Source organism: Daejeonella oryzae DSM 19973, assembly GCF_000422945.1.
GTDB lineage: Bacteria > Bacteroidota > Bacteroidia > Sphingobacteriales > Sphingobacteriaceae > Daejeonella > Daejeonella oryzae.
This window is the reverse complement of sequence record NZ_AUHA01000008.1, coordinates 1-57671: the sequence shown is the minus strand read 5'-3', so window position 1 is coordinate 57671 and position 57671 is coordinate 1. Positions and strand designations below refer to the sequence as shown.

55 protein-coding genes (1 of these 55 running past the window's edge) are annotated in these 57671 nt (G+C 38.0%); 31 read left to right on the top strand and 24 right to left on the bottom strand.

Translation table 11 applies throughout. The annotated features are described in order from the left end of the window. The 9 genes from G521_RS0112870 to G521_RS0112830 form a co-directional block, all read left to right on the top strand. Nucleotides 1–1719: the 3' portion of a HEPN domain-containing protein gene (locus G521_RS0112870; protein ID WP_026898901.1), read on the top strand. Its footprint begins 384 nt before the window's first position; only the last 1719 of its 2103 coding nucleotides appear in the window; the start codon falls outside the window, past its left edge; it ends in the stop codon at nt 1717–1719. Continuing rightward, complete coding sequence (gene cobA, locus G521_RS0112865; RefSeq protein ID WP_026898900.1) at nt 1716–2504, top strand: uroporphyrinogen-III C-methyltransferase; 789 nt, start codon at nt 1716–1718, stop codon at nt 2502–2504. Before G521_RS0112870 ends, cobA begins: the two co-directional genes overlap by 4 nt. Next, on the top strand, nt 2485–3987 hold the full coding sequence (locus G521_RS0112860; protein WP_026898899.1) for a TSUP family transporter: 1503 nt from the start codon (nt 2485–2487) through the stop codon (nt 3985–3987). The genes cobA and G521_RS0112860 overlap by 20 nt, the downstream gene beginning before the upstream one ends. 61 nt (nt 3988–4048) lie before the next feature. Next, nucleotides 4049–5215 carry a trans-sulfuration enzyme family protein gene (locus tag G521_RS0112855; protein WP_026898898.1) on the top strand — a complete coding sequence of 389 codons (1167 nt, stop codon included), beginning with the start codon at nt 4049–4051 and terminating at the stop codon, nt 5213–5215. Between the two features lie 70 nt (nt 5216–5285). Continuing rightward, nucleotides 5286–5993, top strand: coding sequence for a phosphoadenylyl-sulfate reductase (locus tag G521_RS0112850; protein WP_026898897.1), 708 nt, complete (start codon nt 5286–5288; stop codon nt 5991–5993). Nucleotide 5994: 1 nt separating this feature from the next. Beyond that, entirely contained in the window at nt 5995–6936 is a 942-nt protein-coding gene (gene cysD, locus G521_RS0112845; protein WP_407637174.1) for a sulfate adenylyltransferase subunit CysD, read from the top strand. A 1-nt stretch (nt 6937) separates the two neighbouring features. After that, nucleotides 6938–8188 carry a sulfate adenylyltransferase subunit 1 gene (locus G521_RS0112840; protein WP_026898895.1) on the top strand — a complete coding sequence of 417 codons (1251 nt, stop codon included), beginning with the start codon at nt 6938–6940 and terminating at the stop codon, nt 8186–8188. A gap of 315 nt (nt 8189–8503) precedes the next feature. After that, on the top strand, nt 8504–9100 hold the full coding sequence (locus tag G521_RS0112835; RefSeq protein ID WP_026898894.1) for a hypothetical protein: 597 nt from the start codon (nt 8504–8506) through the stop codon (nt 9098–9100). Nucleotides 9101–9178: 78 nt separating this feature from the next. Beyond that, on the top strand, nt 9179–9682 hold the full coding sequence (locus G521_RS0112830; RefSeq protein ID WP_026898893.1) for a cupin domain-containing protein: 504 nt from the start codon (nt 9179–9181) through the stop codon (nt 9680–9682). Nucleotides 9683–9747: 65 nt separating this feature from the next. Here the strand turns inward: G521_RS0112830 and G521_RS18165 are convergent, their stop codons facing one another. Then, the gene (locus G521_RS18165) at nt 9748–9888 is read right to left on the bottom strand and encodes a hypothetical protein (protein WP_155975799.1); all 141 of its coding nucleotides are present in this window, start codon (nt 9886–9888) and stop codon (nt 9748–9750) included. A 22-nt stretch (nt 9889–9910) separates the two neighbouring features. Further along, entirely contained in the window at nt 9911–10096 is a 186-nt protein-coding gene (locus tag G521_RS0112820; protein WP_026898892.1) for a hypothetical protein, read from the bottom strand. A gap of 262 nt (nt 10097–10358) precedes the next feature. On the opposite strand from G521_RS0112820, the gene G521_RS0112815 reads away from it, so the two are divergent. After that, complete coding sequence (locus G521_RS0112815) at nt 10359–12260, top strand: DNA topoisomerase IV subunit B (RefSeq protein ID WP_026898891.1); 1902 nt, start codon at nt 10359–10361, stop codon at nt 12258–12260. Nucleotides 12261–12353: 93 nt separating this feature from the next. After that, complete coding sequence (locus tag G521_RS0112810) at nt 12354–12842, top strand: cytidine deaminase (protein ID WP_026898890.1); 489 nt, start codon at nt 12354–12356, stop codon at nt 12840–12842. Between the two features lie 12 nt (nt 12843–12854). Here G521_RS0112810 and G521_RS0112805 read toward each other — a convergent pair whose 3' ends face one another. The 3 genes from G521_RS0112805 to G521_RS17210 all read right to left on the bottom strand — a co-directional run bounded on the left by G521_RS0112805 (nt 12855) and on the right by G521_RS17210 (nt 15634). After that, nucleotides 12855–13730: a glycerophosphodiester phosphodiesterase gene (locus G521_RS0112805; protein ID WP_026898889.1), complete on the bottom strand. Its 876-nt coding sequence runs from the start codon at nt 13728–13730 to the stop codon at nt 12855–12857. A 130-nt stretch (nt 13731–13860) separates the two neighbouring features. After that, nucleotides 13861–15042 carry a porin family protein gene (locus G521_RS0112795; RefSeq protein WP_155975797.1) on the bottom strand — a complete coding sequence of 394 codons (1182 nt, stop codon included), beginning with the start codon at nt 15040–15042 and terminating at the stop codon, nt 13861–13863. After that, nucleotides 14969–15634 (bottom strand): RNA polymerase sigma factor, encoded by a 666-nt coding sequence (locus G521_RS17210; protein WP_081675084.1) that lies wholly within the window; start codon nt 15632–15634, stop codon nt 14969–14971. Before G521_RS17210 ends, G521_RS0112795 begins: the two co-directional genes overlap by 74 nt. Before the next feature lie 257 nt (nt 15635–15891). Here G521_RS17210 and G521_RS0112785 point away from each other — a divergent pair, with 257 nt between their 5' ends. After that, a complete protein-coding gene (locus G521_RS0112785; protein ID WP_026898887.1) occupies nt 15892–18702 on the top strand; it encodes a DNA gyrase/topoisomerase IV subunit A in 2811 nt (936 codons plus the stop codon). 62 nt (nt 18703–18764) lie between these two features. On the opposite strand, the gene msrA is transcribed toward G521_RS0112785, so the two are convergent. The 6 genes from msrA to G521_RS0112755 all read right to left on the bottom strand — a co-directional run bounded on the left by msrA (nt 18765) and on the right by G521_RS0112755 (nt 24665). Continuing rightward, nucleotides 18765–19304, bottom strand: a complete 540-nt coding sequence (gene msrA, locus G521_RS0112780) for a peptide-methionine (S)-S-oxide reductase MsrA (RefSeq protein WP_026898886.1) — start codon at nt 19302–19304, stop codon at nt 18765–18767. 177 nt (nt 19305–19481) lie between these two features. Beyond that, the gene (locus G521_RS0112775; protein WP_026898885.1) at nt 19482–20543 is read right to left on the bottom strand and encodes a hypothetical protein; all 1062 of its coding nucleotides are present in this window, start codon (nt 20541–20543) and stop codon (nt 19482–19484) included. A 1-nt stretch (nt 20544) separates the two neighbouring features. Next, complete coding sequence (locus G521_RS0112770; RefSeq protein WP_036679314.1) at nt 20545–22125, bottom strand: N-acyl-D-amino-acid deacylase family protein; 1581 nt, start codon at nt 22123–22125, stop codon at nt 20545–20547. A 90-nt stretch (nt 22126–22215) separates the two neighbouring features. After that, nucleotides 22216–23142 (bottom strand): class I SAM-dependent methyltransferase, encoded by a 927-nt coding sequence (locus G521_RS0112765; RefSeq protein WP_051189742.1) that lies wholly within the window; start codon nt 23140–23142, stop codon nt 22216–22218. A gap of 39 nt (nt 23143–23181) precedes the next feature. Beyond that, nucleotides 23182–23934 (bottom strand): ABC transporter ATP-binding protein, encoded by a 753-nt coding sequence (locus tag G521_RS0112760; RefSeq protein WP_026898882.1) that lies wholly within the window; start codon nt 23932–23934, stop codon nt 23182–23184. Continuing rightward, the gene (locus G521_RS0112755; protein ID WP_026898881.1) at nt 23931–24665 is read right to left on the bottom strand and encodes an MlaE family ABC transporter permease; all 735 of its coding nucleotides are present in this window, start codon (nt 24663–24665) and stop codon (nt 23931–23933) included. The genes G521_RS0112760 and G521_RS0112755 overlap by 4 nt, the downstream gene beginning before the upstream one ends. A 146-nt stretch (nt 24666–24811) precedes the next feature. Between G521_RS0112755 and G521_RS0112750 the strand changes: the two genes are divergently transcribed. The 5 genes from G521_RS0112750 (at nt 24812) to ispG (ending at nt 30059) form a co-directional block, all read left to right on the top strand. After that, on the top strand, nt 24812–25513 hold the full coding sequence (locus G521_RS0112750; protein WP_026898880.1) for an SDR family NAD(P)-dependent oxidoreductase: 702 nt from the start codon (nt 24812–24814) through the stop codon (nt 25511–25513). 182 nt (nt 25514–25695) lie between these two features. Then, the gene (locus G521_RS17205) at nt 25696–26340 is read left to right on the top strand and encodes a PspC domain-containing protein (RefSeq protein WP_051189741.1); all 645 of its coding nucleotides are present in this window, start codon (nt 25696–25698) and stop codon (nt 26338–26340) included. 5 nt (nt 26341–26345) lie between these two features. After that, nucleotides 26346–27296 (top strand): LiaF transmembrane domain-containing protein, encoded by a 951-nt coding sequence (locus tag G521_RS0112740; RefSeq protein ID WP_026898879.1) that lies wholly within the window; start codon nt 26346–26348, stop codon nt 27294–27296. Nucleotides 27297–27298: 2 nt separating this feature from the next. Then, nucleotides 27299–27904: an RDD family protein gene (locus G521_RS0112735; RefSeq protein WP_036679311.1), complete on the top strand. Its 606-nt coding sequence runs from the start codon at nt 27299–27301 to the stop codon at nt 27902–27904. Between the two features lie 109 nt (nt 27905–28013). Further along, on the top strand, nt 28014–30059 hold the full coding sequence (ispG, locus tag G521_RS0112730) for a (E)-4-hydroxy-3-methylbut-2-enyl-diphosphate synthase (protein ID WP_026898877.1): 2046 nt from the start codon (nt 28014–28016) through the stop codon (nt 30057–30059). Here ispG and G521_RS0112725 read toward each other — a convergent pair. Next, on the bottom strand, nt 30056–30916 hold the full coding sequence (locus G521_RS0112725) for an alpha/beta hydrolase family protein (protein ID WP_026898876.1): 861 nt from the start codon (nt 30914–30916) through the stop codon (nt 30056–30058). The genes ispG and G521_RS0112725 overlap by 4 nt on opposite strands. A gap of 6 nt (nt 30917–30922) precedes the next feature. Next, complete coding sequence (locus G521_RS0112720) at nt 30923–31309, bottom strand: DoxX family protein (protein ID WP_026898875.1); 387 nt, start codon at nt 31307–31309, stop codon at nt 30923–30925. A 147-nt stretch (nt 31310–31456) separates the two neighbouring features. Here G521_RS0112720 and hemA point away from each other — a divergent pair, with 147 nt between their 5' ends. From hemA to G521_RS0112675, 9 genes are all read left to right on the top strand, one after another. After that, complete coding sequence (gene hemA, locus G521_RS0112715) at nt 31457–32689, top strand: glutamyl-tRNA reductase (protein WP_026898874.1); 1233 nt, start codon at nt 31457–31459, stop codon at nt 32687–32689. A gap of 82 nt (nt 32690–32771) precedes the next feature. Continuing rightward, nucleotides 32772–34352, top strand: a complete 1581-nt coding sequence (gene hemC, locus G521_RS0112710; protein WP_026898873.1) for a hydroxymethylbilane synthase — start codon at nt 32772–32774, stop codon at nt 34350–34352. Between the two features lie 37 nt (nt 34353–34389). Next, on the top strand, nt 34390–35358 hold the full coding sequence (gene hemB / locus G521_RS0112705) for a porphobilinogen synthase (RefSeq protein WP_026898872.1): 969 nt from the start codon (nt 34390–34392) through the stop codon (nt 35356–35358). 75 nt (nt 35359–35433) lie between these two features. Then, entirely contained in the window at nt 35434–36855 is a 1422-nt protein-coding gene (gene hemL / locus G521_RS17200) for a glutamate-1-semialdehyde 2,1-aminomutase (RefSeq protein WP_185095051.1), read from the top strand. Between the two features lie 5 nt (nt 36856–36860). After that, nucleotides 36861–37736, top strand: coding sequence for a sensor histidine kinase (locus G521_RS0112695; protein ID WP_026898871.1), 876 nt, complete (start codon nt 36861–36863; stop codon nt 37734–37736). Continuing rightward, nucleotides 37726–38433: a response regulator transcription factor gene (locus tag G521_RS0112690; protein ID WP_026898870.1), complete on the top strand. Its 708-nt coding sequence runs from the start codon at nt 37726–37728 to the stop codon at nt 38431–38433. Before G521_RS0112695 ends, G521_RS0112690 begins: the two co-directional genes overlap by 11 nt. Before the next feature lie 3 nt (nt 38434–38436). Next, nucleotides 38437–38949: a hypothetical protein gene (locus G521_RS0112685; protein ID WP_026898869.1), complete on the top strand. Its 513-nt coding sequence runs from the start codon at nt 38437–38439 to the stop codon at nt 38947–38949. A gap of 4 nt (nt 38950–38953) precedes the next feature. Then, nucleotides 38954–39994 (top strand): uroporphyrinogen decarboxylase, encoded by a 1041-nt coding sequence (gene hemE / locus G521_RS0112680; protein WP_026898868.1) that lies wholly within the window; start codon nt 38954–38956, stop codon nt 39992–39994. Nucleotides 39995–40077: 83 nt separating this feature from the next. Further along, nucleotides 40078–40614 carry a CopD family protein gene (locus G521_RS0112675; RefSeq protein ID WP_026898867.1) on the top strand — a complete coding sequence of 179 codons (537 nt, stop codon included), beginning with the start codon at nt 40078–40080 and terminating at the stop codon, nt 40612–40614. On the opposite strand, the gene G521_RS0112670 is transcribed toward G521_RS0112675, so the two are convergent. The 4 genes from G521_RS0112670 to G521_RS0112655 all read right to left on the bottom strand — a co-directional run bounded on the left by G521_RS0112670 (nt 40603) and on the right by G521_RS0112655 (nt 43152). Beyond that, nucleotides 40603–40914, bottom strand: a complete 312-nt coding sequence (locus G521_RS0112670; protein WP_026898866.1) for a chaperone modulator CbpM — start codon at nt 40912–40914, stop codon at nt 40603–40605. The two genes, G521_RS0112675 and G521_RS0112670, sit on opposite strands and share 12 nt — an antisense overlap. Before the next feature lie 15 nt (nt 40915–40929). Then, a complete protein-coding gene (locus G521_RS0112665) occupies nt 40930–41811 on the bottom strand; it encodes a DnaJ C-terminal domain-containing protein (RefSeq protein WP_026898865.1) in 882 nt (293 codons plus the stop codon). A 206-nt stretch (nt 41812–42017) separates the two neighbouring features. Continuing rightward, the gene (locus G521_RS0112660) at nt 42018–42449 is read right to left on the bottom strand and encodes a DUF1810 domain-containing protein (protein ID WP_026898864.1); all 432 of its coding nucleotides are present in this window, start codon (nt 42447–42449) and stop codon (nt 42018–42020) included. Nucleotides 42450–42507: 58 nt separating this feature from the next. Continuing rightward, entirely contained in the window at nt 42508–43152 is a 645-nt protein-coding gene (locus G521_RS0112655; RefSeq protein WP_026898863.1) for an endonuclease III domain-containing protein, read from the bottom strand. A gap of 161 nt (nt 43153–43313) precedes the next feature. Here G521_RS0112655 and G521_RS0112645 point away from each other — a divergent pair, with 161 nt between their 5' ends. The 4 genes from G521_RS0112645 (at nt 43314) to G521_RS17195 (ending at nt 46525) form a co-directional block, all read left to right on the top strand. Further along, the gene (locus G521_RS0112645) at nt 43314–43883 is read left to right on the top strand and encodes an RNA polymerase sigma factor (RefSeq protein ID WP_026898862.1); all 570 of its coding nucleotides are present in this window, start codon (nt 43314–43316) and stop codon (nt 43881–43883) included. Next, the gene (locus G521_RS0112640; RefSeq protein WP_026898861.1) at nt 43864–44586 is read left to right on the top strand and encodes a hypothetical protein; all 723 of its coding nucleotides are present in this window, start codon (nt 43864–43866) and stop codon (nt 44584–44586) included. Before G521_RS0112645 ends, G521_RS0112640 begins: the two co-directional genes overlap by 20 nt. Nucleotides 44587–44588: 2 nt before the next feature. Then, entirely contained in the window at nt 44589–45437 is an 849-nt protein-coding gene (locus G521_RS0112635; RefSeq protein ID WP_026898860.1) for an outer membrane beta-barrel protein, read from the top strand. Between the two features lie 89 nt (nt 45438–45526). Further along, on the top strand, nt 45527–46525 hold the full coding sequence (locus tag G521_RS17195) for an ABC transporter ATP-binding protein (RefSeq protein ID WP_051189740.1): 999 nt from the start codon (nt 45527–45529) through the stop codon (nt 46523–46525). A gap of 60 nt (nt 46526–46585) precedes the next feature. Here the strand turns inward: G521_RS17195 and ettA are convergent, their stop codons facing one another. Further along, entirely contained in the window at nt 46586–48268 is a 1683-nt protein-coding gene (gene ettA, locus G521_RS0112625; RefSeq protein ID WP_026898859.1) for an energy-dependent translational throttle protein EttA, read from the bottom strand. Between the two features lie 186 nt (nt 48269–48454). Between ettA and G521_RS0112620 the strand changes: the two genes are divergently transcribed. Next, entirely contained in the window at nt 48455–50986 is a 2532-nt protein-coding gene (locus G521_RS0112620) for an ATP-dependent Clp protease ATP-binding subunit (RefSeq protein WP_026898858.1), read from the top strand. Nucleotides 50987–51113: 127 nt separating this feature from the next. On the opposite strand, the gene G521_RS0112615 is transcribed toward G521_RS0112620, so the two are convergent. The 6 genes from G521_RS0112615 to G521_RS0112590 form a co-directional block, all read right to left on the bottom strand. Further along, nucleotides 51114–51926 carry an enoyl-ACP reductase FabI gene (locus tag G521_RS0112615; RefSeq protein WP_026898857.1) on the bottom strand — a complete coding sequence of 271 codons (813 nt, stop codon included), beginning with the start codon at nt 51924–51926 and terminating at the stop codon, nt 51114–51116. A gap of 89 nt (nt 51927–52015) precedes the next feature. Beyond that, nucleotides 52016–53677 carry a DNA repair protein RecN gene (gene recN, locus G521_RS0112610; protein ID WP_026898856.1) on the bottom strand — a complete coding sequence of 554 codons (1662 nt, stop codon included), beginning with the start codon at nt 53675–53677 and terminating at the stop codon, nt 52016–52018. A gap of 60 nt (nt 53678–53737) precedes the next feature. Next, nucleotides 53738–54640 (bottom strand): type IX secretion system protein PorD, encoded by a 903-nt coding sequence (gene porD / locus G521_RS0112605; protein WP_026898855.1) that lies wholly within the window; start codon nt 54638–54640, stop codon nt 53738–53740. Further along, entirely contained in the window at nt 54637–55833 is a 1197-nt protein-coding gene (coaBC, locus tag G521_RS0112600) for a bifunctional phosphopantothenoylcysteine decarboxylase/phosphopantothenate--cysteine ligase CoaBC (protein ID WP_026898854.1), read from the bottom strand. Before coaBC ends, porD begins: the two co-directional genes overlap by 4 nt. A gap of 23 nt (nt 55834–55856) precedes the next feature. Beyond that, nucleotides 55857–56183: a DNA-directed RNA polymerase subunit omega gene (locus tag G521_RS0112595; protein WP_026898853.1), complete on the bottom strand. Its 327-nt coding sequence runs from the start codon at nt 56181–56183 to the stop codon at nt 55857–55859. Then, complete coding sequence (locus G521_RS0112590) at nt 56176–57066, bottom strand: outer membrane protein assembly factor BamD (RefSeq protein WP_026898852.1); 891 nt, start codon at nt 57064–57066, stop codon at nt 56176–56178. The genes G521_RS0112595 and G521_RS0112590 overlap by 8 nt, the downstream gene beginning before the upstream one ends. Nucleotides 57067–57671: the final 605 nt, after the last annotated feature.

Sequence of the window (57671 nt, the reverse complement as noted above, 5' to 3'; positions counted from 1 at the left end):
GTAACAGCATCCGCAACATCCGGAATTGACCCTGAGGAGCCTTTTGATGTTTCGCCTTATGCACACGCTGTATTTGAATATTTTTTGCGTAATCCCATCTGTCAGGAAATGGGTCGTAAGTTTAAAATTGCATTTTCGTCCAGCGAAGCTGATACTGCTTTTACTTTCATTCACGATTTAGGTTTTATTCCGAAACTGAAAATTGAAAACGGACAGGAGATCAGAGGTTTTAAAGTTCTGCTCGGCGGAGGTCTAGGAGCACAGCCTTATTTGGCTCATGCTGTAAATGAATTTTTAGCTGAAGAAGAGCTCATTCCTTATATAGAAACTGTTCTCCGTGTTTTTGATCGTCATGGAGAACGTAATAACAGGAATAAGGCCCGCCTTAAATTCCTGATCCAAAAAATTGGTTTAGAAGAAGTATTGCGTTTAATTGAAGAGGAGAAACTGGCCAATAAATCAACAAATTATTGGATTAACAGAGAATTAATTCCATTGCCAAAACTTCCGGAGAAATCAGATTATTTATTTAGCGAGGCAAATGGAAACCTGAACTACGATAAATGGCTGGCCACAAACGTTTTTGAACAAAAGCAGGAGGGATATTTTGGTGTTTATGTCAAAGTCAGTACCGGGGATATTCCCACCGAAAAAGCCAGAAAGTTTATAGAAGTTATCAAGGATTTGGTGGCCGATGAAATTCGGATAACGCAAAATCAGGGACTGCTATTGAAATTTGTAAAAAAAGAGGCTTTACCGCAATTATATTCAGGATTGGTAGATCTGGAACTTGCAGAAACCGGCTTTGACAGCGTAGCTGATATCACTACTTGTCCGGGTACAGATACGTGTAATTTGGGGATATCAAACAGTACAGAACTTTCACGTGTGCTCGAAAACGTCATCTATGAAGAATATGAGGATTTAGTTTATAACCGCGATATCAAGATAAAAATTAGCGGCTGTATGAATTCTTGCGGGCAGCATGGTCTGGCTCATCTTGGTTTTCACGGGAGTTCTATAAAGGCAAATGGCAAAGTGGTTCCTGCAGTTCAGGTGTTATTGGGCGGTGGCGTTTTAAGAGACGGTGCCGGTCGTGCAGCAGAGAAGATTATTAAAGTCCCCTCAAAAAGAGCCACTATCGTATTGCGATTTGTGCTCGACGATTATCATGAAAACAGTTTGCCTGATGAACTTTTCAATCACTACTATGATCGCCGTGGAAAAGATTATTTCTATCAGTTATTAAAGCCGCTGGCCGATACCGGAAATTTAAAAGATCAGGATTACATAGACTGGGGTCACGAAGAAGTTTTTAAAACGGCCATTGGCGTTGGCGAATGCGCCGGGGTAATGATAGATCTGGTGGCAACTTTGCTGCTTGAATCCGATGAAAAATTGGAATGGGCTACAGAATCCTTTAAAAATGACGCTTACGCTGATTCCATTTATCATAGCTACAGTGTATTTGTGGGGGCGGCCAAAGCTTTACTTCTTGATAAAGGAATAAACAGCAGCACGCATACCGGAATCATCCGTGATTTTGACGAGCAATTTAAAGGGAATACATTCCTGATGAATCAATCAAGCTTCACCGAACTGGTTTTGCAAATCAATAAAAATGAACCGGGTAAAGAATTTGCATCCTTTTATCTGGATGCAGTAACAGATTTTATGACCAAAATTAAAGCGGAAAGGGAGTCGCTGATTCGAGAATGATAAACACTCAGATAAAAACTTTTGTAAAAGAACCTAGAATAACGCTTGTAGGCGCCGGTCCCGGTGATCCGGATTTAATTACATTAAAGGCAATTAAAGCACTCAAAAGTGCTGATGTGGTTTTATATGATGCGCTGGTTAATGACGAATTACTGGAATTTGCACCTGCGGAAGCAACCCGTGTATTTGTTGGAAAAAGATCAGGAGATCATTCCTATTCTCAGGATGCAGTCAACCGGCTGATGATTGATTACGCTTTAAATTATGGACATGTGGTTCGCCTTAAAGGCGGAGACCCGTTTGTATTTGGCCGGGGTTTCGAAGAGCTTGATTTTGCAGCTTCTTACAGTATTGCAGCCGAGGTTATTCCGGGTGTTTCCAGTTCCATAGCAGTCCCGGGATTGCAGGGTATTCCTGTAACACATCGCGGTTTAAGCGAAAGTTTTTGGGTAGTAACCGGAACAACTTCCTCGGGTAAAGTTTCTCAGGATGTTTACGAAGCAGCCAAATCAAGGGCAACCGTTATCGTTTTAATGGGAATAAAAAAGTTGGCAGAAATTGCAGAAATTTTTAAAGCCGAGGGAAAACAGCGGCTACCGGTTGCGGTGATTCAAAACGGATCAATGGAAGGCGAAAAGATAGCAGTAGCAACTGTTGACACGATTGTTGAAACCGCAAGAGATAAAAACATTGACTCCCCGGCTATTATAATTTTTGGAGACGTAGTGGGATTGCATCCTTTATTTCAACCGATCAGGGCTTTTTATGAATTTGCCGAAGAATAACGGGATCGCGGAATTTGAGGAAACAGGGAATCAGCTTTTTCCTGTATTCCTGAAATTGAATCATCTGCACGTGTTGCTTGTTGGTGCCGGAAATGTAGGACTGGAAAAACTGTCTGCTATACTGGCTAACAGCCCGCAAACTCAAATAACTGTTGTGGCGCAGCACGTTAGCCCCGAGGTGAACGAATTAGCAGAGCTTTATTCCAGGCTGAGGATTGTTAAGCGCAGTTTTGAAGAAAACGATCTTGATAACAAAGATCTGGTGATTGTGGCTACAGATCAGCCGCTTATTAATGAAATGATCAGGCAATTGGCTCGTCATCGGCGCTTACTGATCAATGTAGCCGATAAGCCGGATCTTTGTGATTTTTATCTGGGTTCTATCGTTAAAAAAGGTGATCTGAAGCTGGGCATTTCTACCAATGGCAAATCGCCAACTGTTGCTAAAAGGTTAAAGGAAATGCTGCAGGCAAATTTGCCTGATGAAATTGACGATACGCTACAGCAGATCAATAAATTAAGAATTAAGTTAAACGGTGATTTCGCTTATAAAGTGAAAGAGCTGAATAAGGCTACGGCAATATTAGTGGAACCAGTTGCAGAACAACCATCCAGTAAAAGGATGCGCTGGCTCATTTGGAGTTCTTTAGTAATTTCTATTGCAATCATTGCTGTTTTGTTCTGGGAGAATAATGCAGCTTTCAAATCTTACCTTATAGATATTCATCCCAGTTTTTATTATTTCCTTATTGCAGGATTTTTTTTCGCAATGATAGATGGAGCTATTGGAATGTCATACGGAGTAACTTCAACCACTTTTGCACTTTCCATGGGAATTCCGCCTGCTTCTGCCAGCACCGCCGTTCATGTTTCTGAAATTATGAGCAATGGAATTGCCGGCTGGATGCATTTCCGGATGAAGAATGTGAATATGCGTATGTTTTACAAGCTGGTAATCCCGGGAATTATCGGCGCAGTAAGCGGGGCATATATTCTATCTTCATTAGAACATTACAGTCATTATACACGTCCGGTGGTATCGCTTTATACCTTGATTTTAGGAGCGGTAATTCTCCGCAAATCTTTTCATGTTAACAAAAAAAGAACGGGTAAAAAGATTCAAAAAATAATTCCATTGGGTTTTGGCGGCGGATTTATAGATGCTGTTGGTGGCGGTGGCTGGGGTTCTATTGTACTGTCTTCATTAATTGCGGGAGGCAGAAATGCCCGCTATGCATTAGGCACAGTAAAGCTTTCGCGGTTTTTTATCGCCCTGATGAGTTCTTTAACCTTTATTACCATGCTTAACAACCTTCATTGGAATGCCTTACTCGGTCTGGTTATTGGCAGCGCTATTGCTTCACCACTTGCAGCCCGGCTTTCAAACCGTATCTCGGTAAAAGTCATTATGGTTTCCGTAGGGATTATAGTAATCCTGGCAAGTCTTAAAAACATTTTGAGTACAATAATGAATCTAATATAAATGGGTATTTTTAGATGAATTGAAAAAACAATTGGATCTATTTCCAAATTTTACATCACTAATGAGAGAACAATCAAAATTAATCCGCAGCCAGACAACCCGTTCAAGTAACCGTGAGCATTCCGTGCCGCTTTATCTTACATCGAGTTTTGTTTTTGATAATGCCGAACACGGCCGGGCCATGTTTGCTGACGAAGTTGAGGGGAACTTATATTCCAGATATTCCAATCCAAATACATCTGAGTTTATAAATAAAATTGTTGAAATGGAAGGGGCAGAAGCAGGTCTTGCATTTGCCTCGGGAATGGCCGCTGTTTTTGCTTCTATCGCCGGATTGCTCCGAAGCGGTGATCATATTGTAGCTTTTCGTTCAGTTTTTGGCTCTACTCACCAGCTGTTCACTCAGTTGCTGCCGCGATGGGGCATAACCACCACTTATGTAGATGCATCAAAACCTGAATATTTTGAAAAAGCTCTTCGCCCCGAAACTAAAATGGTATTCCTGGAAACACCCTCAAACCCCGGATTAGAATTAGTTGATCTGGAATGGTTAGGAAGACTTAAGAAAAAACATAATTTTATTCTCAATGTGGATAATTGCTTTGCAACACCTTATCTCCAAAAACCAATAGAGTACGGTGCCGACCTAGTCAGTCATTCGGCAACTAAATATATGGATGGGCAGGGCCGGGTTTTAGGTGGTGTGGTGGTCGGCAGAGCCGATCTTATGAAAGAACTCATGTTTTTTATCCGTCATACCGGACCGGCAATGTCTGCTTTCAATGCATGGACTATTTCCAAAAGCCTCGAAACTCTTACTCTTCGAATGGACCGGCATTGCAGCAATGCCTTAAAGGTTGCAGAAGCGCTGGAAAAAAATCAGGAAGTGGAGGAAGTTCGCTACCCGCATTTGCCATCACACCCGCAATATGAACTAGCCAAAAGGCAGATGAAACAAGGTGGCGGCGTTGTAACTTTTACTGTTAAAGGCGGATTTGAACGTGCCAAGATATTTATGGATGAACTTAAAATGATTCTTTTAACTCCCAATCTTGGTGATTCGAGATCTATTGCTACTCATCCCGCGTCTACTACACATTCTAAATTGAGTGATGAAGAGCGGGCTCAAATTGGAATATATCCCGGAACGATACGAATTTCAGTAGGGCTTGAAGATTTGGATGATATTCTGGAAGATATCTTTACGGCTCTTAAAAACTCAATTTAACTTTATAAAAGGTCACTAAATAAAAGTGATTTGAAATAATAATCTACATAGTCAATAGGAATTATATAATATGGATCTAACGCAGAATTTATTGATGGATATAAAAAAGCTTGACATTCCGGAATCACTTGCTTTTTTGGCAAATCGTTTCAATGGTAAACTCATTTTCTCCAGCAGTTTTGGCTGGGAAGACCAGGTGCTCACTCATATAATATTTTCTAACCACTTGCCCATAAAAGTATTTACGCTTGATACCGGCAGGCTGTTTCCTGAAACCTATTCTGTATGGAGCAGAACAATCGAAAGATATGGTAAACCCATTGATGCGTTTTATCCGGATACGGAATTGGTGGGAAATATGGTCAGCAGAAAGGGGCCAACGAGTTTTTACGAATCTGTAGAAAACCGAAAAGAGTGCTGTTCTATTCGCAAAATTGAACCTTTAAAGCGTGCTCTTGCTGGCAATGAAATATGGATAACCGGTATCAGAGCAGAACAATCATTAAATCGCGAAACCATGGATGCGATGGAATGGGATTCTCAAAACCAGATTATAAAGTTTCATCCACTTTTTGATTGGAGCTTAGACCGGGTTAAAGATTATATCCGCGAAAATAATATCCCATATAATTCACTTCATGACCGGGGATTTCCCAGCATTGGCTGCGCACCCTGCACCAGAGCTGTGAAAGAAGGAGAAGATTTCAGGGCAGGCCGCTGGTGGTGGGAAGATCAAAATAAAAAAGAGTGCGGCCTGCATGCTACTAAAGAAAAATGAAATGACAGAATTAATAAATTCACAATATCCAATACACATGAATAAACAGGATGCTGATTATCTGGATCAGCTGGAATCTGAAGCCATTTACATTTTGCGTGAAGTGGCAGGTCAGTTTGAAAAGCCAGCTTTATTGTTTTCCGGCGGCAAAGATTCTATAACGCTGGTTAGACTGGCTGAAAAAGCCTTCAGACCCGGAAAGTTTCCTTTTCCGCTGGTACATATCGATACCGGACATAATTTCCCCGAAACTATTACCTACCGGGATGAAATGATTAACCGGATTAATGAAAAATTGATTGTTGGATATGTTCAGGATTCAATTGACCAGGGAAAAGTGATTGAACAGAAAGGTAAAAATGCCAGCAGAAATTCTCTTCAAACGTCTACTTTGCTGGATACAATTGCAGCTCATGGTTTTGATGCCTGTATTGGCGGAGCCCGCCGGGATGAAGAAAAGGCCCGTGCAAAAGAACGCATATTTTCTGTTCGTGATGAATTTGGTCAATGGGATCCGAAACGTCAGCGCCCCGAACTTTGGAATATTTACAATGGAAGAATTCATAAAGGAGAAAATGTTCGGGTTTTTCCGATAAGTAACTGGACTGAACTGGATGTATGGAACTATATCCGAAGAGAAAAAATCTCATTACCTTCCATTTATTTTGCTCATAGTCGTGAAGTAATTACCAGAAACGGGCAGATTATGGCAGCGGCCGATCATTTGAACATGGATCATCTGGATGTTGTTTCAAGTAAAAAAGTGCGGTTCAGAACCGTGGGAGATATGACCTGTACGGCGGCCATTGAGTCAGAAGCCGATCAGATTGATGATATTATTGAAGAGATTAAAGCTTCTAAGATTTCAGAACGCGGCGCCCGTATGGACGATAAAGTTTCTGAAGCTGCCATGGAAGACCGCAAAAAAGGAGGATATTTTTAATATGGATTTACTTAAATTTTTTACTGCCGGAAGTGTTGACGACGGAAAAAGTACGCTGATAGGGCGCCTATTATATGATAGTGAATCAATACTGGCGGATCAGCTGGAAGCGTTGCAGCGCTCAAACCGCAAAAATGATGACGGAACTATTGATCTGGCTATTTTAACCGATGGGCTGAAAGCAGAACGTGAGCAGGGAATTACTATCGATGTAGCGTATAAATACTTCCAGACCGAAAAGAGAAAGTTCATCATTGCAGATACACCTGGACATATTCAGTATACCCGAAACATGGTTACCGGCGCTTCCAATTCCAATCTGGCCATTATACTGGTTGATGCCCGTAAGGGTGTGGTTGAACAAACCATGCGGCATTCATTTATTGTTTCTCTCCTTGAGTTAAAACATGTAGTTGTTTGTATCAATAAAATGGATATGGTTAATTTTGATCAGACCGTATTTGATCAAATCAGAAGTGCCTATTCTGCTATTGCATCACAGCTTAATCTTCATGATGTTACATATATTCCGGTGAGCGCCTTAAAAGGGGATAATGTGGTCAATAAGTCTATGAATATGAACTGGTTTCAGGGCAAAAGCTTACTGGATCATTTGGAATCAGTTTCTCTGACTGAAGATATAAATTTAGATCAGGCACGAATGCCGGTTCAGTGGGTTGTCAGGCCACAGACAGATGAGTTACACGATTATCGCGGCTATGCGGGCCGTGTTTTAAGCGGTACTTTTAAAGTAAATGACCGTGTTGTAATTATGCCTTCAGGATCCAGATCTGTCATCAGCAAAATTGAAACTTTTGAAAACGAGATTGAAAATGCAAACACGGGAATGTCGGCAACCATCCATTTAATGGATAATGTTGATGTAAGCAGAGGCGATTTAATTGTTGGTGAAAAAAATCTTCCTAAAAACTCTAATTTAATCGAAGCAGATTTATGCTGGATGGATTCGCAGCCTTTAGATATTGGTTTAACATATTTAATACAACATAATAGTAAAGTCAGCAAATGCCGAATTCAGGAAATTCTCTATCAGGTTAATATTAATACACTGGAAAAGTTAAGCCCTCATGTGTTCAACTTAAATGAGATTGGAAGAGTGGTTTTAAAAACTGCAGGAAATCTGACATTTGATTTGTATCAGGAAAATAAATCTAATGGTGGAGCCATATTAATTGATAGCCGAACCAATTTAACGGTTGCCGCATTAATGTTCAGAGCTGTTGCAGATTAAAATTTGTGGAAAAAGATTCCGGCAAAATTTATACAGATTTTCTTATTAGGATTAAAATGTAATATATAACCATATTTTTAAGTTATTATCTTGCTGGTTATTTTAAGTGATTTTAAGAATTTTAGCTAAAACCTAATTATATAAATTATCTTTTCGGTTATAAATTTTTAACAATACTTGATTTTTGTTTCTCACTTGTGAGAAATCGTTCCTAATTTTTGTACAATCTCCTTAATAATTTGAAAATAAATGATACTTAGGATAACTTTATTATCTAAATAATAAAACGCAATCATTTATTCTAAGCTATCAACTATGGAAAATTTATTAAAAAAATCGGCAATTTTTTGCCTTGCTCTTACAGCTTTCGCATTTTCAAGCTGTGAGAAGAAACAGGCTGAAGAAATTAATCAGCAGGAAAAACTGATGAGTCAGTGTGTTAAAGAAGTGCAAATGAATGGCAGCGGCGAGTCAGTATCTGCAGCAAGTCCATACAGTGTGCGTTTAGCAAGTGTTACAAAAGTTGACGGAGGTTATGAATGGATCTGGCAGGTTCAAAATTTTCATCCGGGCAACGGAAAAAATGGAACTGTTCAGGATTTAAGCCATTGGAATTTAGATTTAGGCGATTGTGTTGAATTAGGAGATATTACTCATGCTGCTTTTAGTGGCAACGGGACTAGCTGGACAAAATTTCAACCATCACTAAAAGAAGATAAAAGTCAGGATTGCTATAAAGAGAATATTCTAAAATTTGATTTTGGAACAAGCGGTAGCAAAATCTCCTATTATAAATTAGTAGTTTCTAAAAAGTTAACAAGAAATAGTGTTTTAGCGGTTTACAAATCAGGAAAAAACACAGGATGTGGCATTTTTGAAACTTGCGGTTTTGGGTGTGAAGTAGTAGACTAACAAAGCTAAGTATTTAGAAAAAGGGGGCGCAGGAATGTAGCCCCCTTTTTTATTAACTTTGATTTTAAAATTATTACTATGGATTTAGTGCGTACAAAAGAGCAGGTTTTTAAAGAAGTTGAAAGCAAATTAAGTGAAGACGGAGTAAGGATACAAAATAAGGATATGACCCGTCCATGGGGTGGTTTCTTTGTGATAGAGGAGGAGGATGCACAGAAATTTGCCGATTTATATTTTGATGGAATGAACACTGATGATCTTAAAATATCAGGAAAATTAAGTCCTAAGATTTTGCTGGTCGCCCCGGATAAACGCTTGTCATGGCAATACCATCACAGAAGAGCTGAAATATGGAAAGTTATTCAGGGTAATGCGGGAGTTATTACAAGCGAAACTGATGCGGAAGGAAGTGTAAAAAAATTAAGTAAAGGGGATGAGATTAGGTTAAAACAAGGAGAACGTCACCGATTGGTAGGCCTTGATGACTGGGGAGTTTTAGCAGAAATTTGGCAGCATACAGACGCGGAAAATCCTTCTGATGAAGATGACATTGTTAGAGTTCAGGACGATTTTGGAAGATAATTAAATTGATAAAATAAAGGGGCATACTGATCAGATGCCCCTTCATTTTTATAATTAAGTATTTTCTAAGCTGCAATAACTGCCTGGCTCATTGTTTTGGTCTTGCTGTATTTAACAGATCTCAATTCTGCTGATAAGATATCTAATAATTGGTCGTCAAATTTTTTAATTAATTTTTGAGTGGCTAAATTTTGATTCTTTTTCATGATAATAAGGTTTAGGTTGATATTATATTTCTTTTTCTGTTAAATTTTCATTTCTGCGTTCAGCTTCTTCCTTTTGCCTCTCAATTTGTTCACTTTCACGTCGGTCTTCAGCTTTTTCGGGATTAGCGGGATTTTCCCATTCTTTTTCCTCCTGCTCTTTTTGCTTTTTAAGAGGATCAGGCTGATGTTGTGTGTTGCTATTTCCCATAATTCATCTGTTTTATAAAATCCAGATATTCTAATAGTGTGCCAAATCTGAATTTCAATTAATACATAGGAAAAATATATAATTGTGTCGGTTTTCAACCAATTAGCATCCTGTAAAATCAACTCTATGTATATAGTTTTGTACAATTGGATATACATTTATTTCCATTTGTTGTAAAAAGAGGGTATAGGGTACAAAATGTTGAAACATTTGCCTGTGATAGATATGCTAAAATTTTAGATTTGTAACCACAACAAATACCATGGCTGATATAAATTATAGTGAAGACAGCATCCGGTCCCTCGACTGGAAGGAGCATATACGATTAAGACCCGGAATGTACATCGGTAAACTCGGGGATGGCTCTGCATACGATGATGGTATTTATGTTCTGTTAAAAGAAATTGTGGATAATTCCATCGATGAGTTTGTGATGGGTGCGGGCCGGACAATAGATATTAACATAACTGATCAGAAAGTTTCGATCCGTGATTATGGCCGTGGAATTCCTTTGGGAAAAGTTATTGACTGCGTCTCAAAAATCAATACAGGCGGTAAATATGATTCAAAGGCTTTTCAAAAATCAGTTGGTTTAAACGGTGTCGGAACAAAAGCTGTGAACGCCTTGTCTTCTAATTTTGTAGTTCAATCCTATCGTGATAATAAAACTAAAAAAGCTGAATTTAAACACGGCGAATTAATAAATGATTTCCCGGAAATAGATACTACCCAGCGGAACGGTACTTCAGTAACATTTTATCCTGACGAAACCATTTTTCGACACTACCATTATATTCCGGAATTTGTTGAAAGCATGATCTGGAATTATGTATTTCTCAATGCCGGGCTTACTATAAATTTTAACGGAAAAAAGTTTTTTTCAGAGCGGGGATTATATGATCTCCTGACCAGAAATTCAGATTCTGAAACGATACGTTATCCTATTATTCATTTAAAAGGCGAGGATATTGAAATTGCCATGACTCATGGTCAGCAATATGGCGAAGAGTATTATTCTTTTGTAAACGGGCAGCATACAACTCAGGGGGGAACACATCAGGCTGCTTTTCGTGAAGCACTTGTAAAAACAATTCGTGAATTTTATAAGAAGGAATTTGATGCGTCAGATATTCGCGGCTCAATTATATCAGCCATCTCTATACGTGTGCAAGAGCCTGTATTTGAATCGCAGACTAAAACAAAATTAGGTTCTCAGAATGTGGCACCCGATGGTCCAACAGTTAGGACATTTATAAACGATTTTGTTAAAAAGGCGCTGGATGATTATTTGCATAAGCACCCATCAGATGCCGATGCCCTGCTGAAAAGAATTCTGCAATCAGAAAGAGAGCGTAAGGATATTGCCGGGATTAAAAAACTGGCTAATGAACGGGCTAAAAAAGCTTCTCTTCATAATAAGAAATTGAGAGATTGCAAGATACATTTCGAAGATAATAATGAACTTCATCAGGATACTACGTTGTTTATAACCGAGGGAGACTCTGCAAGCGGATCGATTACAAAATCACGGGATGTGATGACACAGGCAGTATTTAGCTTAAAAGGAAAGCCTTTAAACTGTTTCGGTTTAACCAAAAAAGTGGTTTATGAAAATGAGGAGTTTAATTTATTACAGCATGCTTTAAATATTGAAGACGGCCTGGATAACCTCCGCTATAATAATATTGTAATTGCTACAGATGCGGATGTAGACGGAATGCACATTCGCCTGTTGCTCATGACCTTCTTTCTGCAGTTTTTCCCTGACCTTGTAAAAGCCGGACATGTATCAATTTTGCAAACCCCTTTATTTCGGGTACGAAATAAGAAGGAAACGATTTACTGTTACAGCGACGAGGAGAGGCACAGGGCAATTCAAAAGCTTGGAAACAAACCGGAGATCACCCGATTTAAAGGATTGGGAGAAATTTCACCAATTGAATTTGAATTATTTATTGGAAAAGATATTCGTTTAGATCCGGTAATCTTGTCAAAAGAGCAAAGCATTAAAAGTTTACTGGAATATTATATGGGCAAAAATACACCCGACAGGCAACAACACATTATTCAAAATTTACGTGTTGAAGTAGATTTTGTAGCTGAAGATGAGATTTCTAAACAAGCCGCCAGGGCAGCGGAGGAAGCCTTGGCTATTGCCGGCTAGTTAGCATAGGTAAATTTATTCGCAGATATTCTTTGAAAGTTATATATTGAACCCCCTTTGTTTTTTAGTTAGGGGTGTTTGATTAATATATCTATGGAGAAAAAAAATATTTCTATCAGCTTTGACGATTTTTCCTCGGTTAATGAACTTTGTTCTGCAGACAAGGATTTATGCAACGAAGCAGTTCTGGCAATGAAAAACTCTCATTCCCCTTATTCCGAATTTAGAGTTGGCGCCGCTATAAAGCTTAAAAGCGGAAAAATTATTCATGGCAGCAACCAGGAAAATGTGGCCTTCCCTTCCGGCTTATGTGCCGAACGTGTAGCTCTTTTTACCGTAGGAGCTCAATTCCCTGACGATCCTATTGAATCTATTGCAATTACCGCTCATACTGATAAATTTAGTATTGATAGCCCGGTTTCTCCTTGCGGTGCATGTTTGCAGGTGATGAGTGATTTTGAACAGCGGCAGGAAAGCTCTATCAGGATATTGCTTTATTGTATCGGTAAAAATATTTTGCTGGCAGAAGGAATCATTAACTTTCTTCCATTTCAATTCATAGAAGAAAGACTGGTAAATTAAGTTGCCGGGCAATCATTCTACACCTAATAATCTCTTTGCCTTTAAATTGTCTGTCTGGATAAAATCAGGGTTCAGGTTAAATGCGGATTTCAGTTCACTTTCATAGTAAGGAGTCCATAATTGAACAGATAAGCCTTTTTGCTTTGCATATTTTATTTTGTCAGGAGTAATCGTTTCCTGCGTATAATCGCAACTGATTCCATCATAATTTAAGGCAACAGCCTTTTCAATATTTTTGTCAATATCGCCGTAGCTTACTAAGTAAGTTTTAATTTTTTGGGTAAATGGATGGGTTTTTAATTGATCTAAAAGCACCTGATTATCAAATTCTATATTTATTTTTTCTTGGGAGGACGAATTTTTAAATAATATAGCCAGTTGATCAGCCATTTTTTTGAGGTAGGCATCCTTTCCGCCAATACGGGCAAAATTTGCTGCAGACCAATCGGTTTTTACATCCAGTGAGATATAGAATTTCGGATTGGAATTCCATACATCTATCAATTCAGATAATTTATAAAGTCTGCTGGATTTGGTGCCCTGGCATAATTCAATTTGTGAGATGCTAGAATCGTTTAGGAAGATTAAAGCATCAGAAGTGCCTTCTCCGCAAATATCTCCGGTTAAATCACTATCATGAAACATCCATATAGTTCCATCCAAACTCATTTGAATATCGGTTTCTACTCCGTCAAGAAGTGAAATTCCTTCCAGTGCTGCCGGAACCGTATTTTCTATATTTATATCATTGTAGCGGTTATTGCCACCGCCCTTATGGCCCAGGAAAACAATTTCTGTCTGAATTACCGGTCCATAATTTTTGTTACAGGAAATTAGTGAAGATGTAAATACGCAGGCAATAAATAAAGAAATAATTTTTGTAGACATGAGCGGGGGAAATCCAATTGTAGTAAAATCTATAATTGAGATTGCTTATACGCAGACTGAGGGGTATAGTTTGCAATACGGAAATATAACTTGAAAATTAAAGTGCTAGCTCAGAAGATTTAGAGGATGCTTATTTTTTCTCAAATTTGTAATTTAGCTGAAAAGCGACGCCAATCGATTGCAGGTTGATTTTTCCTTGACCGATTCCCGTAAATGGAAGTTTAGCATATGGTTGAATAATAATATCTGTGTTTTTACCTATAGGTTTTGAAATTCCTGCAGCGATATTGATTACACTAAAAATATGATTATTTTTTTGATCAATTGTATAAGATGGTTCTGGCCCGGTGGCAGGATATCCTGAATTTGTTTTCCGGATAAAAGTATATTTCTCCTTCATCATAAAATAGGATGAAAGCCCTACGCTGGCAAAAACTGTTTGCTTTGGCTTGTTGGCTAAGTTGAATCCAATATTTACCGGGATATCCAACACCCGGCAATCAGCATCAATTGAACGGGCGTATTGGGCATAATTAAAGGGAGCTTCATAAGATTTATAATTTTCAGGATTTGCGGAATATATTTTCTTAGAATAATACAATCCGCTATTTAAATTGACACTTTTAGTTATACGATAGCTTGCACCAATTCCAAAACTGGTTCCCAAACTACTTGTATTAAACTTTTCGGCTGAGTTCAGATCCGGAGATAATCCTAATGAGAAACTGGTTCTTCTAAAAGAAATATCGGATTTTGGACGTATCGTTTGACCAGTAGTTTCAGCTGATTTTTGTGAGGCATTCGATAGAGACAGGTCGGTTAAAATAGTTTCAGTATCTGGCGTACCATTATTATTGGCTTTTAGTGATGTGACATACGGAATCGAAAGTACCTTTACATCAGTAAAATCTGTTAAAGTTAATCCATTGCCAGATTTTTTTTCACTTGAAATATTTTCGGAATAATATTGCTGATTCGGCTTCTGTAATATTTTTAATTCTGCTGGTTTTCTATCTGAAAATAAGGGTTTCGGCTCATCTATTGGCACTGATTTATTTATCCTATCTAAACTTGAATAATTATTTTCCTTCTCAGAAACTGGATTCACTCTGAAAAACCACAAAGAAAAAAAGATAAGTAAAGCAGCAGCTATGCCAGCAAGCATCCGCCAGGCCAATAAATTACGTTTCCGCGATTTGTCTGCTAATAATTTTTCTAAAGATTGCCAGTCCTTATCCTCATAATTCAGGTCCGGAGATTCCAGAGCTTCCTTGAAAAACTGATCCATAGGATCTTGATGTAATTTCTTCATCGGTATTTATGTCATTGTTTCCCTTTTCAGGTTTATTGTTAAAATGATTGTTTCCTTGTAATAAAAATTCTTTTAATTTTTGGCGGGCTTTGAAAAGGTTAGACTTTGAAGTTCCAATAGAAATTCCCAGGATTTTACCTATTTCCTCGTGTGTATAGCCATCAATTGCAAACAGATTAAATACCGTACGGTATCCGTTTGGCAACTGTTGCACCAGTTTGAGCAATTCCTCGTAATTCAATTTGCTGTAAACAGAAGCTTCTATTCCTGAATCATTAATTTCAGTGATCTCTACCTGATGAATGCTATGGCGAATGCTACTTCGGTAATGATCGATAGCAGTGTTGGTCATTACTTTACTGAGCCAGGGTTTAAAGGGTTTATTAAAATCGTATTTGTCAAAGCGGATTAAAACTTTGTAAAAACCTTCATTCATAATGTCAACAGCTTCTTCCCGGTTCTGGGCATAGCGCAAACAAATAGCCATTGCAAGGCCATAAAACTTTTTATAAAGTTTTTTTTGACTGCCAGGGTCTTGACGCAAGCATCCGTCACGCAAATCCTCCGGTAAATCCTGGGAAGAGTTTTCCAAATTATCTTGATCTGATACTAACACGGAAGTATTGATAAAATGGTTGCTTTGCTATTAATATTAACATATAAGATGTTGTAAATGAAGTAATTATTTAGGTTTTTTGCAAGTGCCATCGCCGGCTGCGAACTGCAATAAACCTCGGGCAAAATAGCATCCTAAAAATTATAAAAATTTCGTGCGCTTGTTAAAAACTTCTACCGCACATTTTGCGGGTAAAACTTATATTTACCCATCCCTAACAGAATTTATAAAGGATGAGTGAAGAGATAGAGCAAAACGATAATAACGAAACATTACATACCGTTACCCCACTTTCCGGATTATATGAAAACTGGTTTCTGGATTACGCCTCTTACGTAATTTTAGACCGGGCAGTACCCCATATTCACGACGGGTTAAAACCTGTTCAGCGCCGCATCCTTCATTCTTTAAAAGAAATGGACGACGGCAGGTTTAATAAGGCTGCCAATGTTATCGGGAATACAATGAAATATCATCCGCACGGCGATGCCTCTATTGGCGATGCGATGGTACAAATAGGTCAGAAGAATTTACTGATTGATACGCAGGGAAACTGGGGTGATCCGATTACCGGAGATTCTGCAGCTGCCCCAAGATATATTGAAGCCAGGCTTTCTAAGTTTGCCTTAGATGTAGTTTTTAATCCGGATACAACCGAATGGCAGTCAAGTTATGACGGACGTAACCGTGAGCCGGTTACTTTGCCCGTTAAATTTCCGCTGTTGCTGGCTCATGGCGCAGAAGGTATAGCAGTTGGTTTGGCAACTAAAATTATGCCTCACAACTTTATAGAGCTGATCGATGCATCTATTGATGTTTTAAAAGGTAAACGGCCGGATCTGCTGCCTGATTTTCAAATGGGCGGAATGGCCGATTTTAGCAACTATAACGAAGGGCAGCGGGGCGGAAAGATCAGGGTGCGTGCAAAAATCGTCGAAAGAGATAAAAAAACGCTTGCAATAACTGAAATCCCTTTTTCAACTACTACCGGTGGTTTAATTGATAGTGTGATCTCTGCTAATGATAAGGGAAAGATCAAGATTAAAAAAATTGAAGATAACACAGCTAAAGATGTAGAAATAATCATACACCTGGCACCGGGAATATCACCGGATGTGACTATTGATGCGCTGTATGCTTTTACAGATTGCGAAGTTTCTATCTCTCCAAATACCTGCATCATAAAAGGCGATAAGCCTTATTTTATGAGTGTAAATGATATTCTGATCGAAAGTACACAGCACACCAAGGGCCTCATTAAACAGGAACTGGAGATTAAGCTCGCCGAACTAAAAGAGAAGATATTTTACAGCACATTACTCAAGATTTTTATACAGGAAGGCATGTATAAAAATCCGGATTACGAAAGCTCCGGAAATTTTGAGGTGGTAATTGAGGTTTTAGACAAACTTTTTACACCATTCTTTCCTCAGTTTTACCGGCAGATTCTTCCTGAAGATTATAAAAAGCTTATTGATAAGCCGATGAGCAGCATTACCCGTTTTGATGTTAAAAAGTCAGACGAACAAATGAAAGCTTTGGAGAATGAGATCAAAGAAGTGAACAGAAATTTAAGGCACCTCACAGATTATGTAATTGCCTGGTTCGAAAAATTGCGGAGTAAATATGGTGCGGGAAGGGAGCGCAAAACAGAGATCAGAATTTTTGATAAAGTTGAAGCTTCTAAAGTTGCACTCGCTAATGTAAAATTATACATGAACAGGCAGGATGGTTTCATCGGAACCGGACTGCGAAAAGATGAATTTGTTGCCGATTGCTCAGACCTCGATGAAATAATAGTCTTTCGGGAAGATGGAAAATTCATGGTTTCTAAGGTGGCCGAAAAAACGTTTGCCGGTAAAGGGATTATTCATGCGCAGGTATTTGTTAAAGGAGATGAACGAACAGTTTATAATCTGATTTATAAAGATGGAGAAACAGGAACATCATATATCAAAAGATTTTCTGTTTTGGGCGTTACACGCGATAAAGAATACGACCTTACCAAAGGCAGCAAAGGCTCTAAGGTGCTTTATTTTACACCAAATCCTAACGGAGAGGCAGAGGTTGTAAACATTCAGCTAAAGCCGCATTCTAAACTTAAAAAACTTCAGTTTGATATAGATTTTGCAGAGCATGCAATAAAAGGCCGCAGCTCAATGGGTAATATTGTAAGCAAATATCCTATCCGCAAGATTAGTCTCAAAAGCAAAGGTATATCTACTTTGTCAGGAAGGAAGATCTGGTTTGATGATATATTAAAACGATTGAATGTTGATTCAAGAGGAAAGCTTTTGGGCGAATTTGACGGAGACGATAAAATTCTGACTGTAAACAAGGATGGGATTTACGAGCTGAGTAGTTTTGAACTGAACAATCATTTTGATGATCATTTAAAAATCATCGAAAAATATAATCCTGCCAAGGTATTCTCGGTCATTTATATGGATGGGAAATCTAAAAATCAATACCTCAAACGCTTCACTTTTGAAAATACCGCTATTGGTAAAAAAACAAGTTTTATTTCTGAGGAGAATGGCTCCAGGCTGATTTTAATTTCCGGTTCAGCCAACCCAAAAGTACATTTGGAAATTGTAAAGGGGAAGGGAAATATTTCAGAAGAAATTGAAATTAATCTGGCCGAGACTATTGATGTGAAAGGGATGAAAGCAATGGGCAATCGCTTAAGTTCGCACGAGGTTAAAAAGATTGAATTGATAGAAGAGACGGATGAAGATATTTCTGACAATATCCCGGAGATAAGTCCGGATCATGTCCCGGTTGTTTTTGACGAGCCCACTGGCGTTCAGCACATGGCATCAGAGAAATCAACAATGGCTATTGATATTACCGAAGAGCAGCAAATTACTGAAGAGGAGGACGATGTAAATGAAGCTGTAAGTCAGGATGAACCTGCTTCGGAAGCAAACCCGGGGAAGGAGATTAAGGAAGAAAAGCCAGTTCATCCTAAAAAGATAGATTTAGAAATAACCAATCCGGATGATATAGATATTGATGATAAAGGCCAGCTCGGGCTTTTTTAAGTAAAAAATATAGCCGCTTTATTTAAAAATAAAGCGGCTATATTACTATTAGTATTGATATTTTATAATACTTCCGGTTTAATTTTATCCCGGAATTCAGAAGTGAATTTTGCAAGCTTTGGCTGAATCACAAAAGAGCAATAAGGCTTGTTGGTATTTTGATTAAAATAATTCTGGTGATAATCTTCAGCTTCATAGAATTTAGAAACCGGAACTATTTCTGTAACAATGGAATTGTCAAATACAAGATCCTTTTCCAGTTTATCAATCATGCTTTCTGCCGCAGATTTTTGTTCTGCAGTATGATAAAATATAACCGAACGGTATTGAGTTCCCATATCATTTCCCTGGCGATTCCGGGTAGTAGGATTATGAGTCTTAAAAAAGACAAGCAATAATTCATCAAATGAAATGATCTCCGGATCATATTCAATCTGTATTACTTCGGCATGACCGGTGGTTCCATTGCAAATATCTTCGTAAGTGGGATTTTCGTGATGCCCGCCCATGTACCCGGATACGACTTTACTAACGCCTTTTAAATTTTGAAAAACTGCTTCCGTGCACCAAAAACACCCGGCTCCAAATGTTGCTTCTTCCATACTCATAGCTTACTTAACGATTGTTTTCTGATTTTGGTTTTATTGAAATCAGCTAAATAAAAGGGATCACCAATAGGAATGATAGTATTTGTTATTTTTTATTCCCGCTGGTATTTATAAAGCAAAAAACCGGCTGAGAGCAGCCGGTTTCTAAACTTATTTAATTGTCTTAATTGATTATTGGTACTGAACGTAAACCGGCTGAGGCTTTAATTTCAGTAGTTCTTCCGGAGTCATTAAGCGGTTAGGGGCTTTTTTAAGATCGTTCTTGTAAAATATTTTAAATCCTGTGAACTGAACAGGCTCTTTATGGATAAAATGACGATAAGTTCCCTGTTTAAGCTCAGGCTCACCCCAACCATCCATATGCATTACCATTTGCACTTCGGGACGAAGTTTGATGTTCTGATAATTGGTTACCATTTTTTGTGTAAAACGATGTATAACAAAAACTTTTGGAGGAAGATTATTCTCTTTAACCAATTTAGCCAGGTAATCAGAACAATAGTTAATATCCGCAGCATCATATGTTCCGATTTTTGAACCCGGTCTTGCGCCTGTTTTCATAGAAAATTCAGGGTCAATACCTAAATGAACATTGGGCATTTTAAGATATTTCTCAATCCGCGGCAATTCTTTTTGAATGGTACTTAATGCTACCTGTATGTCTAAGAACACAATTGCATTGTGCATCTTAGCTATTGCTAATGCAGAGTCAATCTGCTTTTCGGGCATACGGTTAATATAAAAGCCATCCTTACCCGGTGTTCCGCTTGCTACCGATGCTATGTAATGGATACCGGGCTGTACCGGAGTTTTTGGATCTGCTTTTTCCCACTTTTTAACCTCAGCATTCAACATTCTCCACATTTCTTTAGGAGCATATTCTCCTAATGCACCCATTTTTTTAGAGTATAAATTTCCGTAAAAAACAACAATGCGTTTGAAAGGTAATATTGCACCCGGCAGTGGATATGGTTGCTTTTTTACAGGCCATTTACCGCTGGTATCACCGTTTGCCAATTCACGGTTTTTTTGATTGTATCGGGCCGTATCAATTGCCGAAGCATTATCTTCAGTTTCTGCAGCACCTTCTGAAGTTTCAGTTTGAGTGGCTGTGGAGTCCTTTACGTTGGACATTCCATTGGTTTTACTGGTTGATTCTGTACAACTGCTCAAAGAGCCGAGGAACGCAAAGGCAATTGCAATTGTTAATGTGGTGTGTATTCTATTTTTCATATTAGTTGTTTGTGCGCTTAAAGCCTGGTCCGAATAGTACTTTTCCGTTACGTATTCCGGTGTGCAGACTATTGTTTACTGTCAGCTTTCCGTTAACTATAACGTATTTAAAGCCTTCTGAATATTGATGAGGTTTTGCATACGTAGATTGATCTGTTACGGTTACCGGGTCAAAGATAACAATGTCGGCGGCCATTCCTTCACGTAAAAGCCCGCGATTTTTAAAACCGAATTTTTGTGCTGGTAATGAAGTCATTCTCCGGATTGCATCCTCCATCCTGATAACTTTGCGCTCTCTTACATATTTCGAAAGAACACGGGCGTTGCTGCCGTATCCTCTCGGATGGGGAACTCCCTGTCCAAAATCGCGAATGCCGGAGTCTGATGCAATCATTGTAAACGGATATTTCATAATGTTTTCTACATCTGCCTCATCCATGGAGTGGAAAACCATTGACGCCCCGCCTTTTTCAGTCAGATCTAAGATGGTTTCAATTTCATCGGGTATGGTACCTTTTCTGCCCATCATTAAGTTGATCTCAGAAATGTTTTTTCCGTTATAAGCAGAATCGGCTCTGAACCGGGCAACTACCGCGTAATCAAAATTGGATCGTTGCCTTTTTTCCATATCACCTATCATTTCCTCAATTATTTTTTTGCGGATTAAGGGATTTTTTAATCGATATAATATAGAATCTTTTCCATTCTCAAGTGCCCAGGAAGGTATCACAGAATTTAAAGATGTGCTGCTGGCTGTATAAGGATATTGATCTATGGTTACATCGAAACCTTCATTTCTTGCTTTCTCTACTTGACCAAGTGTTTTATCCGACTGTCCCCAATACGGTTTGCCGATTTTGAAATGTGAGATCTGAACTGGCATACCTGCTTCTTTACCCACATTAATTGCCTCTTCAATGGCGGCAAAAACCTGCTGGCTTTCGCTGCGGATATGTGATGTATAAATTCCCTGATATTTAGAAGAAGCTTTTGCCAGTGAAACTACTTCATTAGTTTTTGCATATGTTCCGGGTATATAAATTAAACCCGTAGAAAAACCAACGGCTCCGTTTTTCATCCCTTCTTCAACCAGAAATTCCATCTTTTTTAATTCCTCTGGATTGGGTTCGCGGTTTGCGGTTCCCAATATTGCTTCCCTCACATTATTATGACCAATAAAACTTGCCACATTTACCGATAGTTTCAGGCTGTCGAGCATCCGGAAGTAATTTGTTAAATCGGTGTTTGATGAACCGCAGTTACCCGTGATTACAGTCGTAACCCCATCGAAAATGAAATTATCAGCGGTTGGCGTTCTCTTTTCATCGCCTTCAATGTGAGTATGAACATCAATAAAACCGGGAGCTATGATCATTCTCTGAACATCAATTATTTTTGATGCTCTGTATTTATGCAGATTTCCTACTGCAATAATTTTTCCTTTGCGTATAGCCACATCTCCGTAAAACCATGAATTTCCGGTACCGTCTATAATTTTTCCGTTTTTAAGAAGGATATCAGCTTTTTTTTGCGAAAAGCTAAAAAAGGGAAGGAGCAAAAACAAGAATAGAATATATTTCACAGTATAATGGCTTAGTTATTCAGCAAAGTAATTACGCTGCATGGATTTCCAAAGAAAAAGATTTCAACGAATGGGGGGTTTGCACTATCCTTACCAAATATTTTTTCTGAATTTTCCAAAAACTCCCAGCGGGAGTTTGCAGCCTGATTTAGCCTGCAGATACAGTTCGCCAGTTTCCAGATTTTGAACGCGGGGCAATGATGAACGGATCAGGTTTTCAACAATAACCGACGAAAATCCTAAAGAATAAGTGTTTAAAATTAAGAAATGCTCTTCCTCATCCAGAAGCTGAACCACATCACGCATCATTTCCTGAATGTTATCTTCCAGTTTCCACTTTTCACCATTTGGTCCATGGCCGTAAGCCGGCGGATCCAGGATAATTCCATGGTATTTTTTCCCTCTTTTAAGTTCTCTCTTCACAAATTTTAAGGCATCCTCAACCATCCAGCGAATATTATCCAGTTTGGATAATTCCTGGTTTTCATTTGCCCAGCTAACTACCTGTTTGATAGAATCAACGTGGGTGGTTTCTGCACCTGCGGCACGTGCAGCTAAAGAAGCGCCGCCTGTGTAGGCAAATAAATTCAAAACTTTTGGCTGTTGAGTTTTAAAGCTTTTTATACTTTGGGTAATGTAATCCCAGTTCACAGCCTGCTCGGGGAAGATTCCCAGATGCTTAAATGAAGTTAGTGCAAGACGAAATTTGATACTGATATCCGGGTTATTATAATTGATGTGCCACCGGTCAGGAGTTTTTGCATCTTTTTTAATCCACTCTCCCGAAGTTGCAGAACGGCCCTTAAAACGGATGTGATGGAGTTTGGTCCATTCACTTTCATTGTAAGCTTTTGCCCATACAGCCTGAGGCTCAGGTCTTATCAGGATGACATTGCCAAATCTTTCGAGTTTCTCGAAATCACCGCAATCTATTAATTCGTAATCTTGCCAGTGTTTTGGCGTTAATAACTGAATGCCAGCGTTTCCTGTTAAAGGATTTTGCGAAGTGCTATTCATCGTGGTACTAAATAGTGTTTGGGTGTTATAATTAATTTTTTAGAATTTCGCTTTAGCAGATTCCATAAACTTACTGGCAAATACAAATTCATTCAGCTCCTTGTTATCTGTATGAGCTATTTCTTTGTTAGAGCCTTCCCACCATTTTTCTCCCTGATGAAGGAAAATTATATTTTCTCCAATTCCCATTACCGAGTTCATATCATGAGTTACAATCACAGTAGTGGAATTGTATTCTTCTGTAAGTTCCTGAATCAGCTCATCAATAACAATAGATGTTTTTGGGTCGAGGCCCGAATTAGGTTCATCTACAAAAAGGTATTTTGGGTTCATGGCAATTGCACGTGCAATTCCTACCCTTTTTTTCATACCTCCGGAAAGCTCAGCAGGAAAAAGAAGATTTTTCCCGGCAAGGTTAACCCGTTCCAGACAAAAATTTGCCCGTTCTCTTTTTTCCTTGCGGCTTTGCTCTGTGAACATATTTAGCGGAAACATGATATTTTCTTCTACCGTCATCGAATCGAATAGGGCAGAACCCTGAAAAAGCATTCCAATTTCCGTTCTGATTTCAATCCGGGATTCAAAATTCATCCGTGTGAAATCCCTGCTATCATAAATTACAGATCCTTCTTCGGGTTCGTGAAGTCCAACCATACATTTTAATAATGTAGTTTTACCTGAACCGGATCCGCCAATAATCAGATTACATACGCCCTCCCTGAAAGTGGCAGAAATGCCTTTTAAGACATAATTTTCTCCAAAGTATTTATGAATGTTCTTTACCTCTATCATAATAATAACTGAGCAATAACGTAATCAGAAAAAAGGATCATAATACAGCTGATTACAACTGCCTTGGTGCTTGATTGTCCAACTTCCAAAGCACCGCCATTAGTGTAAAATCCCTGGTAAGCAGAAACGGTAACGATAATAAAAGCAAATATCACCGATTTTACCATCGATACAGTAAATGTAAATGGAATAAAATCAGTAGTCAGTCCATTGATAAAATCCTGGGAAGACACAGCTCCAGAAGCGGTTCCTGCAAGATAACCTCCCATAATACTCAGGCTAATAGAAATAATAACCAGCAATGGAATAGTGGTTACTGCTCCGATAATTTTTGGCAGAATCAGATATCCCGGTGAGTTAATTCCCATGATTTCTAATGCATCTATTTGCTCGGTAACACGCATGGTGCCAATTTGGGAAGCCACACTTGAGCCTACCTTTCCGGCTAATACAATAGCGGATATAGTAGGACTAAGTTCCAAAATGGACGAATCTCTTACAATTCCGCCAATTACCGATTTTGGAATTAAATCGCTGACAAGCTGGAAAGCTGTTTGAACGGTAGTTACCGCTCCAAGAAAAACAGAAATGATAGCAATAATTCCGAGGGAACCAACGCCTATATAGTTCATTTCTTTAAAGATTTCTTTGCGATAGATATTCCATTTTTCCGGCCTGCGGAATGCTGCTTTTAACAGTAAAATATATTTACCAAGGGGATGAAAGATCATTAACTGAATATTATACTCGTGAGATTATGCAATTATAATACAAAATAATCATCTGTATTCCTGTTTTGGTTAAAAAACCCGTATTTAGCTCTGTTCAATACTGAGCTTTCCATCCCCGGATTCCTTTAAATTGTTAAATTTAAATCATGAATGCAATTGTAACTGGTGCAACCAAAGGCATAGGACGAGCTGTTTCCCTGCAGCTTGCAGCCAATAATTATAATCTCGCTTTATGTTCGCGGAACAGTACTGACCTGGAAAGATTTAAAAAGGAAATCCTTGAATTATATCCCGCAATAAACATTTTAACATTTAAGGCAGATTTTGAAATTGAAGCGGAAGTGCAGGCGTTTGCGCAGTATGTTGCTTCTGGTTTTTCCTTTACAGATGTTCTTGTAAATAATGCAGGTCTGTTCATTCCTTCTGCCTTGCTGGATGAAGATGATAGCGCTTTAGAACGCCAAATGCAAATCAACGTTAAGGCCCCGCAGATTCTAAGCAAGTTTTTTGGCAGAAAAATGAGGGAGGAAGGAAAAGGACATATATTTAATATATGTTCTGTTGCCAGTATAAACCCGGCAGAAAATGCAGGTTCTTATAGTGTAACTAAGTTTGCTCTGCTTGGTCTAACCAGGGTATTGAGAATGGAGCTAATGAAATATGGTGTTAAAGTAACCGCTATTTTACCCGGCTCTACTTTAACCAGTTCATGGGAGGGGACTTCAATTCCGGCCGAGAGGTTTGTGGATCCTGAAGATGTAGCTTCTGCCCTGATAAATTCTTTGAAAATGAGTGCAGGTGCCAATACAGATGAAATTGTAATTACACCCTCCAGAGGAGATGTTTAATTCATATTTTCAAAATCAGGCTTCCGGCAAATTAGTTTTACCGATTATATCAGGTTGTTTACCGAGAACTCTATAGCCCCTGCCTATTTGATATTGTCTCTGATGACTTCTCCTCATACATTTGAACTATCAATTAATGATTATTCAGAAACATTTAATTTAAACCAATCAATCTTATAATAATGGAAAAGAAACTTCAGCGGAACGAACAGGAAAAAGTCCTTGCCGGCGTATGTGCCGGACTTGCAGATTATTTTGATGTAGATGTAACATGGGTACGAATTGCCTTTGTGGTAGCAACATTAGCCGGTGCTTCAGGTTTTCTGGCTTATATCATACTTTGGATAGCTGTGCCGGTAAAACCATTTAACTACAAATCATACAACGCCGATTACCGGGTTTATGAAGATAAAGCGCCGGGTTATGTGCCTGATTTAAATGAGCCGGGTATGGCTTCGGCTTTAAAACCCCGCAAAAGCAACAGTGGAAGAATGATTGTTGGCTTGTTAATGATAATTTTTGGAGCCTTCTTCCTTTTGGATCAGTTTAATTTTATTCCCTATTGGTTTGATTTCGAAAAACTATGGCCATTGGTGTTCATCGTCCCCGGAATTTTATTAATTACCAAAGCAGGTAAAAAAGAATCCCACAAAGATGTTGTTAATGAAAACACAGCCTGGGAAGCAAAGGCCGAAACTTCAACAACCACAACCTCTACAACTGTAGTAAGTACAGAACAACCAACGACAGTGATTAAAACTGCAGATGATCAGCCTTCAGTTAATCCAAATGCAACTAACTCAACCAACACAGATCAGACATTATAATAATTATGAAAACAGAAAAAATAGTTTGGGGACTTTTATTTGTATTTATCGGAGCGATATTCCTGCTTGATAATTATAATGTAATAGATTTTTATTGGAGATCAGTATGGAGATTATGGCCTTTGATGTTTATTGTTATAGGTACCAATATGTTATTCAATAAAGATGATAACAAATACGGGCCAATCATAGCCGGCCTGATCACACTTTTTGCTTTAGCACTAATAACTTACCAGGGAACCCGCCCGCTTTCTGAGCAGCACAAATGGTCATTTAAATATGATACCGATGATGAGGAGAATAATTCATCCTCAGATAAAGATCTCGGCGGTGCAAACCTGTTTTCAGAACCATTTTCCGCAAGTACAAGCCGGGCAGAATTAAATATTAAGGGTGGTGCAACAAGCTATAATCTGAATGATACTACTTCAAATTTATTTGATGCCAGCGTAAGCCAAAATTCTGGAGCGTACACTCTCGAAAAAAGCAGCAGAGATTCTATGGAAATTCTTACTTTCCGGATGAGAGATAGAAAAGGCAATTGGAATATGAAAGGAATGGATGGAAACGATGCTGATTTGAAATTAAATACAAAACCTGTTTGGAATATTAACTTAGAAATGGGGGCTGGAACAGCAGACTTTGATCTTACAGCTTTTAAAATCAATGATGTGAAGTTAAAAGGTGGTGCGGCTTCCTTTAAAATAAAAATGCCTGAGCCCCTCACCATTTCCAATGTTGATGTCGAAACCGGTGTTGCTGAAGTTGAAATCAGTATTCCCACATCTGCCGGATGTCGCATTAAAGTAGAAACGGGTTTATCTTCAAGGGATTTCTCGGGATTCACAAAACAGTCAGACGGATCATATATTACATCTAATTATGATTCTTCAGCTAAAAAAATCATGATCAATCTTAAAGGCGGACTCTCCGAATTTAATGTGAACAGATATTAAATATGAGTTTATATTATGTGGTAATAAATGGCAAACCGGCAGGTCCTTACAAGGAAGACGAATTAAAAAATCTAAAAATCATGCCGGGGACATTTATTAAAACCAGCGAAATGGATGATTTTAAAGAAGCTCACGAAGTGCCCGCACTTCGCGGGCTTTTTGGCTGGAATGAAATTGCTGTCGCCCCGCAGTACTTTGCCTCCATGGATATTCGTTTGCTTGCCGTAATTATAGATTATTTTATCCTTTTCGGGATTTATATCATCCTGGCTTCTGTGGTTATTGCTTTTATTGATGAACGAGATCTGCGGATTTTAATATCCTTATCAGGCCTGGCCATAATTCCGATTGTAAAAATATTCTATGCCTCATATATGGAAGCCTCTGCCCGCCAGGGAACTTTTGGAAAGGTATTAATGTCTGTTAAGGTATGCGATGAAAATGGTTCTAGAATAACACCTGGCCGCTCAGTAATCAGAAATTTTTCTAAAATACTGTCTGTAGCTACTTTAGGCATAGGGTATATTATTGGCTTTTTTGATAAGCGGCAGCAATGTCTTCATGATAAAATCGCCGGAACATTGGTAAGAAAAGAGCGGCTGATCTGATAAATACAGATTACTAAACGGCTCTCTCAAAACAAATGAGCTTTTTCTATTCTCCGAAAATCTCCGGGTAAAATGAAATATGTATTTTTGAAAAATTTTATCCGTTTGCATGAACCCAGAAGCTGTAAAGATATTAGAAGGCCGATATTGTAATTCACTGTCAAATTATTCCCGGTTTTTAACACGTGAGGTCGCTATTGGCGATATTGCAATGGGCGGAAATAATCCGATCAGAATCCAGAGTATGACTACTACAGATACTATGGATACGCTGGGAACTGTTGAACAAACTATTCGCATGGTAGAAGCAGGTTGTGATTATGTTCGCATTACTGCTCCCAGTGTTAAAGAAGCGCAAAATCTCGCTAATATTAAAAAAGAACTTCGCTTACGCGGATATAATGTTCCCTTAATTGCCGATATTCATTTTACTCCAAATGCAGCCGAAGTGGCTGCCCGTATTGTAGAAAAAGTGAGGGTGAATCCGGGTAATTATGCTGATAAAAAGAAATTTGAAAATTTTGAATATTCAAGCACCGAATATCGGGCGGAACTTGACCGTATTTATAAAAAATTTACCCCGCTTGTAAAAGTTTGTAAAGAATATGGTACGGCTATGCGCATAGGCACTAACCATGGCTCTTTATCCGACCGTATTATGAGCCATTACGGCGATACACCCCAGGGAATGGTGGAGTCGGCGATGGAATTTATGCGAATGTGCCAGGATCTGAATTTTTACAATCTGGTAGTTTCTATGAAAGCAAGTAACCCGCAGGTGATGGTTCAGGCTTATCGTTTACTGGTTGAAACCATGGTTAAAGAGGGTATGAATTATCCTTTACACCTGGGCGTAACCGAAGCAGGTGATGGCGAAGACGGTCGCATAAAATCTGCTGTGGGTATCGGCACATTGCTGGAAGATGGTTTGGGCGATACAATTCGGGTTTCTTTAACGGAGGATCCTGAATTCGAGGCTCCGGTTGCCATCGCGTTAGCAAACAGATATACCGGCCGCCAATTAAATGCTGTTGATGTTAATTTGAATAGTAAATCTGATAATCAATTAATTCATTCCGGAGAAGGCTTTAGTCCTTATTCTTATAATCGTCGGCACACAACAGAATTAAACACCTTTATTGGAGGGCATCAGGTTCCAAGAGTAATTATTGATATATCTTCCCAAAATCTAAAAGATCCGGCTGTTTTATCTGCTGTTGGATATTTATATTCTCCTTTGCTCGACAAATATAGCATGGCCGAGCAGTCTACAGATTTTGTGTATCTGGCAGATCAGCTGCCTTCTTTTTCATTGCCCGGCAATCTTAAACATTTATATAATTATACTACCTGGATTTTAATTTCTGATAAATCAAACTGTCATCCTCTTTTCGGATTGCAGGAATATATTAAAGCTGAGGTTCGTTGCTCATCGTTAAATCTGGTAAAAATTTCTTCGGCAGATTTAGATACAGAGCTTTTTAGTCAACTCCCTATCGATAATACATTGGTATTTGTGCTTGAAACAACTTCTCAAAATGCCATGGCCGATCAGCGCCAGGCTTTTCTGAAAATGACTGAAATGGGCTTGGAAATGCCGGTTATTATTCACAGAAGTTATAAGGTTGGTGTAGAAGATTTACAGAAGAAAAACTTAAAATCCACAATATCAAATCTTACTTCTGTAGAAGATTTTCAATTATACGCAGCAACTGATCTTGGGGGATTATTAATTGATGGCTTTGGAGACGGCATTTGGGCGGATGCACCCGATATTTCCCTGCCAAGCATACTTTCAACCTCTTTCGGGATTTTGCAGGCAACCCGTTCGCGAATATCAAAAACCGAGTATATTTCATGTCCGAGTTGCGGAAGAACATTATTCGACCTGCAAATTACAACCCAAATGATCCGTAATCGTACAGATCATCTAAAAGGTTTAAAAATCGCAATTATGGGATGTATAGTTAATGGTCCGGGCGAAATGGCAGATGCAGATTATGGATATGTTGGAACCGGACCTGGAAAAATTACACTCTATCGCGGCAGGGATGTAGTGAAGAAAAATGTTAACTCAGATGACGCACTAGATGAATTGATCGGCATTATCCGCGAAGACGGTAACTGGATAGAACTGGAAGAAGTAGGGATTTAATGTCCATCTCTCTCAATTTGAGAAAATTCTTTCTTTAAGAAATCCACACTTTTTTTACAAACCTCCATCATTTGTTCAGGCAGTTCGGTTTCAGTAAATGGATGAGAGGCGCCGAAAACATGATTTGCCCCGTCAATTATTCGCAGTTCTGCCTGTGCATTCTGTAATTTAAGAAGTTCTGCTTTTTCCGGCTGCACATTTTCGTCAGCATCTCCATGGATAATCAGCCAGGGTTTTGTTAGCTTCTGAGCAGCTTTCAGTATATTATACTCCATGTGATGTTTTTGCAGATCATATAGAAGATCTACTTTTAAGGGAGTGTTTTGTTTAGTGCGGGTATTGAATGTAAATATAACTCCCTTTTCACGCCATTCTTTTACCTGTTCACGCTTCCATAAACTTGAAAATTCGGCAATTGAAGCCCATGTGATCAGTTTTTTGATTCGGCTATCTTTTTCTGCCTGAATAATACTTAATCCGCCTCCCCGGCTGTGGCCAATTAGATAAAGCATTTTACCTGCTTCAAAATCTTTTCCACTGCAGGCATAAGAAATAACCTGATCGAGATCATAAAACTCTTTCGTAAATGTATTATCGCTGAAAGCACCCAGATCTGCAAATTCCGAAGGCTGATCCGGCGTAGTTCCGTTATGAGAAAAATTAAATTTCAGAAATCTTAATCCGTTTTCAGCAAAATACTGAGCTGCCAGATTATGTGTTCCCCAATCTTTAAATCCTTTAAATCCGTGCACAAATATGACCAGTGGAGCACTTAAATGAGAAGTGTGGCTTGTCAGGTCCATTAGCATGGGCTTATTTGCAGATCCGGGGATGCAGAAAGTTTGTTTTATAATCATAAATTGCTAACAGTTAACTTGGTTTCTTGTGTGAACATAGGCCCAAAGAATAAGAAATCCCTGCATGACCAATCTGATCCACGCAATTGTTACCGTGATTTGTAAAGCACCCATTTCAAAAGGAGCTTTTTGAATCATGTAAATATGCGCCGGAATAAAACATATTAGTAAAATAATAATTCCCCATGCGGAAAATTTTCTGGTTTTGGATATCAGAAGGCTAAACCCGAGGATTATTTCGATAATGCCTGATGCAATATTAATAAATACCGGATAAGGAAAATATGAAGGAATCAGCAAAAGATAAGTATCCGGATTTCTGAAATGATTGAGGCCGGCCAGAATAAATAAACACCCTAAAATGATCCAGCTCATTTTTAATAATAAGTTCATTTTCTAATTTCGCAATTATATCAGCATGGGCATATTTACCGCATTATTTATAACCTTTCTAAATACTTCTGTTTTACAGAGGGGTGACACGTGCGAAATGCCTTATTGATTACTTTTGTTGCGGTTTTTACATAGAAGATACAGTACTTGAAAGATTTAAAAGTCATAGCGTTTACCCATAAACACATCGACCTTAAAGAGTTAGGAAAATTTGTAATTTGTAATGAGACTCTTGAGGGTAAACTTCAAACTGTCAAGTTGAAATTTGACATTCCCGAAATCTTTTACATTGGTACATGTAATCGTGTAGAGTTTGTTTTTACAACCTCATTAGATATAACTCCTGAGTTTATAAAGGAATTTATCCGGACACTGAATTTTTGTGTTGCAGATGAAAAACTGGAGGATTTTTCAAAGCAGGTTTTAATATATGAATCAGAAGAAGCATTAAATCATCTTCTACGTATTTCATGTTCATTGGAAAGTTTGGTTGTTGGAGAAAAAGAAATTCTGGCCCAGGTGCGTAAAGCTTACACTACCTGTAAAGATGCCGGTTTTACCGGAGATTATCTTCGTTTGATCATGAACAGGGTAGTTAAAACTGCTAAGGAAGTTTATACTCATACCAATATTTCCCGCAACCCTATCTCTGTAGTTTCTTTAGCTTATCGCATGCTTAAAGAAGTTAACATGTGCCACAAAGCACGTATTTTAATTATCGGAGCAGGAGAGACTAACCGCAATATTTCTAAATATCTTCAGAAACATAAATATTCAAACTTCGCTATATTCAACCGCACCCGTTCTAAAGCAGAATCTTTAGCTGCTGATCTGAACGGCCAGGCCTATGATCTGGAAGATTTGAAAACTTATAAAAATGGCTTTGATGTAATTATAACCTGTACCAGTTCTGTTGAGCCTATAATTACAAATGAAATTTATCAGTCGTTACTTAATGGTGATACAGATAAAAAAGTGATTGTTGATTTGGCCGTGCCTAATGATACTGCAGCCAATGTTCTGGAAAATAATCCGGTTCATTTTATAGAAGTGCATAGTTTGCAGGAAATTGCCAATAAAAATCTGCAGGTGCGTTATGATGAACTTATTCATGCCGAGCGTATTATACAGGAGAATATCCTTGAATTCAGGCCAATTTTAAAACAGCGCCGCGTGGAAATAGCCATGCGTGAAGTTCCAGAAAAGATAAAGGAGATTAAGAAATTTGCAATGAATTCTATTTTCGCTAATGATCTTGAAGCTTTGGATGATGATTCACGACAGGTTTTAGAAAAGATTATTAATTACATGGAAAAGAAATACATCAGTGTACCAATGATCATAGCAAAAGATATCCTGGTAAAAAATGTAAATTCCTGAGCGGCGGAATCTTCTTTTTTGATAATTATTCTACTATATCTATGTTTGGCTTAATTGTATGCCAAACAATTTTTTTTATAAAGTGACAAGAAATATAATCATCGGAACGCGTGGGAGCGACCTGGCCCTTTGGCAAGCTAATTTTGTTAAATCTCAGTTATCAGAATTGGGATTGGAGGCAGAGCTGAAAATCATTAAAACGCAGGGCGATAGAATTGTGAACCTTAGTTTTGATAAACTTGAAGGAAAAGGTTTTTTTACTAAAGAACTCGAAGATGAATTAATTGCCGGAACTATAGATTTGGCCGTTCATTCGCATAAAGATCTTCCAACAAATCATCCTCCCGGACTGATAATCGCTGCCGTTTCAAAACGCGAAGATCCTTCAGAATTACTGCTGATATTAAAAGATTGTGTTGATCTTCAACACAAATTTTCTGTAAAATTCGGCGGAATGGTTGGAACTTCCTCCAATCGGCGTAAGGCTCAGTTATTAGCCGTTCGCCCTGATTTTGAGATTGAGGAACTGCGGGGAAATGTTCCTACCCGAATTCAAAAACTTCGGAATGAAGATTACGATGCAATTATGCTGGCAAAAGCCGGAGTAGAGCGTTTGGGAATTGATCTTTCTGAGTTTCATGTTGAAGAAATTGATCCTACAGAATTGGTTCCGGCTCCTGCACAGGGCGTATTGGCTATTCAAATCCGCGAAAGCGATACTGAATTGTTTGAAAAACTTCAGCCAATGAATCACCCGGATGTTGCCCAGGAAATTGCTGTTGAGCGTAAGGTGTTGAACATGTTTGATGGCGGATGCCACATGCCGCTAGGCAGTTACTGCCGTAAAGATAACGGACTTTTCCAGGTTTGGACTTCAAAGGCCAATGAAGGTGATGAATTCCCGGATCGCTTGTTTATAGAGGCATCCTGCACCGAAGGTTTAGCTGAAAAAATAGTTTCTAAATTTTCTCCTGATCGGAAATTCCCGAAAACAGTTTTTGTAACCCGCGAATTGCCCGAAAGCAGTTATCTGCGCAAAGCGATGCAAAAACATTCTATAGAGATCGAAGATCGCTCGCTCATTAAAACTTATCCTATTATCAATAAACTTGATCCTTTTATTCTTAGAAATATCGACTGGATATTTTTCAGCAGTAAAAATGCGATTGAGTATTTTTTCCAGCTTAATCCAAATTTAGGGAAGAAAGTTAAGTTTGGCGTATTAGGCCGTGCTTCAGAAGATATGCTTCGCCGCTTTGGGAAAACCGCAGCATTTAATGGCGAGAATGAAGGAATTGATACATCAGATATCGCAGAATCATTTGCAGCTCTTGCTAATGGTTCGCATATATTGTTTCCCGGCGCTAAAGAGTCATTGCGTACCGTGCAAAAAGCACTGTCTGCTGAAACCAAAATAATTGATTTGCCCGTTTACGAAACCGTATTGGAGGAGGATGTACCGGCAAGTCTGGCTGAAGTATTGATCTTTACAAGTCCCTCAAATGTGGAAGCTTATTTTGCAGATAATCTGCTGGAGCCCGGTCAAAAAGTGATTTGTATTGGAAATTCCACTGGTAAAAAGTTTGATGAGATGGGAGTGAAGTACATTCTTCCGTTCTCTCCGGATGAGATTGGTTTAGCCGAAGCAGTATTTGGACTGTAATTCTTAAAAAAATATAATTTCCGTAAGGATATCAGATATGTTAATTCGTCCCAGAAGATTAAGAAAAAGCCCGATTATTCGGGAAATGGTTGCTGAAACCCGGCTTTCTAAAGATATGTTCGTTTATCCGTACTTTGTTGTGCCGGGTAAGCAGGTTACGCATGCAATAGATGCCATGCCGGGTATCAGTCATTTTTCGGCTGATACATTACTTAAAGATGTTGAGAAGGGATTGAAGCTGGGAATTAATAAAGTATTATTATTCGGGGTTGGCGAAGATAAAACGGAAGATGCAAGTTCTTCTTTTCATGAAGATTCTATTGTATCGCACGCAGTAAGGGAGCTGAAAAAAGAATTTTCAGAAGATTTATTCGTGATTACGGATGTATGTACATGCGCTTACACTACACATGGTCATTGTGGAATAATGCATGATGATTATGTTCAAAATGACGAAACTGTAGAAATACTTTCTAAAATGGCTTTGTCACATGCCAGAGCAGGCGCAGATATGGTTGCTCCTTCTGACATGATGGATGGCCGTATTCGCGGCATCCGTGAAAAGCTAGATCAGAATGGTTTTCAAAATACCTCCATAATGAGTTACAGCATTAAATTTGCCTCTGCTTATTATGGTCCCTTTCGCGAAGCTGCAGAATCTGCACCCGGAAAAGGTGATCGAAAGGCGTATCAAATGGATTTCAGAAATCCTAATGAAACCATGCGTGAGGCATTTCTGGATGAAGAAGAAGGTGCGGATATTTTGATGGTGAAACCTGCGTTAGCTTATTTGGATGTTATTCATCGTTTAAAGCAGAACACAAATTTACCGGTAGCATGTTACAATGTCTCCGGTGAATATTCGATGGTTAAAGCCGCCGCCAAAAACGGCTGGGTAGATGAACAAAAAGTAATTATGGAAAACATGTATGCTTTTAGCAGGGCCGGGGCCAGTATAATCATTACTTACCATGCCCGCGAGATTTTAGAAAATGGGTGGATGTAATTAAATTCAAAATAAAATTCAAACATATTAATATGCTGAGTTTTTGAGTTTGATTTAGAATTAGAAGTTGAAAAAATGTTAGATTCTTTAAAAAAAATATTTACAGGTTCAGAAGATGAAAAATCAATATCTACCTCAAGCAGGCCGGATATTTCCCGTGAAAAATCGGCTGAACTTTATCAGAAAGCTAAAAATTATTTTCCGGGGGGTGTAAATTCTCCGGTTCGTGCATTTAAATCAGTTTACGGAATACCCTTGTTTATTCAGAAAGGTGATGGCTGTTTTATTTGGGATGCAGATGGAAATCAATTTATAGATTTTTGCGGCTCATGGGGCCCTTTAATATTAGGGCACAATAACGCAAAAATTCGCGAGTCAGTAGGTGAAGTGATGAAAAACGGTATGAGCTTCGGAGCTCCTACTGCTTTAGAAAATGATTTGGCTGAACTTATTCTGAAGAATAATAAACTCATCGAAAAAATACGCTTTACCAGTTCAGGAACTGAAGCGGTTATGTCGGCAATCAGGTTAGCAAGGGGAGTTACCAAAAGGGATAAAATATTAAAATTTGAAGGATGTTACCACGGTCATGTTGATTCATTACTGGTAAAAGCAGGTTCAGGCCTGGTGACTTTTGGAGAAACTTCTTCAGCCGGAATTCCAAAATCATTTGCCGATGAAACCATTGTTGTTTCATTGAATGATAAAGCTGCAGTAGAGCAGGCGTTTGAGCAGTTTAAAGATCAGATTGCTGCTGTTATAATCGAAGGTGTGCCGGCTAATAACGGCCTGCTTATTCAAGATAAGGATTATATTCATTTCCTGAGAGATATTTGTACAAAAGAAGGTTCGCTGCTCATATTTGATGAGGTGATAACCGGATTCCGCCTGGGTTTTGAAGGAGCTGCCAGGTATTATGATATTAAGCCCGACATTATAACTTACGGTAAAATAATTGGAGGAGGTTTACCGGTGGGAATGTATGGAGCTTCAGCTGCTCTGATGAGTAATATTTCTCCGGAAGGTTCTGTATACCAGGCCGGAACTTTATCCGGAAATCCGGTGGCCATGGCTGCAGGAATTGCCCAGCTAACTGAGCTTTTAAAATCCGGATTTTATAAAGATCTGAATAACAAAACATCCGAATTTGTAGAATCTATTCAGCGTTTTGCAACCGCCAGAAATTATAAGTTTAAAGTAAATTCTATTGGATCAATTTTCTGGTTTGCCTTCACAGATAAGGAAACCATTAAAACTTCCGAAGAAATAGATCCGGCTAGCATGGATAAATTTAAACTAATGCACAGGGAATTACTAAACCGGGGCATTTATTTAGGTCCATCAGGTTACGAAGTTGGTTTTGTATCTTCTGCCCATTCTAAAATTGAACTCGAAAAAGCAAAGAGAGCCATTTTCGATAGTCTGGATATTGTTTTCCGCTCAGCAAGGTCAACAGAAGGCGGTACCAGAGGACAAAAACAGGACGAGACGGAATAAGTAACATGAGAAAACCCCTGATCATATTTAATGCATTAATTATTTACGCAGTAGCGCAAATGCTTTGGTGGGGAATTTTGCTTGTAAAAGCTCAGCCCCAAAAATTAGCAATGATCATGGGGGAAACTGCTGTTTTCTTTATGATATTTATGGTGGGTGCATATTACCTTCACCGCACACTGCATAAAGAAAGCAAGTTGCATAATCAGCAGCGCAATTTTCTGCTCTCGGTTACTCATGAATTGAAATCACCATTAGCTTCAATCAAATTATATCTGCAAACTATTCTTAAGCGGGATCTGGATGCGAAGCAACAGCATTATTTTATTAATAATTCATTAAAAGATATCGAAAGGCTGGACGACCTGGTAGAGAATATGCTGCTGGCCACCAAAATTGAAAATCAGTCTTATTCTTTCCCAAAAGAACCTTTTGATTTTTCTGATCTGGTGAAAAAAGTTGCCGACCGGTTACAGGTTCATACCTGCAGTTCGCAAATTATACGTACTGATATTGAAGATAATCTTTCTGTAAGCGGCGATAAATTTGCTTTAACGTCAGTAGTTACCAATTTAATTGAAAATGCTGTGAAATATTCACCGCCATGTGCAGAAGTTAAAGTTAAAGTGTTTTCTAAAAACGGAACAGTTACATTTGAAGTAGCTGATCAGGGCATTGGAATATCTGATCCCGAAAAAACGCGTATTTTTGAAAAATTTTATCGGGTGGGAAGTGAGGATACCAGAAAAACTAAAGGTACAGGATTAGGATTATTTATCGTAAAGCAAGTGCTTGATAAGCATCAGGCGCAAATAAAAGTAAAAAATAACCATCCTTCGGGAACAGTTTTCGAAGTAACACTAAACGCACATGGCAAGTAAACAACGTATTCTATTAGTAGAAGATGAAGATCATCTTCTGGAAGCCATTAAACTGAACCTCGAATTAGAAGGTTACAAAGTATCAACTGCTCAGGACGGCAAAAAGGCGCTCAAAATTTTTAAAGAGGAACGTTTTAATCTGATCATTCTGGATGTAATGTTGCCCGAAATTGATGGATTCCAGGTAGCTGAAACCATTCGTCTTGAAAACTCTGAAGTTCCCATCATGTTCTTAACTGCTAAAAATACAAGCGAAGACCGTGTAATGGGTCTAAAAAAAGGAGCGGATGATTACCTGGTGAAGCCTTTCAATTTGGAGGAATTAATTTTGAGAGTAGGCATCCTGGTAAAAAGAGGTTTAAAAGGTGATGATCTGAAAGAATTAAACTCCTATAAAATTGGTGATAAAACCATCTATTTTAATTCTTTCGAATTGAAAAATGATGATGGAACTATTACCCCTTTAACCAAAAAGGAGACAATGCTGCTTAAATTATTAATTGAGCGGCGTAATGAAGCAGTTTCGCGTGAGCAGATTTTGGAAACTGTATGGAATTATGATGTTTATCCTTCTACCCGTACAATTGATAATTTTATTCTAACATTTAGAAAGTATTTCGAACCGGATCAAAAAAATCCGACTTATTTTCATTCAATCCGCGGCGTGGGTTATAAATTCACGGATAATTCGCAATAATTCATGTTAACAAAAAAGGCCCGATTAGCGGTCATTGCGGTTGCCGTAATTTTAATATTATGGACAGTCTATAAAGAAGTTTATGAAATTTCGGCCATTATTGGTGTTGGTATTGCCTTATTAATCTGGGGATATTTTAGAGAAGGTACAGTAATTATGGCCGCTCGTAAGTTTCATGAAAAAAAATATGACGAGGCTGAAGAACTTTTAAAAGAAATTTCTGATCCTGATAAGTTAAGCAGACATCGCCGGGGTTTTTATGAATTTATATATGGGAATGTAGAATTAAAGCGGTTTAATTATGATGAAGCCGAAAAGCATTTCCAGATTGCGACTAATTTTCCGCTTCGCAATCAAAATGATAAAGCCATAGTGCTGGTTCATTTGGCAAATTTAAATTTGCGTAAAAAGCAACCGGAGCGTGCCAAAGCATATGTTGAAAAAGCGAAGTCTTTAAAAATTACGGCCCGGGTAAAAAACATCATTCAATCAATAGAACAGGAAATTAAAATATAAAACATTGAGTCATCAAAATTTACAGGACAGCCTTTTTTTACGAGCTGCCTTTTCAAAATCAACAGAACGTCCGCCAGTATGGATGATGAGACAAGCCGGAAGATTTATGCCGGAATATTGGGAGATCAAAAATAAATATTCATTTCTCGAAATGTGTAAAACACCGGAGATTGCTGCTGATGTTACCATGCTTCCGGTTGATTTATTAGATATTGACGCAGCCATTTTGTTTTCGGATATCTTAGTTACTGCAGAGGCAATGGGTGGAGATCTGAGTTTTACTCAGGGAATTGGTCCGCGTTTCGCAAATCCTGTACGCAACCAGTCAGATATTGATAATTTACTAACCGATGTGGATGATAAACTTCAGTATGTGGCAGATGCTATCAAGGTTATTCAGCAGCGCTTAAATGGAAAAATTCCTTTAATTGGTTTTGCCGGAGCTCCTTTTACGGTAATGAGCTATTTGGTAGAAGGCGGATCGTCTAAAGATTTTAAGCTGACCAAGTTGATGCTGCATAATCAGCCCGAAATGGCTCACCAGTTATTGTCAAAAATTGCAAAAGTTACTACAGATTATCTCAATCTGCAGATTGAGGCTGGCGTAAATGCCATCCAGATATTTGATAGCTGGGCCATGGCTTTAAGCTGGGATGATTATACCGAATTTTCTCATCGCTACATTCAGGAAATTATTTCTAACCTCAACCGAAAAGATGTTCCGGTTATTTCTTTTTGTAAAGGAAGTTCTGTTTTTGCACCACTGATGGCGCAAACTAAACCCGATGTGATTTCTGTAGACTGGAACGCTGATCTTTTAAATATTAAAAAATCTCTGCCTCAGGGAATTGCTGTTCAGGGAAACCTGGATCCGCATATTTTGTATGCTGATAAAAGTGTAATTAAAAATCGCATACATAAATTATTTGAACGCATGCGAGGCGAGGATGGATTTATCTTTAATCTTGGCCATGGAATTATGCCCGATATCCCTTTTGATAATGTTAAATATGCTGTTAATGTTATTAAAGAATTCAGGTATTAATTTTAAACTCTACAATTCATTACGTTTGAAATTTTCTTCAAAAATATAAGAAGCGAATACCTCAGGGTTGTTCAGTTAATAATATGGCATATTTATACCTCAAGTCAATTCATATAATTTTTGTGGTAAGCTGGATGGCCGGACTATTTTATATCGTCCGGCTATTTGTTTATCACATTGAGGCCAATGATAAAGCTCCTTCTGAACGAACTATTTTGCAAAACCAGTTTGTAATTATGCAACACAAACTGTGGTATTACATTACAACTCCTGCCATGATCTTGTCGGTTTCAGCAGGATTGGGTATGATCTGGCTAAATCCATCTTTGCTGCAGGCGAACTGGATGCTGGTTAAATTAGCTTTTGTAACCGGATTATTAGGATACCATTTTATCTGTCAGCGTATTTTAAATCAGCTTAAAGCGAATATTTTTCTTTGGAGCTCTACGCAATTAAGACTTTGGAATGAAGTAGCAACCATTTTTTTGGTGGCCATCGTTTTTACTGTAATTTTAAAAAGTTCCGTAGAATGGATTTACGGACTCGCAGGATTGGTTTTGTTTGCTGTTATTATTATGACAGCAGTAAAAGTTGTTAAGCGCATCCGGTTAAAGAAATAAATCTTCGCCCTCTTCATAAATCCGGAGTCTGTTTTTTAATTTATTGATCTCTTGCTGCATACTATTTATTTTCTGCAGCAAATGAGTTATGGTATCAATTCCTTCTACATTTATTTCCAGATCATGATGAAGCCTTAAAATCCTTTCAAGCTTTTCAAGCTGATCTTCGTGGATGTATCTGCCTTCGCCGAAAGTTTTAACTTCAATTAAACCGAAGTCTTCCAGGTTTCTGATAAATGAAAATTCAATTTTATGATATGCGCAAAATTCATCTGTTGAAATAAAATCCTCTGTTTGCATGGCCTTAATGTTGAATTATAATTGAGATAATTGCTTAAATAATTCTTTTTGCTGATCTGTTAAATCGGTTGGTATACTAACCTTGTAGGTAGCATACATATCTCCAAACTCATTTTCACGTTTATAAATGGGAAATCCCTTTCCTTTTAATTTTACTTTTGTACCGTTTTGAGTTCCCGGATTTACTTTCAATTTAACTTTTCCTGTTAAGGTGTTAATGGTTGTTTCTCCTCCCAAAACAGCAGTATACAAATCAATCGGAACTGTGGTGTACAAATTATTTCCTTCCCGTTTAAAATCTGCATCGTTTGAAATTTTAAAATTGATATAAAGATCTCCGTTAGGTCCTTTATTAGTTCCCGGTCCGCCGTGACCTTTTATTTTAATAGTTTGACCATTTTCAATTCCTGCCGGGATGGTTATCCGGATATTTTTACCATTTACAGTTAATGTGCGCTGGTGAGTTTTATAAGCCTCCCGGAGATTCAGGTGTAATTCGGCATTGAAATCCTGTCCGCGATATTTCATCTGCTGCCTGCCCGAACCGCCTCCAAACATAGATGAGAAAAAATCAGAAAAATCCTGACTTTCAAACTCACCGGAATAAGATCGGCCGCCCGTACCATGCTGAGATTGCCGGCCAGATTGCTTTGCCTGTTCAAATTGATCTGCATGTTTCCAGTCTTTCCCATACTGATCATATTTTTTGCGCTTGTCCGGGTCACTTAAAACTTCATTGGCTTCATTAATTTCCTGGAATTTTTCATGCGCCGTTTTATCATCCGGGTTTACATCCGGGTGATATTTGCGGGCAAGTTTTCGATAGGCATTTTTTATTTCCTTCTCGGAGGCAGTTTTATCAAGCCCTAATATTTTGTAATAGTCAACGAAAGTCATACTGGTTTTCTGGCGAATATTCTATTAATCACGAATTTTAAATATTATTGGTTAGATGTTATTTCATGAATTTACAAAAAACGAAGCATTGTTTTTAGAAATATGAGGGAGTAGGATAAATGAATAAATGTGTATTCATTTAAAGATTAAAATACCAGCAATCTTAAAAATGAAATTTGTAAGCGGGTTTAACTTAAATTGTCCGTCTATTTATTAGCAGAGATTATTGCCAGCGTTTTTTCATCTTTTTCACCATTATAATATTGGTCTAAAACCTTGTTAAATATATTGGGCTCTCCGGATACAATCGAAAATAAGGTCATGCAGGATTTAAGTTTTTTGTAATCCGGAGAGCCAAAAATCTCCGCAGCCGATTTGCCCTTTAATTTTAACAGTTCACCGGTTATTTCATTTAAACGCTGGCCTAAAATGGGATGATTAAGATATGATTCTGCTTCACTAATATTGTTGATTGAATACTTTACTGACATTTCTGTAGTTCCTAATCCTTTTATTTGCGGAAAAATAAACCACATCCAATGCGATTTTTTCTCAGCGTTTTTTATTTCCTTCAAAGCAGTTGCATAGGTGTTTTCCTGAGCAATCAGAAATCGGGATAATTCATTTTGGGAATTCATAAGCTTGCAGCTTTTAGCATTATAATTATATCTAGGCTTTGATTTACAAGACAGATGCTTAATTATTGTTTCCTTTAATCACCATTTCGCGGTAGTACGCACATACAAAATTCATCAGGCAAATTTCGCACTTGGGCTTAGGGCGGCAAATTTCCCTTCCCAAAAATGACATGGCCATGCCGGCGTCCCAATCTTTTTGCGGTAATACTTCCATGATTTGTTTTTCGATTTTTTTAGGATCGCTTCCTGTGGCGATTCCCAGACGTGGCGCCACACGTACCACATGAAGGTCTACCACTACTCCTTCTGCAGGAGCACCCGATTCACGCAAAATTACGTTTGCTGATTTCCTGCCGATTCCCGGCAGAGCAGTCAAATCATCTAATGTAGCCGGGATTTTATCATCCTCTTTTATTTTATTCGCCAGTTCAATAAGCCACCTGGTTTTGTTTCCGAAATTGCGCACACCGGATATGAACGGATATAATGACTCAGGTGTAGCTCTGGATAGTGATTCCATGTCGGGAAAAGCCTCAAATAATTTAGGCGCAAGGTTGTTGATATTCCGGTCTGAATCCTGCGCAGACAGTATTACCATTACTACTAACTGATATAGGTTTCCGTAGTTTAAAGGATGGGGCGTGTCTTTATATTTTTCTAAAAGGGGCTGAATTGCATCCGGCCACGTGATTTTATCTGACATGATTTATTATTTGGTTGTTAAATTTAGCAAAAATTACAGCCCGCAAGTCTCAGGAATCTATAAAGAAAGTGATTCTAAAATCTTGATGATATTAATTAAAAAAAAAATCTCGCCGCTATGCAACCTTTCTTAGGTATCTGTCATCTTACCTTTAAAGCAATATGAATTTGGATCATACATTTACAATAGAGAATTTGCTGGAAGGGTGCAAACGCGGAGATCGAAAAGCGCAGGAAAACCTCTACAGAACTTTGGCATCCCGAATGCTGGCTGTTTGTCAGCGGTATGCTAAAGACAACTTTGAAGCAGAGGACATGTTGCAAATGGGCTTTGTAAAGGTTTTCAGAAAAATTGGGGAGTTTAGAAATGAAGGTTCTTTGGAAGGCTGGATCAGAAGAATTATGGTAAATACATCAATAGAAGTTTACCGAAAGAATCTGCGCAGCCTCAGTATTGTAGATATCGACGAAGTTAAAGAGCAGCCTCAAAATACTTTTGATATGACCGGGCTTGAAACTAAAGATTTGTTGAAGCTTATTCAGCAATTATCAAGCGGTTACAGAATGGTATTTAATATGTATGTGATCGAAGGATTTTCGCATCGGGAAATTGGAGAAAGTCTAGGTATTACTGAAGGCGCATCCAAATCACAACTATCCCGGGCACGGGCAATCTTAAAAGAAAAAATATTAAAAATGGAGGACTTGAAATATGGAACCCATCTCGGATAAAAATCTGGATAAGTTATTTAAGCAGCGTTTCGAAGATTTTGAAACCCAACCATCAGAAGGACTCTGGTCAAAAATTGATGCGGAACTCAAAGGGACAGACAGGAAGAAAAAATCAAATTCTCCTTACTGGATGGCAGCAGCAAGTGTGCTGATCCTTTTATCTGCCACCCTGTATTTTTATAAACCTGTAGAAGTTGTCAAACTGCGGGGTAAACAGGAGAAGCATGAAATGGCGGCTAAAGATGTGGAAACAACAGATAAAACCGGGGAAAGTATTGCTGAAGATATTGTAAAACCGGAAGTGAAAATTGTTGCCCGTAAACAATATGCTGTTCATCAATCCAAAGCCAGGGAAAATGATACGGAAGTTAAAAAAGATCAATTCATTAAAGGGGAAAATTTAAACGAAGAATTGCTTGCCTCTAATCAGGAAAAAATTAAAAATGAAAATATCATTGCGGCGCAGCCTGTTTCGTCAGATCGGATTTATGTACAAGAAAATGATACTGAGCCATTAATCAATGTCCAGGAAGAGGAAGCTCCAAGGCGGAAAGTTAAAGGTGTTGGAGGTCTGGTGAATTTTGTAATTGCCCAGGTAGATAAGCGTGAAGATAAAATTATTGAATTTAAAGAGAGCGATGAAGGCTCAGAAATATCAGGTATCAATTTAGGATTAGTAAAATTTAAAAGCAGAAATAAATAACCATGAAACGATTAATCATTTGTTTACTATTAGGAGCCTTCACGGCAGGTTCATTTGCTCAGGAAAAAGCAAAAAAGGATACAACTCTTATTAAATCTAAAGGAGATACAGTGTTGGTAATTACCACCGATACTTTATCCAAAAAGAAAAAAACACGGGTTACATTTGAGTTTGGTAAAAAGGATACTGTTAAAAAGGACAGTACAGTAAAGGAATTCAGACCATCATCCAAGTTTTCTACTCAATTTACCTTTTCGAGAATTGATATTGGCTTAAGCACTTACCTTGATAATGGAAGTTTCACTTTGTCTGATGCTAATTCTTACCTGGAGCGGGAAACCTGGAAATCAAGTAATTTTGGATTTGAAGTCTTCCAGATGGGCTATCGTTTTAACAGCTATTTCAAAATTTATCTGGCAGCAGGCCTGGACTGGAACCATATGCGTTTAAAAGAAAATATTACCTTTCAGAAAAAGCAGCCAACCTTAACATATGTTGATGAAACTATTGATTTCAAAAAGAATAGATTTTCAAGTCAATATTTAAGAGTTCCTCTTGGTTTTCAACTGCGTACCAAGGATGATGAAAAGGGAAATAAAGTGAATTTTGTATTCGGACCTGAAGTTGGTTTTCTTATTAATGGAAAGTTAAAGCAGGTAAGTAATGAGCGTGGGAAAGAAAAATTTAAAGATGACTATAATTTTGAGCCTTTCAGATACGGTGCGTTTGGCCGCTTAGGTTATGGTGGAATGGGAGTATATGCAAAATACTACTTTAATGATGTATTTGCAGAAGGGCAGGGACCTGCTGATTTTAAAAATCTGTCTTTTGGCTTAATGTTCGGATTCTAAAGTTCAATTTCGATCTTTTAGATAATTTTAATAGACTTATAACAAAGGGGCATCTCATCAGATGCCCCTTTATTATTATATTTGGAAACATGTCAAACCCTATTATCAGCATTTCCAACGTCAGTAAACATTACCAGGCCGGCCAGTCCGCCGGCGTAAGCAACATCAATCTTTCAATTAAAAAAGGTGATTTTGTAGCAATTGTGGGAGAAAGCGGTTGCGGGAAAAGTACTTTGCTAAAACTGATTTATGGTTTGTTGTCGCCAACTTCAGGCGAAATTCTATTTAAAGGAGAACATCTTGACGGACCTCATGAAAAGCTGATCCCAGGTCATGATTCTATGAAAATGATCACGCAGGATTTTAACCTGAACTTATACGCAAGGGTATACGATAATATTTCGGGAATGCTTTCTAATGAGGATATGCAGGGTAAAAAGCAAAAGACCTGGGAAATGATGGAGTTTTTGGGAATTGATGGCTTATCAGAGAAACGCATTGTAGATTTAAGTGGTGGCGAGCAGCAGCGGGTTGCCATTGCCCGGGCAATAATTACCGAGCCCGAAGTTTTATTATTGGATGAACCTTTCAGCCAGGTGGATGCAATTTTAAAGAATCAGCTTCGTGCCGATCTAAAACGGTTATGCAGATACCTTGGAATTACCATGATACTCGTCTCCCATGATCCGCAGGATGGCTTGTCATTAGCAGATCAGCTGATTCTGATAAAAGACGGACATATTATTCAGCAGGGTTCGCCCGAATATGTAGCTGGAAATCCCGCATCGGGTTATGTCGGAAAGATACTCGGAAATGCCAATATTGTTTCGGCAATGGATGCTTCTGAATTTCTCCATATTCAAACCAATAATCATGAAAAAGTATTAGTGTATCCTCATCATATAAAAATTACTGAAGAAGGTGGAATTCCTGCTCATGTAAAACAGAGCAATTTTAAACTCTTTTATGATGAGCTCGAAGTTAATTGCGATGGCTTAACTTTAAGGATGCTGGCTCCTGCCGGTTTGTTAAAATCGGGACAAACGACAAATCTTTTAATTGATAAGTATACACTACTTAATTCCTGATTTCACCAAAAAAGCCTGCATATTAACGCAGGCTTCTGATTTTGAAAATTGATAGTAGAGTTATCCAACTAATTTTTTGAAACGTATTCTGTGTGGAGTGATATCCCCGGTTCTCTTTTTACGGTTTTCCTCATATTCAGAATAATTTCCTTCGAAGAAGTACACTTGCGAATTTCCTTCAAAAGCCAAAATATGCGTACAAATGCGGTCTAAGAACCAGCGATCGTGGGAAATAATTACCGCACAACCTCCAAAGTTTTCCAGACCTTCTTCTAAAGCCCGTAAAGTATTTACGTCAATATCGTTAGTCGGCTCATCCAGTAAAAGAACATTAGAACTCTTTTTTAACGTGATAGCCAAATGAACTCTGTTTCTTTCTCCACCAGAAAGAACATCAATTTTTTTCTGCTGATCTGCTCCGTTAAAATTAAATTTAGAAACATAAGCCCTTGAGTTTAGCGGACGATTTCCCAAAATAATAGTTTCATTTCCGCCTGTTATATTTTCCCAAACTGATTTCTGAGGATCTAAATCGTCATGCATTTGGTCCACATACCCTAAAGCTACGGTTGGTCCAACTTTAAATGTTCCTGAATCCGGAGTATCCTGTCCGGTTATCAAACGGAACAAAGTAGTTTTTCCTGCCCCGTTGGGTCCTATAATTCCCACAATTCCTGCAGGAGGAAGTGAGAAATTTAAATTTTCAAACAATACTTTATCACCATAAGCTTTAGAAACTCCTTCAGCTTCAATCACTACATTTCCTAATCTTGGTCCCGGTGGGATGAAGAGCTCCAGTTTATCTTCTCTTTCCTTCGTTTCTTCAGAGGCTAGTTTCTCATAGTTTGATAAACGGGCTTTTGATTTTGCATGCCGGGCTTTCGGGGCCATTCGTACCCATTCCAATTCGCGTTCAAGAGTTTTCTGGCGTTTACTTTCGGTCTTTTCTTCGGATGCCAGTCTTTTGGATTTCTGATCCAGCCATGAAGAGTAATTTCCTTTCCATGGAATTCCTTCTCCACGATCAAGTTCTAAAATCCAGCCAGCCACATTATCCAGGAAATAACGATCGTGAGTAACTGCAATAACAGTTCCTTTATACTGTTTTAAATATTGTTCAAGCCAGTCAATGCTTTCCGCATCCAGGTGGTTGGTAGGTTCGTCCAGCAGTAAAACATCCGGTTCCTGCAATAGCAAGCGACAAAGTGCTACGCGGCGTCTTTCTCCTCCTGACAAAGTGGCAATTTTCGTTTCCGGGTCCGGGCAACGTAACGCATCCATGGCTCTTTCCAGTTTTGATTCAAGCTCCCAGGCCCCAACTGCATCAATCTGATCCTGAAGTTCGCCTTGTCTGGCCAAAAGTTTATCCATTTCATCGGCATTCTCGTAAACTTCCGGCAAACCGAATTTCTCGTTGATGTTTTCGTATTCTTTTAAAATCGCAGTAATGGAGGCAACTCCTTCTTCAACTATTTCTAAAACCGTCTTATTGGGATCCAATTCGGGTTCCTGAGCTAAATATCCTACAGTATAACCCGGTGCAAATACGACTTCGCCCTGATATGATTTATCTAAACCTGCAATTATTTTTAGTACAGATGATTTACCTGAGCCGTTTAATCCAATAACTCCGATTTTTGCACCGTAGAAAAAAGATAGATATATGTTTTTAAGAACTTGTTTTTGAGGCGGGTAAATCTTATTTACTCCGGCCATAGAAAAAATTATCTTTTCGTCTGACATATGTTATATTTTGATGCGCAAATATCGGTAAATTAGTCAAACGGCTGTCAACTTTGTTTCCTGAAAAATGCTGGGAAACCATTATAAACTAAATGGCGTAATTGTTGATAACTTTGTTACGTTCACCTCTAAGCATATAAATCATTTATTAATAGCTTAGAGAATTGTCATCAAGAAAGGGATATAATGGAAGCAAAATTTTCACCACGCGTTAAAGACGTAATTTCATATAGTAGGGAAGAAGCCTTAAGATTAGGTCATGATTATATAGGTACCGAGCATTTGTTGCTGGGACTTATCCGTGAAGGAGATGGAATGGCCATAAAAATACTTAAAAGTTCTGGGGTTGATACCGCACGTTTGCGCAGATCTGTAGAAGATGCCGTTAAAGGAACTTCAAGCACAACGGTAAATCTGGGTAATATTCCATTAACCAAACAGGCAGAAAAGGTTTTAAAAATCACATATTTAGAAGCAAAAATTTTTAAAAGTGATGTAATTGGTACAGAACATTTACTTCTTTCAATACTACGCGATGAGGATAATATAGCCTCACAAATATTGTTGCAGTACAATATTAACTATGATGTTTTTAAAACAGAAGTAGAAAGTAATAAAGATAGTTTCAGAGATGAAGCGCCAGGTTCTCCAGCCGGAGATGATGATTTTAGAGAAGAGGAAAGCTTTAATCAGCCAAAAAAAGTTTCGGATATAAAATCTAAAACTCCTGTTCTGGATAATTTTGGCCGTGATTTAACCCGTGCTGCCGAAGATGGTAAACTAGACCCGATTGTTGGTCGAGAGAAAGAAATTGAACGGGTTTCTCAGATTCTTTCCAGAAGAAAAAAGAATAATCCAATTTTAATTGGTGAACCCGGTGTTGGTAAATCTGCTATTGCAGAGGGTTTGGCATTAAGAATAGTTCAGCGCAAAGTTTCAAGGGTTCTTTTTAATAAAAGAGTGGTTACTCTTGATTTGGCTTCATTGGTTGCCGGTACAAAATATCGCGGTCAGTTCGAGGAGCGTATGAAAGCGGTGATGAATGAGCTTGAAAAATCACCGGATGTAATTTTGTTTATTGATGAAATCCACACTATTGTTGGTGCAGGCGGTGCGTCCGGTTCATTGGATGCCTCAAATATGTTTAAGCCGGCATTGGCCAGGGGAGAAATTCAATGTGTTGGAGCTACAACATTAGATGAATATCGTCAATATATAGAAAAAGATGGAGCTCTAGATCGTCGTTTTCAAAAAGTAATGGTAGAGCCCGCTACTCCGGATGAAACTATTGAAATTTTAAACCGCATTAAAGAGAAATACGAAGAACATCATGGAGTAACGTATACAGATGAAGCCATCAATGCATGTGTAAGCTTAACATCAAGATATATTACTGATCGTTTTCTTCCTGATAAGGCAATTGATGCCTTGGATGAATCGGGTTCAAGGGTGCATTTAACAAATATTCATGTTCCTGAAAAGATTATTGAAATTGAGCAAAAAATCGAAGAAATTAAAGTTGAAAAGAATAAGGTAGTTCGCAGTCAGAAGTATGAAGAAGCTGCAAAACTTCGCGACACTGAAAAACATTTGCTTGAAGAGCTTGAAAAAGCAAAAACTGAATGGGAAGCAGAAACAAAAACCAAACGCTATACTGTATCAGAAGATAATGTAGCCGAAGTGGTTTCCATGATGACCGGTATTCCGGTTCAAAGAGTAGGACAAACAGACAGCCAGAAATTGCTTGGAATGTTTGACTCTATAAATACCCGTATAATTGGTCAGGAAGACGCCGTTAGAAAATTGACTAAGGCTATTCAGAGAACAAGAGCAGGTCTAAAAGATCCGAAAAAACCAATTGGATCGTTTATTTTTCTTGGTCCAACAGGTGTTGGTAAAACTGAGCTTGCAAAAGAATTAGCAAGATTTATGTTTGATACCGAAGACTCCTTAATCCAGGTGGATATGAGTGAGTATATGGAAAAATTCGCTGTTTCGAGATTAGTAGGAGCGCCTCCGGGATACGTTGGTTACGAAGAAGGAGGACAGTTGACTGAAAAAGTGAGACGTAAGCCTTACTCAGTGATTTTATTAGATGAGATTGAAAAAGCTCATCCGGATGTTTTTAACATTTTATTGCAGGTGTTGGATGAAGGTCAGCTTACCGATAGTTTGGGACGTAAGGTCGATTTCAGAAATACAATTGTAATCATGACTTCCAATATCGGTGCCCGTCAGTTGAAAGATTTTGGACAGGGAGTTGGATTTTCTACATCTGCAAAATCTACGCAAGCCGATTCTTATTCAAGAGGTGTTATAGAAAATGCATTGAAACGTGCTTTTGCACCTGAATTTTTAAATAGGGTGGATGATGTAATTGTATTTAATTCTTTAGGAAAAGAAGAAATCTTCAAAATTATTGATATCGAACTGAAATCGCTCTTTGAAAGAATTGAAGCATTGGGCTATGAAGTAAAACTGACCGACGCGGCTAAAGAATTTATTGCAGACAAAGGTTACGATGCTAATTTTGGTGCCCGTCCGCTTAAGCGTGCAATTCAAAAGCATCTCGAAGATCCAATTGCTGAAGAGATTTTAAAAGGCGAACTAACCATTGGGGATACAATGGAAGTAGATTATGACAAGGAGAAAGAAGAGATTCGCATCATTGGAAAATCTCGTGGAAAGAAGAAAAAAGAAGAAAAGAAAGAAGAGTAATTATAAAAATTAGTTAAGCAAAAACCCGCATCCAATATGGATTGCGGGTTTTTTTATTTTCTTTATTTGATTATTTCAGATTGTTTATCGTTTTAGAAATTCTGTATAAATCTGAATAACTTTATTTTTATTTCTCCATTTGCTCAATAACGGCCTGAGTTACTCCGGTGTAGGAGAATCCGCCATCATGGAATAAATTCTGCATGGTTACCATTTTGGTGAGATCTGAAAATAAGGTCACGCAATAATCAGCGCACTGATCCGCATCTGCATTCCCAAGGGGAGACATTTTTTCGGCATAATTTACAAATCCGTCAAAACCTTTAACACCTGATCCGGCAGTAGTTTTGGTGGGAGATTGCGAAACTGTATTGATTCTGACTTTATTTTTAACACCGTACTGATAACCGAAGTTACGGGCGATGCTTTCCAAAAGTGCTTTATTATCAGCCATATCATTATAATCAGGAAATACACGCTGAGCTGCAATGTAGCTAAGAGCTACAACAGAACCCCATTCGTTAATTGCATCCTGTTTCATAGCCACCTGTAAAACCCGGTGTAAGCTTAATGCAGAAATATCTAAACCTTTATGGGTAAAATCGTAATTATTTTCGGTGTAAGTAATGCCTTTACGCACATTGATACTCATTCCAATGGAGTGAAGAATGAAATCGATCTTACCGCCAAAATGTTCCTGGGCTTTAGTAAAAAGGTTCTCCAGGTCATCCATGCTGGTTACATCTGCAGGTATAACCGGGGCATTACATTCTTCAGCAAGTTTATTGATCTCGCCCATACGAAGAGCAATCGGAGCGTTTGTTAATACCAATTCTGCACCTTCTTCGAAACAATGCTGGGCGGTTTTCCATGCTATAGATTGCTCATTAAGAGCCCCAAAAATAATTCCTTTTTTACCTTTCAGTAGGTTATAAGCCATAGTATTTAGTATTTACTGGATTGATTTTTATATTTTAAAAGCTGTAAAGTTATTAAAATTGGTTTAAAGACAACTTCATTTACATAGTTTTATTGGCTGAGTAATTCTCTGGCATTTTGCATTGCAAATTCGCCAGGATTTTCGCCGCTAAGCATTTTGGCTATTTCCAAAGTCCGCTCTTCTTCATTAAGAATAGTAATATTACTTAGCGTGCGATCTTGCTGCTCGTCTTTATAAACCCGGTAATGAGATTTGCCTCTACTGGCGATCTGAGGCAAATGCGTGATGGCAATAACCTGCATATTTTCTGATAGCTGTTCCATTATATTGCCAACTTTAAGAGCAACTTCGCCCGAGATCCCTGTATCAATCTCATCAAAAATAATGGTAGGCAAAGCAGTATGCCTTGCAATTAATGATTTTATACTCAGCATCAATCGGGATAATTCACCTCCGGATGCCACTTTCTGTACAGGAAGTGGCGACTGGCCTTTATTTGCTGTAAATAAGAATTGGATTTGATCCCTGCCAGCATTCGTCATTTGATCTTCATGAACTAAATTACTTTGGATTTTCAAAACGGCGTTGGGCATTCCAACATCCTGCAAAGTATGCTGAATCTGCTTTTCAAGTAAGGGGATTACCTTATTCCGGCTTAAAGTTAATTTGGATGCCAGTATTACTAATTGATCAAATTGATTTTTACTCTCCGCTTTTAAGCGCTCAATGGTTTCATCTACAGAAATAATTGAATTCAGTTTTTGGGAAAGTGATTCCTGAAGTTTTAGTAAATCAGAAACTGATTCCAAACGATGCTTTTTTTGCAGCGTATAAATAATATTTAATCGCTCATTTATTTCTGATGATCTGAGATCATTAAATTGAGTTTCCTGTTCAATGCTTTCAGTTTCAGAGTTAATATCTTTAATTTCAATTAATGTACTTTTTAATCTTTCATACAATTCTGAGATTTTGGGATTGTATTTTTCTGCCTGCTGCAGATTTTGAACAGCTTCTGATAACTTAGCTACAACCGAGTTCTCACTCTCGTTGATGCTGTAAATAGCATTAAGCAGGTTGCGCTTTATTTCTTCTGCATGAGTTAATGCATTCAATTCTGTTTCTAATTGCAATTGTTCTCCGGCTTCAAGTTTGGCGTTTTCCAGCTCGTCAAACTGAAACTGAAAGTAATTCTGATCTGCCCTTGATCTTTCACCCTCTGATATAAGATCATTAAGTTTTGCAATAGTTTTTTTGTGGAATTTATAACTGTCCTGATAAGTTTTTAATAAATCTGAGTGACCTGCAACAATATCCACAACAGATAGCTGAAAGGCTTCGCTGTTAATTTCAATAGTTGCATGCTGTGAATGAATATCAATGAGCTTTTCGCCCATTTGCTTTAAAACAGTCAGATTAACGGGAGTATCATTTATAAAAGCTCTTGATTTTCCGTCTGCAGAGATTTCCCTTCTCAAAACTGTTTCGGTCTCATAATCCAGATCATTTTCTGAAAAGAAATCACCCAGATTCAATTCATTTACCTGGAAAATTCCTTCGATAATACATTTTTTCTGCTGATTAAAAAAGTATTTGCTTTCTGCACGCTGACCCAATATTAAGGACAAAGCTCCTAGAATGATGGATTTACCAGCACCGGTTTCACCGGTCATGATATTAAGATCTTTTGAGAATGAAATATCCAGATTATCAATAAGCGTATAATTTCGAATTACCAGTCGATGGAGCATGTTTATTAAAGATTTCGGTAAAAATACTGATTTTGATTTCAGGCCTTTTAATAATCCTGTTTATTGCTGAGCTTTTTTCAAAGCTTCATATTTGGACGTATTGGCCGGATCAATTTCACTTAAAATGTTGTAGGCCTTAATTTTATCCTGTGGAGCGGCATTGATTAAAACATTTACAAATTCATCATACTTAGCGGTGAAAAATAGCTGAGGAAGCATAGCTCCCTGTTTTTGCTTATCAATTTTTTGAAGTTGCGGAAGCAGGGAATAAATATTTTTTCTTCCTTTTGACTGATTGTCGGCCATTACATCCAATCCATTGAGATGAAACTCATAGAGTGCTTCTCGTATTGGATTGTATGTTTTGTTTAGCAGATTTTCTGTTAACCAATATCTGTTTCTTAAACCTTCAAAAGCTTTCCATCCTGCATTAGGCGCATTTTGTGCAAAATTTACAATGGATTGTGCTTTGTTGTAGTAAGGCGTTCCCCCCATTTTTGAGAATGTATCATTATCTAATCCGGTAATGACGTATGCGTAATAGGCCAAAAGAGAAGTTAGGTTTGATATATAATTCTGATCAGTATAATCAAGCGGCTGGCCTTCTGTGTAATTGAAATTAAAGTCTTTATCGGAAATGTTTAAAATTGTACTGTTGTAGGTGGTTCCGTAAATAGGTCTGCTTGATTGAATCTGCGCTTCTGCTTTAAAGCTGTTTGAACCATCCCAGTCATTGATGGTGATGACGAAATTACAATCAATACGCTCCTGAGACTGTAGTACATCAGTCGACCACCTTCTGGAATTTAAAAAATCGCGGATACTTGTTTCCAAAATATCAAATACTCTTTTGTTGCTATTGGATAGTTGTGGTGCTAAAACTTGTACGCGGGCATTCAAATCCTGAGAAAAAACCGGTAACGCAAATAGTAATATAGCCAGTAGTAGAAAATTTCTTCTCATATAATTAAATCTATAATTTTCTGGCAGATATCTTTAGCTACTTCCGCTTTTGGTTTTAACGGGAAAGCTTGTGTGTTTAAATACTGATCAATGATTGTGATTTTATTACAGTCGCCTTTAAACCCGGCACCTTCATCCTGCAGAGAGTTTAAGACTATAAAATCCAGATTTTTCCTTTTTAATTTCGTAACCGCATTTTCAACCTCGTGATCTGTTTCTAAAGCAAATCCAACCAGAATTTGTTCAGCTGATTTTTTCTGACCAATATGTGCGAGTATATCTGTTGTTTTAACTAATTCCAAATTGAACAGAGCGTCGTTTTTTTTGATTTTTTGAGAAGATTTTTTTAAAGGTTTATAATCCGCAACAGCTGCGCTCATAACGGTAACATCGCTTTCATGGAAATACCGATCCACTTCTTTCAGCATATCATCACAAGAAACTACATCTATCCGGTTAATATTATTGTTTGATTTTAATGAGGTTGGTCCGGTAATCAGCCTTACGTTTGCACCCAGGCGGGCAAGTTCATCAGCAATTGCAAACCCCATTTTTCCTGATGAATGATTCCCAATGAATCGTACCGGGTCTATTGCCTCATAAGTAGGACCTGCAGTAACTATACATTTTTTACCCTGAAGAGGAAGTTTCTGATTAAAATGGGAAAGCAGTAAGTTAATAATATCTTCAGGTTCGGCCATTCTGCCTTCTCCGGTTAACCCACTGGCAAGCTCCCCATCTCCGGGGTTTATCACGGAATTTCCATAAGTTGCTAGCTTTTGGATGTTTTGCCGGGTACTGCCGTGTTTCCACATATCCAGATCCATAGCAGGAGCTATAAATACGGGGCATTTGGCAGATAAGTAAATTGCTGACAATAAATTATCACACAATCCATTTGCCATTTTTGCAATGGTATTGGCACTTGCCGGAGCGATCAAAAACACATCCGCCCAAAGGGCCAGATCAACATGATTATTCCATTCTCCTGTTTCGGGATCGAAATAAGATATTAAGACAGGATTTTTTGAAAGAGTGGATAAAGTTAGCGGCGTTATGAAATTCACCGCATCAGGGGTCATAATAATCTTGACGTTTGCGCCAGTTTTAACAAGTAGCCTGGTTAAAAAAGCGGCTTTGTAAGCGGCTATACTGCCACAAACGCCAAGTAAAATTTTTTTATCTTTAAGCATATACTGCTCAAATATAAAACAAATTAGTTTTGCTCTTTAGCAGGATTTCTATAGTATACCTTATCATTCAAAAATTCATCAATCGCAATTAATGACGGCTTAGGCATACGCTCATAATGCTTCGAAATTTCGATCTGTTCACGATTTTCGAAAATCTCTTCAAGGTTGTCATTGGATGAAGCAAACTCTGCAAGTTTACCATGCAATTCTTCTTTCAGATTATTGGCAATTTGATTAGCCCTTTTAGAAATAATTACAATTGATTCGTAAATATTGTCAGTTTTTATATCAAACTCGCGTACGTCACGTGTTACTGTACTGTTGGCTAGAACACTTTTACTGTTACTCATTAGGACTATTTTTAATTTCTTCTTCTTTTACTTCTTGTTCTTTTACTTTCGGCAGGCTGGTAGCTAATAATTTCCTAACCTCCACGATTGATTTATCCGAATCCTTTTTTAAGGATTGAGCTTCTTTTAAATACTTGCTGGAAGGGTAATTTTCTGAAAATTCATTATATAAAGCAATTGCCTCATTATAACGTTCTTCCTGCTTGTATTCAATACTATTTTTAGCGTATAAATATTGTGCTTTAATAGTTAAAAATTCCATTTCTTCTGCATATTTCGTATCCGGAAAATCTCGCATTGAATTTCTGAAAGCAATTACAGCAGATCTGTAATCTCCAATATCCAAAAATAACTTTGCATTTGCATAAGATTTAGTTTCTAATTTACTTCTTAGATTATCTATTAGTTTGCTTGCTTCTGCTACCCGCTCACTTTTTGGATATAAGTTGATGAATAATTGCAATGATTCAATGGCTTTGATTGTATTTTCCTGGTCAAGCGAATAAATTGGCGATTCCAAATAATAACAATAGGCAGCCATATATCGGCATTCCTCTGCCTTCGGACTATTTGGATAAGTATCAGAAAACGTCTTAAAATGATAACGTGCAGTTGTATAATCTTTTAAATTATAATTGGTATAGGCATAATAATAATATAAATCCTCAGCTTCTGTTCTTCCTCTATATCTTTGTACCAGATCATCAAATAGAATTAAAGCCTTGCTATAACTTTTTTTATTATAAAGAATAACAGCTTCCTGATATTTTTTCGCAATATCAGTACTGGCTCTGATCTTCTCAAAATTGCTTTTACAACCTGCTATAGATACTATTAATAATAAGGATATGCTTACAGCTAATAAACGCTTGTTTTTAAACATTCTGCAAAGGTAAGTTAATTTGATAAAAAGTCAATTATATTTAAGGGTGATCCTTACATTTTATATATACTTACATCGGTATGCATATATATAAGGATATACTATAGTATTTAACAATACGCTAATAATCCTCTAATGTATGCCAGTCAGCCTCTTTATATTCAATTTTTTAACAATCTTTAACATATATCTTAACCTCTTTATTATTTTTCACTGGTAATCAGCATCTTCTGGATATTTATGATTTATTTAAATATTAAGTCCGAATATCATTCTAATTCTTTCTACTTTTGCAACCCGCAAAGGAAGTAAATGCGGATGGTACATTGAGGATTTGGGGTAGCAGAGTGGTTGAGGATGAGGTGTTATGCTTTATTTGAAACCGGTTATGTTAAACATACAAACGTCACTTATTTTTAATAAAATAAGTTTTGGTAAGTTGTTGGATTCTGTTACCTTTGCACTCCGCAATCGAGAGATAGCGGGATGTTCTCAGAGAGTTTGGTGGAGGTTAAAAAATCGGTTGTTGTGTATATGACAGTGCAGATTTGGGAGTTTGAAAGCCCTCTGATTATTTTCACAAATAATTAGGAAGGATCAAAAAT

Excerpts from the sequence above, each read along its gene's own strand:
- coaBC (WP_026898854.1), bottom strand. The coding sequence starts at position 55,833 with ATGCTTAAAGATAAAAAAATTTTACTTGGCGTTTGTGGCAGTATAGCC.
- G521_RS0112755 (WP_026898881.1), bottom strand. The coding sequence starts at position 24,665 with ATGATCTTTCATCCCCTTGGTAAATATATTTTACTGTTAAAAGCAGCA.
- cysD (WP_407637174.1), top strand. The coding sequence starts at position 5,995 with ATGACAGAATTAATAAATTCACAATATCCAATACACATGAATAAACAG.
- G521_RS0112720 (WP_026898875.1), bottom strand. The coding sequence starts at position 31,309 with ATGAACTTATTATTAAAAATGAGCTGGATCATTTTAGGGTGTTTATTT.
- G521_RS0112860 (WP_026898899.1), top strand. The coding sequence starts at position 2,485 with ATGAATTTGCCGAAGAATAACGGGATCGCGGAATTTGAGGAAACAGGG.
- G521_RS0112815 (WP_026898891.1), top strand. The coding sequence starts at position 10,359 with ATGGCTGATATAAATTATAGTGAAGACAGCATCCGGTCCCTCGACTGG.
- G521_RS0112760 (WP_026898882.1), bottom strand. The coding sequence starts at position 23,934 with ATGATAGAGGTAAAGAACATTCATAAATACTTTGGAGAAAATTATGTC.
- G521_RS0112640 (WP_026898861.1), top strand. The coding sequence starts at position 43,864 with ATGGAACCCATCTCGGATAAAAATCTGGATAAGTTATTTAAGCAGCGT.
- G521_RS17195 (WP_051189740.1), top strand. The coding sequence starts at position 45,527 with ATGTCAAACCCTATTATCAGCATTTCCAACGTCAGTAAACATTACCAG.
- G521_RS0112775 (WP_026898885.1), bottom strand. The coding sequence starts at position 20,543 with ATGAAAAATAGAATACACACCACATTAACAATTGCAATTGCCTTTGCG.
- G521_RS0112740 (WP_026898879.1), top strand. The coding sequence starts at position 26,346 with ATGAAAACAGAAAAAATAGTTTGGGGACTTTTATTTGTATTTATCGGA.
- msrA (WP_026898886.1), bottom strand. The coding sequence starts at position 19,304 with ATGGAAGAAGCAACATTTGGAGCCGGGTGTTTTTGGTGCACGGAAGCA.
- G521_RS0112670 (WP_026898866.1), bottom strand. The coding sequence starts at position 40,914 with ATGCAAACAGAGGATTTTATTTCAACAGATGAATTTTGCGCATATCAT.
- G521_RS0112590 (WP_026898852.1), bottom strand. The coding sequence starts at position 57,066 with ATGTTTAAAAACAAGCGTTTATTAGCTGTAAGCATATCCTTATTATTA.
- G521_RS0112635 (WP_026898860.1), top strand. The coding sequence starts at position 44,589 with ATGAAACGATTAATCATTTGTTTACTATTAGGAGCCTTCACGGCAGGT.
- G521_RS0112665 (WP_026898865.1), bottom strand. The coding sequence starts at position 41,811 with ATGACTTTCGTTGACTATTACAAAATATTAGGGCTTGATAAAACTGCC.
- G521_RS0112660 (WP_026898864.1), bottom strand. The coding sequence starts at position 42,449 with ATGAATTCCCAAAATGAATTATCCCGATTTCTGATTGCTCAGGAAAAC.
- G521_RS0112685 (WP_026898869.1), top strand. The coding sequence starts at position 38,437 with ATGTTAACAAAAAAGGCCCGATTAGCGGTCATTGCGGTTGCCGTAATT.
- G521_RS0112620 (WP_026898858.1), top strand. The coding sequence starts at position 48,455 with ATGGAAGCAAAATTTTCACCACGCGTTAAAGACGTAATTTCATATAGT.
- G521_RS0112675 (WP_026898867.1), top strand. The coding sequence starts at position 40,078 with ATGGCATATTTATACCTCAAGTCAATTCATATAATTTTTGTGGTAAGC.
- hemB (WP_026898872.1), top strand. The coding sequence starts at position 34,390 with ATGTTAATTCGTCCCAGAAGATTAAGAAAAAGCCCGATTATTCGGGAA.
- cobA (WP_026898900.1), top strand. The coding sequence starts at position 1,716 with ATGATAAACACTCAGATAAAAACTTTTGTAAAAGAACCTAGAATAACG.
- ispG (WP_026898877.1), top strand. The coding sequence starts at position 28,014 with ATGAACCCAGAAGCTGTAAAGATATTAGAAGGCCGATATTGTAATTCA.
- G521_RS0112795 (WP_155975797.1), bottom strand. The coding sequence starts at position 15,042 with ATGAAGAAATTACATCAAGATCCTATGGATCAGTTTTTCAAGGAAGCT.
- G521_RS0112655 (WP_026898863.1), bottom strand. The coding sequence starts at position 43,152 with ATGTCAGATAAAATCACGTGGCCGGATGCAATTCAGCCCCTTTTAGAA.
- G521_RS0112615 (WP_026898857.1), bottom strand. The coding sequence starts at position 51,926 with ATGGCTTATAACCTACTGAAAGGTAAAAAAGGAATTATTTTTGGGGCT.
- G521_RS0112785 (WP_026898887.1), top strand. The coding sequence starts at position 15,892 with ATGAGTGAAGAGATAGAGCAAAACGATAATAACGAAACATTACATACC.
- hemL (WP_185095051.1), top strand. The coding sequence starts at position 35,434 with ATGTTAGATTCTTTAAAAAAAATATTTACAGGTTCAGAAGATGAAAAA.
- G521_RS0112725 (WP_026898876.1), bottom strand. The coding sequence starts at position 30,916 with ATGATTATAAAACAAACTTTCTGCATCCCCGGATCTGCAAATAAGCCC.
- G521_RS0112645 (WP_026898862.1), top strand. The coding sequence starts at position 43,314 with ATGAATTTGGATCATACATTTACAATAGAGAATTTGCTGGAAGGGTGC.
- G521_RS0112765 (WP_051189742.1), bottom strand. The coding sequence starts at position 23,142 with ATGAATAGCACTTCGCAAAATCCTTTAACAGGAAACGCTGGCATTCAG.
- ettA (WP_026898859.1), bottom strand. The coding sequence starts at position 48,268 with ATGTCAGACGAAAAGATAATTTTTTCTATGGCCGGAGTAAATAAGATT.
- G521_RS0112695 (WP_026898871.1), top strand. The coding sequence starts at position 36,861 with ATGAGAAAACCCCTGATCATATTTAATGCATTAATTATTTACGCAGTA.
- G521_RS0112735 (WP_036679311.1), top strand. The coding sequence starts at position 27,299 with ATGAGTTTATATTATGTGGTAATAAATGGCAAACCGGCAGGTCCTTAC.
- G521_RS0112830 (WP_026898893.1), top strand. The coding sequence starts at position 9,179 with ATGGATTTAGTGCGTACAAAAGAGCAGGTTTTTAAAGAAGTTGAAAGC.
- G521_RS17205 (WP_051189741.1), top strand. The coding sequence starts at position 25,696 with ATGGAAAAGAAACTTCAGCGGAACGAACAGGAAAAAGTCCTTGCCGGC.
- G521_RS0112690 (WP_026898870.1), top strand. The coding sequence starts at position 37,726 with ATGGCAAGTAAACAACGTATTCTATTAGTAGAAGATGAAGATCATCTT.
- G521_RS18165 (WP_155975799.1), bottom strand. The coding sequence starts at position 9,888 with ATGAAAAAGAATCAAAATTTAGCCACTCAAAAATTAATTAAAAAATTT.
- G521_RS0112750 (WP_026898880.1), top strand. The coding sequence starts at position 24,812 with ATGAATGCAATTGTAACTGGTGCAACCAAAGGCATAGGACGAGCTGTT.
- G521_RS0112840 (WP_026898895.1), top strand. The coding sequence starts at position 6,938 with ATGGATTTACTTAAATTTTTTACTGCCGGAAGTGTTGACGACGGAAAA.
- G521_RS0112850 (WP_026898897.1), top strand. The coding sequence starts at position 5,286 with ATGGATCTAACGCAGAATTTATTGATGGATATAAAAAAGCTTGACATT.
- porD (WP_026898855.1), bottom strand. The coding sequence starts at position 54,640 with ATGAGAAGAAATTTTCTACTACTGGCTATATTACTATTTGCGTTACCG.
- G521_RS0112805 (WP_026898889.1), bottom strand. The coding sequence starts at position 13,730 with ATGTCTACAAAAATTATTTCTTTATTTATTGCCTGCGTATTTACATCT.
- recN (WP_026898856.1), bottom strand. The coding sequence starts at position 53,677 with ATGCTCCATCGACTGGTAATTCGAAATTATACGCTTATTGATAATCTG.
- G521_RS0112595 (WP_026898853.1), bottom strand. The coding sequence starts at position 56,183 with ATGAGTAACAGTAAAAGTGTTCTAGCCAACAGTACAGTAACACGTGAC.
- G521_RS0112855 (WP_026898898.1), top strand. The coding sequence starts at position 4,049 with ATGAGAGAACAATCAAAATTAATCCGCAGCCAGACAACCCGTTCAAGT.
- G521_RS0112810 (WP_026898890.1), top strand. The coding sequence starts at position 12,354 with ATGGAGAAAAAAAATATTTCTATCAGCTTTGACGATTTTTCCTCGGTT.
- G521_RS0112820 (WP_026898892.1), bottom strand. The coding sequence starts at position 10,096 with ATGGGAAATAGCAACACACAACATCAGCCTGATCCTCTTAAAAAGCAA.
- G521_RS0112835 (WP_026898894.1), top strand. The coding sequence starts at position 8,504 with ATGGAAAATTTATTAAAAAAATCGGCAATTTTTTGCCTTGCTCTTACA.